This window comes from Mesorhizobium sp. M0410, from assembly GCF_040321435.1.
In the GTDB taxonomy this organism is placed as follows: Bacteria; Pseudomonadota; Alphaproteobacteria; order Rhizobiales; family Rhizobiaceae; genus Mesorhizobium.
The window spans coordinates 282,295-337,141 of sequence record NZ_JAMYRN010000001.1; the positions used below are offsets into that span (position 1 = coordinate 282,295).

A 54,847-nucleotide genomic window follows, 5' to 3' on the forward strand; every position below is an offset into this window, starting at 1 on the left:
GTGGTCTCCAACTCGGACAGGCTGATCGTCGATGCCAATCTGCGCGCCGTCGGCCTCGTCTATCCCGGCATGAAGACGGTCAGCCGCAACGACGTGCGTGAAGGCAAGCCGCATGCCGAACCTTTCCTGCGCGCCGCCTGGCTGGCCGACGTCGATCCCGCCGAGGCCGTGGCGGTCGACGACAGCGTGACCGGCGCCACGGCGGGGCTGGCAGCGGGAATGAAGACGATCTTCTGGCCAGAAGCGCCCATGGAGGGGCCGCCGGGGGCGATAATCATCAACAGCGCCGACGAATTGCGAGCCGAACTCGGGCTTTAAGCCAGGCCCGGCGGGACCGCGCTCAACTCCGGTAGGCAGGCTCCTGCTCGTCGAGGATCGCCTTCAGTTCGGAAAGGTGGCGTTCGGCCTGGCCGGGATAGTCTTCCTGTTCCCTTGCCGCCTTTTCGGCGATCTCATCCGACAGTACCCGCAGCGGCCGCCCGGTCCACAGCGCCTTGATATAGGTTTCGGCGGCGCGCTCGAAATAGAACATGCGGTTGAAGGTGTCGGCGACGCTGTCGCCGATGACCAGCACGCCATGGTTGCCCATCACCATCACCTTGACCTTCGGGTCGACAAGAAGCTGCGAGCAGCGCTCGCCCTCTTCCTCGAAGGCCAGCCCGCCATAATGAGCGTCGACGACATGGCGGTTGAAGAAGATTGCCGAGTTCTGGTCGACCGGCGGAAGCGTCGAGTCGGCGAGCGAGGCAAGCACGGTGGCGTGGATCGAGTGGACATGCATGACGCAGCGCGCATGACGCACATTGCGATGAATGGCACCATGCAGGCCCCACGCCGTCGGATCGGGCGCATTCGGGCCGACCAGCGTGTCGGGATCGTTGGCGTCGATCAGAAGCAGATCGCTCGCCTTGATGCGCGAGAAATGCACCTGGTTGGGATTCATCAGGAATTGCGAACCATCGTCGTTGACGGCCAGTGAGAAATGATTGGCCACCGCCTCGTGCATGTTGAGCCGCGCCGTCCAGCGGAAGGCGCAAGCCAGATCGACGCGCTCCTCATAGAACGGCAGGTTGGTCAGCACTTCCTTCTGCAGGCGCGTGATGCTCATCGTAAACCTCCGTGAAAGAAGCAAGGATGCCGCGCGGCTGGAACACGCGCAACCGGTTTCGTTTGGTACAGGCGAGCGCCGCTATGCCGCCGTGCTGGTGGCCGCGCCGACCCGAAGCCCGCCATTCTCGACGATGAAATCGATCACCTCCTGCAGCCCCTTGCCGCGCGACAGGTCGGTGAAGCCGAACGGCCGCTTGCCGCGCATGCGGGCAGCGTCGCGTTCCATGATGTCGAGATTGACGTTCACATAGGGCGCAAGGTCGCTCTTGTTGATGACCAGGAAATCGGACCGGGTGATCGCCGGTCCGCCCTTCCTCGGGATCTCCTCGCCCTGGCAAACCGAGATGACATAGAGCGTCAGGTCGGCAAGATCCGGCGAGAAGGTGGCGGCGAGATTGTCGCCGCCCGATTCGATGAAGACGATGTCGAGATCGGGGAATTTTCTGGTCATCTCGGCGATCGCCTGCAGATTGATCGAGGCGTCCTCGCGGATGGCGGTGTGCGGACAGCCGCCGGTCTCGACGCCGACGATGCGATCCTCGGGCAGGGCCTGCAACCTGGCCAGCATCATGGCGTCTTCCTTGGTGTAGATGTCGTTGGTGACGACGGCGATCGAAAACTCGTCACGCAGTGCCTTGCAGAGCTTTTCGGTAAGCGTCGTCTTGCCCGAGCCGACCGGGCCGCCAATGCCGATGCGAAGAGGACCGTTGGGCGATATCATGCGGGGAACTCCGTGACGGCAAGAATGGCGAAGGCAAGCCCGATCAGCAGGCACAGCGGCGAATAATAACGCAGATCGAGCCGCGCGAAAGGCTGTTCGGGCGTCAGCCGGCGCCACCAGGGCGTGAAGCCGGCAATGCCGCGCGCCAGGAAAACCAGCGCGATGAGCAGCGACGTGGCGGCAAGCCCGGCCTTGGGAAACGGCGTGGCAAAGATGCCCTCGAGCGCCATCGGCCACAGTGTCGCCAGGCCAAGGCAGGCGGCAACGGCGAAGCTGGCGAAGGGTGCCGGCATCTCGTCGACGCCATGAAAGCCGATGACCGCACGAGCGCAGGAGGCGGCGTCCCTGCCCGGCCAGATGCCGCCAATGCCCCAATAGACATGCAGTGCTGTGATCAGCAGCAGGACGAGCGAGACGGCGAAAGCGAGGACGATCATGAGCGGAACAGCCGCGAATACTGGGCCTCGTGCTTCATCGCCGTGATGTCGGAGATAAAAGCGCAGCCGCCGAGATCATCGAGGGTCGAGCCGGCAGCGCGGTCGGACGTAGCCAGGGCAAGCGGCTCGAAGCCGGCGAGCAGCGCGGTGGCGCCGGTCTGGCCGACGGCGCCGAGCCGGATCGCGGCCTGAACAAGGTTGGAGAAGAAGGCCTGCAGGAAGGCGGCCAGGGCGTCCCGCAGCGAAATGCCGTGATCGCCGGCAACAGCGCCGACGGCAACGCAATAGGCACATTCGGTCGGCAGGCGATCCAGCACCTGGCACGGCCAGGCGGAGGCTGCTTTCAGGAAAGCGGCGCCCTGCAGCATCGTCTCGGTATGACGCTCGCGCGAGCCTGCCAGAGCTTCGGCAAGGGCGACGATTTCATCGAGATCGCCGGTTTCGCGCGCCCTGCGCCAGCTTTGGGCAAACAGCACCGCATCATTCCAGCCCGAACCCATCTCGACGAGCGTTTCCAGCCACGCGGCGAGATCTTTGCTGTCGGCAACCAGCCCGGCATGCACGGCTTGTTCCAGGCCATGGCTGTAGGAAAAGCCGCCGACCGGGAAGGAAGGCGACAGCCACGCCATCAGCCGCAACAAAGCAATATTGGAAGGCTGGGCAACGCTGGAAGGCCGGTCAGTCATGGTCATGGTCGTGCGAATGGCTGTGGGAATGAGAATCGCTATGGCTATGGGAATGCGCTTCGGCGTGGCTGTGCGCATGTGCCTCGGCATGGGCATGGCCGTGCCCGCCATGCGCGGAATAGGCGCCGCGCACCGGCTTGAACGGTTCGGAGACGTCGCTCACAATGGCGCCCAATCCCTCCAGCATCGTCTTAATGACATGGTCGCGCAGGATGAGGATGCGGTTAGCCTCGATGGCGGCGGCGAGATGGCGGTTGCCGATGTGCCAGGCGAGCTCGGCGAGATGGATCGGGTCGCTGCCCCTGATATCGTAGAGCGGCTCTTCGGCCGCGATGATCTCGATGTGGCGGCCATCCTCCAGCACCAGCCGGTCACCATGGTTCAACGTCACCGGTTCGGGCAGGTCGACCAGCACCTTGTCGCTACCGGCCGTTTCGATGGCACGACGGCGCAGATGCCGCTCGTCATGGGCAAGCACCGCCCGGTCGTATGGCGTGGTGGTTCCGGCTTCGCCTGCGGCCAGGACGGCGACTGCGCGCGGGAATTTGGTGAAGTCGGTGCGAATATCGAGCTTCATGTAAAAACTGCCTCTCCCAAAAGCCTAGCCTATCGCGTCCGCCGCCCCAATGGCGCTCAAACAATCGTGTCGAAGAGCCGCATGATAAACGATACCTGATAGACGAGCGCGCCGGCGACAAAGGCGATGTGAAAGCGGCGGTCGCGCAGCAGGACCGCAATGACGCAAAGCGCGACGAAAACCGGCGTGCGGATCAGATATTCGACGCCGAAATGGGCGAAATGCGCCGGCCCTTTCAGCAGCGTGTCGACCACGTCGAGCAGATAGGTCGCCGCCAGCAGGCCGAAGAACCAGGCCCGGCGCGAATAAAAGAAATCCTCATAGCTGGTGTAGTCCAGCATCGAGTCCGGAAACAGCAGCGCGCAGAGCAGGAACAGCGTGACGGCGTAGAAGATGATGAACAGGTATTTGCCGAAGGTCCAATTCTCGATCTGGAAGAGGCCGAACTCCCACCACCAGAAATGCACCAGCATCAAAAGCACCGACGCAACCCAGGCGAGATGCACGGGATAGAGCCGGTACTGGCTGGGATGCTGGACGATACGGGCAAGCCCCGACAAAAGCCGGGTGACGCCAAGGCCGATCACCATGCCCAGGACGATGCGGATATGCGGGAAAATGTCGTGGGCGTAGGGGAGTTGCTGGTCCATAGGCCTGGCGCGGCATGTTCTACATCGGTCGTTCTAACGCCTATGGTTCAGAACAGGAAGTAGCGTTGCGCCATCGGCAGCACGGTTGCTGGCTCGCAGGTCAAGAGTTCGCCGTCGGCGCGGACCTCATAGGTCTCCGGGTCGACCTCGACATGCGGCGTGGCGTCGTTGAGCACCATCGAATGCTTGCCGATGCCGCCGCGGGTGTTCTCGACGGCCACCATCTGCTTGTCGACGCCGAGCCTGCCGCGCAGGCCGGCGTCGAGCGCGGCCTTCGAAACGAAGGTCACCGACGAATTGGTCATCGCCTTGCCGTAGGCGCCGAACATCGGCCGATAGTGCATCGGCTGCGGCGTCGGGATCGAGGCGTTGGGATCGCCCATCGGGGCGGCGGCGATCATGCCGCCGATCAGCACCATGTCCGGCTTAACGCCGAAGAAGGCCGGGTTCCACAGCACAAGGTCGGCGCGTTTTCCCACCGCCACCGAGCCGATGTCCTTCGACAGGCCATGCGCGATGGCCGGATTGATGGTGTATTTGGCGATGTAGCGGCGGACCCGGAAATTGTCGTTGTTGCCGGTCTCCTGCGGCAGCGAACCACGCTGGCGCTTCATCTTGTCGGCGGTCTGCCAGCAGCGGATCGCCACTTCGCCGACGCGGCCCATGGCCTGGCTGTCCGACGAGATGATCGAGAAGGCGCCGATGTCGTGAAGAATGTCTTCGGCGGCGATGGTTTCCTTGCGGATGCGGCTTTCGGCAAAGGCGATGTCTTCGGGGATCGACGGCGACAGATGGTGACAGACCATCAGCATGTCGAGGTGCTCGGCCAGCGTGTTGACCGTGTAGGGACGCGTCGGATTGGTCGAGGACGGAATGACGTTGGGCAGACCGCAGACCTTGATGATGTCAGGCGCGTGGCCGCCGCCGGCGCCTTCGGTGTGGAAGGCATGGATGGTGCGGCCCTTGATCGCCGCGACCGTGTTTTCGACGAAGCCGGACTCGTTCAGCGTGTCGGTGTGGATCATCACCTGCACGTCGTAATCGTCGGCGACCGACAGGCAGCAGTCGATTGCAGCCGGTGTCGTGCCCCAGTCCTCATGCAGCTTCAGCGAGCAGGCGCCGGCGAGCACCATCTCCTCGAGCGCGGCAGGTAGCGACGCGTTGCCCTTGCCCGACAGCCCGATATTCATCGGGAAGGCGTCGAAAGACTGGATCATGCGCGCCAGATGCCACGGCCCCGGCGTGCACGTGGTCGCCAGCGTGCCGTGCGCCGGGCCGGTGCCGCCGCCGAGCATGGTGGTGATGCCCGACATCAGCGCTTCCTCGATCTGCTGCGGGCAGATGAAGTGGATATGCGCGTCGAAGCCGCCGGCGGTCAGGATCTTGCCTTCGCCGGCGATGATCTCGGTGCCGGGACCGATGATGATGGTGACGCCGCCTTGGGTATCCGGATTGCCGGCCTTGCCGATCGCGACGATGCGGCCGTCCTTCAAGCCGATGTCGGCCTTGACGATACCGGCGGTGGCATCGACGACCAGCGCATTGGTGATGACGGTGTCGACCGCGCCTTGCGCGCGTGAAACCTGGCTCTGGCCCATGCCGTCGCGGATGACCTTGCCGCCGCCGAATTTCACCTCCTCGCCGTGAACGGTGAGATCCTTTTCGACCTCGATGAACAGCTCGGTGTCGGCGAGCCGGACTTTGTCGCCAACGGTCGGGCCGTACATCTGCGCATAGGCGGCGCGGGTGATTTTAGCCATCAGCAATTGCTCCCGAAATACAGCCCGAAAATACCGCTTGTCGAAGGCGGGCCCCACATTGCTGCCATCCTATGATCACGCAATGACCCGCTGAGCGACACTTTCCGATCCCATTTGGCGTTTGAGGTGGCCGGGTCACCCCAAAACGACCATTTGCCAATCGATGGAAAGGAACATCCATGCGCAAAACGACCCTTCTGGCAGCCGCCGCCACGCTGGTGCTCGCAACCGCCGCCAGCGCCCAGCAACAGCCTGCGCAGCAGCCCAGTCCGGCGCCGGCCGCGCCTGCTCCTGCCGCGCCCGGAGCGCAGCCACAGGCGCCCACCATCCAGGCGATCAACGTCGTCGACATCAAGGATCTGCCGGCGGACACTCAAGCCAAGGTCAACGAGGTGATCGCCAAGCGCAGCGACGCCGATCTGCAGAAACTGCGCGGCTCGATCGACGCGACACCGCAGGTCAAGTCCGCACTCGAAGCCAAGGGGCTCACCTCGGCGCAGGTGATCGCCGCCAGCATGAGCACCAATGGCGCGCTGACGCTGATCACCAAGAAAGCGAGCTGACGAGACAAGGCGGCGGGCCGGCGCCCGGTCAGCCCGCCGCATCGCAAAGGGAACCTTCACGGGGGACGTTTCGTTTCGGTCCTGTCGCCCTGACACAAGCCTCGAAAAGGACCCTGAGAACGAGCGATGGCGATCACCACCTTCTCCGACACCAGATGGGTGCATGGCATTGCCGCGACCGCGTTTCTGGCCGCCAGCATTCCGCACGCCGCGCTGAACGCGCAGAGCCTCGACAGCGCCGAGACCGTCAACCGGATCGTCGGCTCGGAGGTCGGCCAGGAGGAGACCAAGACAAATGCGGAAGCCGGCAAGGTCAGCTCGGCGATCGACCGCACGCGTGAGAACATCGCTGCCGTGCGAAAGACATCCAAGCTCGACAAAGTCGATATCGTGTTTCTTACCGACGCCGCGCGCACCGAAGGCGGCCCGCCGCCGGCGATCGAAAGCAAGGTCAGGCAACATCGGGACGACATTGCCGAGCTGCGCAAGGAGATCGAGGCGAACGCATTGCTGTTCAACGCTATCGACTCGCGGCGAGTGCAGACCGAGGACGTTCTGGCGGTTGAATTCGACGATTCGGGAAAGGTCGTCATCTATGCGGCGGCCAAGCCGCCCGGCTGAGCCGAAACTGCTCGACGCCTTCGATCTCACAGCTTGCCCATGATCTTCTGCTGAAATCCGTAGACCTCGCGCTTGCCGCCGAACGGCACTAGCGTAACATCGCGCTCCTGGCCGGGCTCGAAGCGCATCGCGGTGCCGGCGGCGATGTCGAGGCGCATGCCCCGCGCCTTGTCGCGATCGAATCTCAGCCCTTCATTGGTCTCGAAGAAATGATAGTGGCTGCCGACCTGGATCGGCCGGTCGCCGCTGTTGGCCACCTTCATGGTGACCGTCGGCAGTCCCTTGTTCAGTTCGATCTCGCCGCTTGCCGTGATGATTTCGCCGGGGATCATCACTGCCTCACAGGATGCCGAAGGCGAGGCCGGCGCCAATCGCGGCACAGGCGGCGCCAGCGGCGCGGGCAAGCCCACTGAAGCGCCAGCCGAGGCCGAGACCAGCCGTGATGCCGACGGCATGGAGCAACGCGGTGGCAACGGCAAAGCCTGCGGTATAGCCAAGCCCAGCGGCATTTTCAGGCACCTCGGTGCCGTGGGCGTAGCCATGGAACAGCGCAAACAGGCCGATGACGGCGACGCCGGCCGAGACGGGAAGATCGACGGCGAGCGCAACCAGCAGCCCGAGTGCCACGACGGACGCCAATATGGCCGGCTCGACGAAAGGCATCGGCACATGCAGCATACCGAGCGCGCCGCCGGCCAGCATGACGCCGACGAAAGCCAGCGGCCATGCCCAGATCGCCTTGCCGCCCCTGAGCGCCGCCCATAGGCCGACGACAATCATCACCGTCATATGATCGAGGCCGGAGAGCGGGTGGGAGAAGCCGGCGGCGAAGGACGAAACCGTGCCGACGCCGACATGGGCATAGGCCGGCATAGCTGCCGCCAGCAGCAGGGCCGCCGACAGCGTCGTGCATTTCATCGTAGCGGGGATCATCGGCGTAGCTTCCATCTTCGAGATCATCATGCCTCTCACGCCGCCTTGCGGGCCGGACCGCAGCCTTCTGCCTTGAGGACGCGCTTGGTCGAGGCCGGATATTTCGTCAGCAGCGCTGCCGGACGGATCGGGCGGGCCGAGAAGTTGCCGCCGCAATTCGGGCAGGCGCCGCCGAGCACGTTTTGTGCGCAGTCGGCGCAGAAGGTGCATTCGAAGGTGCAGATCACCGCGTCCGTCGCATCGGGCGGCAGATCCTTGTCGCAGCATTCGCAGTTCGGACGCAGCTGAAGCATTTTCCTCTCCTTGGCGGTTTTATCTGATCGGCTCGTGCACGGTCACCAGCTTGGTGCCGTCTGGAAACGTCGCCTCGACCTGCACATCGTGGATCATTTCGGCAATGCCTTCCATCACCTGGGCCCGGGTGACGACGTGGGCGCCGGCCTCCATCAGCTCGGCGACGGCGCGGCCGTCGCGGGCACCCTCGACGACGAAATCGGTTATCAGCGCGATCGCTTCCGGATGGTTGAGCTTGACGCCGCGTTCGAGCCGCTTGCGGGCCACGATCGCCGCCATGGCGATCAGCAGCTTGTCTTTCTCCCTCGGCGTCAGATTCATGCGTTTTCCTGCAGTTGCACAATCGAAATCAGAGTGACCATAATTTGGGCAGGCCCGCCCGTCCGTTGAGCAATTCGACAAGCGGCACCAGCCGCTTGCGGAGCTGGTAGCCGTCCTCGGCGAACAGCCGAGCAAGAAGCTTGCCAGATTTCCGCACGCTCCAGAAACTGACGCCGCCCTGGCCGCCGACCATGGCCCGGGCCGGCTCGAGCAAAGCTTCTGCCCGCGGCGACACCATCAGCAGCGTCGCCACCGCGATGCCGCCACCGGCAACCGCCGGACGATTCAAGGTGACGGCAATGTCGGGGCCGATGCGGAACTCCTCGGCGTGAATCAGCGCCCCGTCCTGGCGGACGCGCCAGCGGTCATGGAATTGGCCTTGCCAAGCCCGTTCACCCATGGCCAGGCGGCCGAAGACGGTAGCTTCCAGGATCAGCGCCTCGGCTCCGGCGGCAAGCTCCACGTCAAGCGTGCGGGCAAAGGCCGAGCGGTCGAAGACGATGGTTTCCTGCGGCAGCCAGGCAATGTGGCCGCCTTCGCCGGCGCTCAATTGCACCCGCACTTCGGCGCGGTCGGATGCGGCGCGGTAGATTTTCTCGCAGGCCTGCGTCGTTATCGTTGCGGACGCGCCGGCACCGACATCGACCTCCCAGGCGAGACGGTCGCCACCGGTCAGCCCGCCGGCGGTGTTGATCAGGACGGCTTCGAGCGGATCGGCCGAGACTGCCGGCATGCGGATCTTGGCCGCGCCGTCCTGGTACAGGCGCCGAAGACGCGTGCGGCCTCCGTTCCAGTCGCAGCCAAGCCGCGCAAGCCCGGCAACGCGCTGGGCCGGCGGCACTGAGGTCAAGCTATTTGCGATCGTGTCCACGACACCAACGTTAAGCACTGCGGCGGCTTTGTCGATATATAGCTTGTTGCTTGACAGCGTTTCGGTTTCTATAGAGGGAGCCACCTTGGTACGGTCACCGGCGCCTGGCGGGGGTAAAAGGCGACGATGACGGCGTAATCGAGGACAAAAGGGGCGCTGATCAGTTGGCGTCGGGAAACGACAGAGTTGGGGAAGAAACCGAATGGCTGACCAGCTGGCAAACGATATCATCGCCAAGATCAAGGCTCATGCCGAGCCGGGCGGCGAGGAAATCACCACCAGTACCGAACTGACCGCGCTTGGCATCCATTCGCTGGAACTGACGGAGATCATCTTCGATCTCGAGGAAGAGTATGGCATCGAAATCGAGATGAACACGGTCGATGCCTGGAGCAATCTGAAGAATGTCGGCGACATGGTCGAGGCGGTTCGCGCGCTGATCGCGAAAAAAGCCTGACTGAATGCACAAGCGCATCGTCATCACGGGCATCGGCGGGTTATGCGGCCTCGGCACCAATGCACCGGCAATCTGGAATGAGATGCGCGCCGGCCGTTCAGCAATCGGCGCGATCGACAATCCGCTGCTGCATGATCTGAAGGTCAAGGTCGGCTGCGAAATCAAGGCGCTTCCCGAGCACGGCATCGACCGCAAACAGGTCGTGTCGATGGACCGCTTCAGCCTTCTGGCGACGATCGCCGCGCGGGAGGCGGCACAGCAGGCGGGATTGAACCCGCACGCGGCCAACACCTACCGGATGGGCACCATCGTCGGCGTCGGCGTCTGCGGCTGGGAGGCAATCGAAGAGAACTATCGCGCCATCCTGCTCGAAGGCAAGAACCGCGCCGGCATCTTCACCGTACCGAAAGTAATGCCGGGCGCAGCCGCCGGCCATGTCAGCATGAATCTTGGTCTGCGTGGACCGGTGTTCGGCATCACCTCTGCCTGCTCGTCATCCAACCACGCCATTGCCTCGGCGGTCGATCAGATCAGGCTCGGCCGGGCCGACGTCATGGTCGCCGGCGGCACCGATGCGCCGCTGGTCTGGGGCATCCTCAAGGGCTGGGAGGCCCTGCGGGTATTGTCGCCGGACACCTGCCGGCCGTTTTCGGCCGACCGCCAAGGGCTCGTGCTCGGCGAAGGCGCCGGCATGGTGGTGCTGGAAACGTATGAGCATGCCATGGCGCGCGGCGCCGCCATCCTTGCCGAAATCGCCGGTGTGGGCCTTTCCGCCGACGCTTCCGATATCGTCGCGCCAACAATCGAAGGGCCGGAGGCGGCGATGCGCTTCTGCCTCGTCGATGCCGGGCTCAATCCGGAGGACGTCGACTATCTCAACGCGCATGGCACCGGCACCAAGGCCAACGACCAGATCGAGACGGCGGCGATCAAACGCGTGTTCGGCGACCATGCCTACAAGCTTTCTGTCTCCTCGACCAAATCGATGCATGCCCACTGCCTCGGCGCATCCGGCGCGCTGGAAATGATCGCCTGCGTGATGGCGATCCGCGAAGGCATCGTGCCGCCGACCGCCAATTATCGGGAAGCCGACACCGACTGCGATCTCGACATCACGCCGAACGTGGCACGCGAGCGCGCGGTGCGCACCGCAATGAGCAACAGCTTCGCCTTCGGCGGCACCAATGCGGTGCTGGCGGTCAAGGCCGTGTGACCACACCCCTTGCGGCCCTTCGCGGGGGCCGGTGAAACTTTCCATGCGCATATTGATCGCGCCAGGCGTCGCGCCTAACTCACTGCGACCCGCCATGACCATGCCGCTCGGCGCGGTCCCCGACCAGGAGTTTCGATGACCGATCTGTCCGCGTTTCCGATCGCCAGGCGCTGGCCGGCGAGCCACCCCGACCACATCCAGCTTTATTCGTTTCCGACGCCGAACGGGGTGAAGATATCGATCGCGCTGGAGGAACTTGGCCTGCCCTACGAGCCGCATGCCGTCGACATCGGCAAGAACGAGAGCTGGACGCCGGAATTCCTGTCTTTGAACCCGAACGGCAAGATCCCGGCGATGATCGATCCGGACGGCCCGGGCGGCAAGCCGATCGGCCTGTTCGAATCCGGCGCCATCCTGCTTTATCTCAGCGATAAGACCGGCAAGCTGGTCCCGGCAGACGCAACGCTGCGTTACGAGACGATCCAGTGGGTGTTCTTCCAGATGGCTTCCATCGGGCCGATATTCGGCCAAGTCGGTTTCTTCCACAAATTCGCCGGGCGCGAAATCGCCGACAAGCGCCCGCTGGAGCGTTATCGCGACGAGTCGCGACGGCTGATCGGCGTCCTCGAAACGAGGCTCAAGGGCCGCAGCTGGATTATGGGCGACGATTACACCATCGCCGACATTTCGATGCTTGGATGGGTGCGCAATCTGATCGGCTTTTACGAGGCGCGGGACCTCGTCGGTTTCGACGATTTCCCCGGCGTGGGCGCATGGCTGGAGCGTGGCCTTGCCCGGCCGGCGGTGCAGAGGGGCCTCACCATTCCGGCCAGAGCCTGATCAGAACCCTGACTGCCCGGCTATTTTGCCTTGGTCCGGGATTTCGAGCCGCTCTTGCCGACTACGGAAGCGGCAAGCGACGCCGCACCTTTGGCGGTCGCAAGCACGGCACCGGCGGCGACATTGGCCGTTGCCTTAACGGTGCGCATTGCGCTGCCTGCGATCGATCCTCTGCTGCTTGCCGACCTTTTGGCCTTGGGTGCAGCGGTTTTGGCCGCGGCAGGCATCACCTTTTTCGGCGCCGCCTTGCCAAAGCTGGGCTTTGCCGCATCCTTGGAGCGGGCCGCCCCTGCCGGGCCGGCGCTGGTTTTCGCTCGAGTGATTTTTGATCGTGTCGCCTTGCCCTTGGCGGGCGCAGGCTTTCTTGCCATGGTTTCCATCGAACCGTTCCCTCATGCGGCACAATTGCCGTGTCCGGGATAACGGCCTGAAAGTGTTAAGGTTCCGGCCGAACAGTCCTTACCAGATCAGGCCTGTCCACCGACCACCAGGTCGGCGGGCCGCCGACGGGCAAGCACGCGATCGATGTTCGGCATGTCGTTGGAAGCAATCCAGGCGCGCGCGTCCTCGTCGGACCGGCCGTGGTCGTGCCATCGCTCGAGCAGCCGGCGCTCGAGCTCGGCGCGCGGCACGTCGACGAAGATCGAGAAGTCGAACAGCGGCGCCAGTCGCGTCCATGGCTCTTCGTCGAGCAGCAGGTAATTGCCTTCGACCAGGATGAATTTGGTCTCGGCGGCGATGATCGCAGCGGCGGCGCGCGACAGCTCCATGCTGCGGTCGAACACCGGGATGGCGATATCCGGCTCGCCAGCGCGGATGCGCTTCAGCAGCGCTTCGAAGCCGGCAAAATCAAAGGTTTCCGGGGCACCTTTTCGCTGGCGAAGGCCGCGCCGCTCGAGCACGACGTCATCGTAGTGGAACCCGTCCATCGGCACGACTTCCGCCGTGCCTTCCGGCAGCAGGTCGTGCAAGCCTGCCGACAATGTCGACTTGCCGGCGCCGGGGGGACCCGCAATGGCAACGATGAATCGCGGCGCCTTGCCGGCGCGCTTGAAAATGGTAGCGGCGAGATGGGCGATCTCAGACATTGGCATCCGTTAAGATGGTTCTGGCGCATTTTGGCGGCAGTTTTCGAAAATTTCAAACGCGGCTTGTGCCAGGCGTTCAATCGGGCCGGGACTGGCTGATCCGCAGGAAATCGCTGTCGAAGCCGATGTCGCGCTCGGCACCGTCAGCCGCCAGGATGCGCATGCGGCCCGGCGAGGTCGTGACGTCGCGCGGCGGCTTGCCGGACGGCCAAGGCAGTGCGCCGATGACATGGCGGAACGAAAAGCGGCGCCCTTCAGCAAGGGCAAAGGCGGTCGCCACGCCTTCATGCTTCAGCCAGTTGTCGCCGAGCGACGCGGCATGGCCGACGGCCGTGCGGCCGTCCTCGATGCCGAGCACGCCGCGGTGGCGGCTGCTCCATGGCGCGTAGTCGCGCCCGCCATTGCTGACCCACAGCATGGTGACCGGCAGTTCGGCCGGGTTCTTCAGCACCAGCACGAGGTCGGCTTCCGCCTGGCGCGCCAGCGCGGTCCAGCCCGGTCCGCCATGGTCGGCCTCGACCAGCGTGACGAAGTCCTCACGCAGCTGGTCCATGCGATAGGCGGTCAGGTCGATCGTGCCGCCGTCGGCGGCGGGAAAGCGCGTCAGGTCGGTGCTGCGCGCCGGGTAAGCGAGCAAAGAGCGGCCGCGGGCCGGATCGGGCTCCGGCGCTTCGTTCGGCGTTGCGGCAAGGGGCTTCGGCGAGAACGCCAGCCTGCCGCCGGCCTTCATCACCGTCATCGGGTGATGGGCGACCGGAATGGCGCCGGCCCCGCCGGAAAAGATGTGTTCCTGATAGAGAAAGGGATGATCGTCGCGCACGATCAGGATCTTGTCGACGGTTGCGCCCATAACCGGGCGCTGCAGGCGGAAGACGGCACGCCAGCCATCGGCCGTTGCCGCGCTGTCGACGACGTCCCAGCGACTGTTGGCCGGCCAGCCATGCAAAGGTGCCGCTTCGACGTCGCTGACCGAGAACGGCGCGCACAGGAAATCGCCGGACAGGTGGACCGTACCTTCAGGCAGGTCTTTCGGCAGCGTCTCGCGCGGCTCGCCGACCCAGGGTGCGCGATGCAGCGGCTTAAGCCGGCGGCCATCGATATCGATCGCCATATAGGCGAGATGGCCGACGGCAAGATCGACCGATACCGAAATGCCTTTTGCCGTGATCGTGACCGTATCCATGTGCACCTACCGATTCTGCCGGCGCCAACAAAGCCCACTCGCCGCCGGTTGCGCAAGCGTGGTGGCCGGCAATTCCCATCAGACGGCTCGGCACAGCGGCCACGTGGGCCTGTGGACAGGGCACCAATCCAGGCCCCGACCGATATTAACCAAATGGACTGTGCCTTTCCGGTAAGATAGCTTCGCCTCGTCTCAGAAACAGCCTGCCTTCGGAACCGACTTGTCCGCCTTGCGCTTCTTTTCGCTCATCCACAATTACGTCGCGGTGCTGGCGCTGCTGCTGTTTGCTGCCGGCTGCACGACTGTCACGCCGCCCGACAGCGTGCTGGCGGTACCGGCGCCGCCGCAGAAATATGCCGCCATGGTCATCGATGCCGGCACCGGCAAGACGCTGTTCGAGGTCAATTCGACGGCGCCGCGTTATCCGGCGTCACTGACCAAGATGATGACGCTCTACCTCCTGTTCGAGGCGCTGGATTCTGGCCGCATCAGCAAGGAGACACAAATTCCGGTGTCGGACAACGCCGCCCGGCAGCCGCCGACCAAGCTGCGGTTCAGGCGCGGCGAGACCATCGACGTCGATTCGGCGATCCGCGCCATCGTCGTCAAATCGGCCAATGACGTGGCGGTCGCCGTTGCCGAATATCTCGGCGGCAGCGAAGAGGCGTTCGCCGGCATGATGACCGCCAAGGCGCGCCAGATCGGCATGAGCAGCACCGTGTTCCGCAACGCCTCGGGCCTGCCGGACGGCGACCAGCACACCAGCGCGCGCGACATGGCGGTGCTCGGCATGGCGCTGCACACCCGCTTCCCGCAACATTTCCACTATTTCTCCGAAAGCGACTTCATGTTCCGCGGCAGGCTGGTGCGCGGCCACAACGACATGCTCGGCCGGGTGCGCGGCGTCGACGGCATCAAGACCGGCTACATCAGAGCTTCGGGTTTCAACATCGTGACCTCCTATAATGCAGACGGGCACAGGCTGATCATCGTGGTGATGGGCGCCGACAGCGCGCGCCAGCGCAACGACCACGTCGAGGCGCTGATCCAGCGCAGCCTGTTACCGACCTCGGAGGCAAAGACGCGGCTGCTGTACGCCGAGGAGCAGTGACAGTTGAAGTCCGAGTGTTGACCGCGTGCGGGTTCAGGCGACAAACGCAGAGCCGCCGTTTTGGGCGACACTGCTAAGATACTTTGCCGGCGGCTTGCCAAGCGCTTTCTTGAACATGGTGATGAAGGCGGTGACCGATTCATAGCCGAGATCGGCCGAAACCTGCTGAACGCTGGCGCCGGAGGCCAGCGCGCGCATCGCGACGATCAAGTGCAATTGCTGGCGCCAGCGCCCGAAGGTCAGCCCTGTCTCCTTGACCACGAGACGTGCGAGACTGCTCTCGCTGAGCGCGACGCGATTGGCCCATTCCGCCAGGGTGCTGCGGTCGGCAGCATCTTCCGCCAGCGCCGCGGCGATGCGCCTCAAGCGCGGCTCGGACGAGATCGGCAAATGTAGCTGCTGGACAGGCATGCGCGGCAGTTCGGATAGCAGTACCCTGGTCAGGAGTTCGCCCCTCGCGTCATCATCCTCACCGCGATCCGCCAGCTCGATGATGAGCTCGCGCAGCAACGCCGAGATCGAAAGCGTGCAGCACCGGTCCGGCAGGTCGGTGGCTCCAGGCTCGATATAGACGAAAAAAAATCCGGGCATTGGCGGTCGCGACGTTGCTGTGCTTCATGCCACCCGGAATCCACACCGCGCAATGAGGCGGCACCATCCACAGCCCGCTGGGGACGCGACATGTGACGCCACCGCCGAGCGCGAAGACGAGTTGCCCTTTGCGGTGGTGGTGGTCCGGTACCTCCGCCCTGGTCTCGGGAACGTCGACGCGCACGGCAATTGCCGGTGCAAGGACGTCATCGGGATCGAAATTCGGCCAGGGGTAGCGAAGCGGCTGTCTCATTTTGACTGATTTTAGCGATCATGTGACATGATAGCTAAATTATTCCATCGGCAAAGTCGATAAGCTCCGACCCCGAATGAGTCAGGAGCCTGCAAAAGCGATGAGAAAGATTGTTCAGACGCGCGGCGGTCGTACTGAAAGACCGGGCGGTGGATCGCATCGTCAGCGGCCATCGGAGACGGCGACGGCTTGGTGGCCCGCTCCCTCGACGTGCGGCTGGCCTCCGAGATCCTCCGACCCGCGCCTGCCCCGCCAAGCCGGGCACGTCCGAGGCATGGCACGCCGCAGCAAGGAGCCATGACGCCATGCTCGCCTTAGTCACATCTCCGGACAGCGCCACCGGGTTGCGGCTCGCCGAGCTTGGCGAACCCGAGCCCGCCCCGCACGAGGCGCTGGTCTCGGTCCGGGCAGTCTCGCTGAACCGCGGCGAACTGCGCCTGCTCAACATCCGCCCGAACGGCTGGGTGCCTGGCCAGGACGTCGCCGGAATTGTCGAGCGCGCCGCGGCCGATGGCTCCGGGCCGGCCGTCGGCGCCCGCGTTGCGGCTCTGGTCGACGAGGCGGGGTGGGCCGAAAATGTTGCCGTTCCAACCGACCACCTTGCCATCCTGCCGGACGACGTCAGCTTCGTTGCCGCCGCCACTGTCCCTGTCGCAGGCACGACCGCGCTGCGGACCCTGCGCCTCGGCGGCGAGCTGGCCGGCCAGCGGGTCCTGATTACCGGCGCAAGCGGCGCGGTCGGCCGTTTCCAGATCCAGCTCGCCCGCCAGCAGGGCGCGTCGGTGACGGCGGTCGCCGCCGCCCGGCATGCCGCGGATCTCCGCGGCCTGGGAGCCGAGCGGGTCGTCGAAACGATCGAGCTGGCCGAAGGACTGTTCTCGCTGATTACCGAATCGGTCGGCGGCGATAGCCTCGCGCAAGCGATCGAACGGGTCGCGCCGGGCGGGACCGTCGTCATGTTCGGCTCGAGCAGCGGCGAACTCACGCCCATCGGCTTCCGCCAGTTCGTTCCAGGTCATGAGGGCGCGCGGCTTCAGACCTTCGCCTACTACACGTCCGGTCCGGAGGTTGGCGCGGACATCGCCTCGCTGCTCGCGCTAATCGCAGCCGACCGGCTCGAAACGCGCGTGGTCCTGACCGTGCCGTGGCGGGACGTCGGCCAGGCCCTCGACGCGCTGCGGCAGCGCAGCATCAGTGGCAAGGCGGTGCTTACCGTGACCGAATGAGCAGCCGCGGCCGCCGGACGGGACAGGTATCTATCCTATGGGCCGCTACGGCAACGTGAGTCCGTCCGCGATTGCCCGTTGAAGCTCGGCCCGGCTTCCGCTAAGAAGCCGGGGCTGGCCGGTTTACCGGCTGGTTCGTTTTCCGGATCACCGATCCTGAAAGCACCCGTAGCTCAGCTGGATAGAGCGCTGCCCTCCGAAGGCAGAGGTCACAGGTTCGAATCCTGTCGGGTGCGCCAAGCTTTTGAAATCGCTGATAAATTCCGCTTACTTTCCTTCACTGCACTTACTTCACCTCACCAGCCGTTTGCCGGTCGCGCACGCGCCGGAAGATTTCCAGTGCAAGGTGCTCGTGGGCAGCCGAGCGGAACTCTTTGTCCGTCATTACGCGTGAAAAGATTTCCTCGTTGCCTTCCATGCGGTCGATGAAGAGTTCATCCAGCATCCGTTCCAGATAGGATGAGAAGTTGGCGAGGTTGTTGGCCTTCGCGGCTTCAACGATCTTGTCGTCCTCTTCGGCGCTGGCGCGTATCTGATCAAAAAAGAACTGATCAGCCTCAGTGAAGTTCGTGCCGAAGCGCTCGTTCAGTTTCGAAACCAGTGTAGACAGGGCAACTGCTTCCTCGCCAAATCCGCCCGTTCCAACGTCCGTCGGCCCCTTGAGCGGGGCAGCTTCGCCATAACCCAGGTCGATTGAACCTTCCGTCATCTGTTGGAGTCGGAAGAAGCGAAGCGCCACCTCGTCGTCCAGCGCAAAGGCATGGCCATCGCCGGGTGGTGGGAGCTTGGAGATCAGGTTGCGAACAAAGGCGTAGAGCTTTTCAAGCTCGCTGTCCTGATAAGGGATAATCTGGGAGAGGAAGGCATAAAGGTTACGGTACGCGGTCAACTGACCACGAAACTCGTCCTGCTCCGGCGCCTCTTTCTCAAGGAACCGCTGCACCACTGCATCGAGCACTGCGCTCATCAGCCGATGGTCGGTTGCGGAATGATCGCGCTTGCCCCGATACCACACCTCAGCAAAGGCATTGACGTCATCAGGCGCAAAGACCGCCCATTCCAATAGCTTGTGCTGCAATTCGGACAAGCGGTGCGGATCGGCGTTCTCGCCGATGGGCGTCGTCTCGTAGTAGGGCTTGAACGCCTTGTAGATGTCGTCTTCCTCGTTGGCGAAATCGAGGACGAAAGTGCGCGCCTTTCCCGGAGCCATTCGGTTGAGACGGGACAGCGTCTGCACCGCCTGCACCCCGGCAAGGCGCTTGACCACATACATGGTCTGCAAAAGCGGCTGGTCGAAGCCCGTCTGATATTTCTCCGCCACCAGAAGCACGCGGTAGTCGTCGCGCTCGAATGTTTCGGGCAACTCACTTTCAGCCAGTCCGTCATTCATCGAAACTTCGGTATAGGATGAGCCGGGGTCTTCCGGGTCCTCGACGCTGCCGGAGAAGGCCACCAGCGAGCGGATGCCAGAATATCCGTGAACCTTGATGTAGCGGTCGAAGGCCAGCTTGTACTTGACGGCAGCAAGCCGGGAGCCGGTGACGACCATCGCCTTGGCGCGACCGCCAAGCTCGTGCATGACGTTGAGCCGAAAATGCTCCACGACAACAGAAACCACCTGCTCGATGTTAACGGGATGCAGTTCGAGATATCGAGTGAGCGCCTTCGCCGCCTTCTTGCGCGGCACCTCGGGGTCATTCTCCGCCTGCTTGATAAGGCCGAAGAAGCGTTTGTAGGTCGTGTAGTTCAAGAGCACGTCCATGATGAAGCCTTCTTCGATGGCTTGCCGCATGGTGTACTCGTGGAACGGCGACGTGCCCGATGAACCCGGCTCGTCAAACAGAACCTTCGTCTTGAACTTCGGCGTGGCTGTAAAGGCGAAGAACGAGAGGTTTGGCTGACGGGCGCGCTTCAGCGCGTCGCGCAGCATTGCAGCCTTCGCGTCGTCGGACAGATCGTCATCCTCTTCGTCCGACATCTGCGCCGCAATCGCGGCCTCAATGCCATCCTTGTTGAGCATCCCCTTGAGCGCGGTCGCCGTCTCGCCGCTTTGTGAGGAATGCGCCTCGTCTACGATCACCGCGAACCGCTTGCCCGCCGTATCGATCTTCACGCCAGTGCCTTTGCCTTCGAGCGTGGAGAGTGCCTGCGAGATGAACGGGAATTTCTGGATCGTGGTGATGACAATCGGGGTCCCCTGCGACAGGGCGCGAACAAGCTGCTGGGTGTCCTCGTCGATCTTCTCGACCACCCCGGTCTTGTGCTCGAACTGATAGATGGTGTTCTGCAACTGCTGATCGAGTACCCGACGGTCGGTGACGACCACCACAGAATGAAACACCTTCTGGTCATTGTCGTCATGTAGACTGGCCAGCCGGTGCGCCAGCCACGCGATGGAGTTGGATTTCCCCGACCCTGCCGAGTGCTGAACGAGATAGTTGCGCCCCGATCCATTGTTACGCGCATGAGCCACGAGTTTGCGCACCGCATCGAGCTGGTGATAGCGCGGGAATACCATCGTTTCCTTGCGGATGGTGCGCACTCCCTTGTCGGTCTTGACCTGCCGCTCTTTCACCTCCAGGTGCATGAAGCGCTGCAGGATGTCGATCAGGCTGTTGGCCTGTAGCACCTCGTCCCAGAGGTAATGGGTCCTCCAGTTGCCTTCCACAGGTGGATTGCCAGCGCCGTGATTATTGCCCCGGTTGAAGGGCAGGAAGACCGTCTCCTTGCCCTTGAGGCGGGTGGTCATCCACACCTCATCGGGGTCCACGGCGAAATGCACTAGCGCGCGTTTCTTGAAAGCAAACAGCAAGTCCCGCTCGTCGCGCGCATCGCAATATTGGCGGACCGCGTCGGATGCGCGCTGTGGACTGCTTCCCAGATTATTTTTCAGTTCCGCCGTCGCCACGGGTAGGCCGTTGAGGCTCAGGGTCACGTCGATGATGCAGCGCCGGTTCTTGCCGTCGGCCTTTTTCATCACCGAGTTGAAGGCGACCTGCCGGGTGATGGTCAGCCGGTTCGCGGCATAGGATGCGGCTGCCTCGGGGTTCATGCCGGAGTTTGGACGAAAATAGGCCAGCCGGAAGGTCTTGCCGTAGCATTTGAAGCCATGCCGCAGGACATGCAGCGTGCCCTTGATGTCGAGTTCCTTGGCGAGGCTGTCGAGTACGGTCGCGTCGGTCTTAGCCCCGAGCAGGGCTTCAAGCTGCCCCCACTTCGGCGCCTGACTGTCTTTCAGGAAGCCTGTTACGTCGTCGGGAAAGAGCGCCAAGACCTCATCGTAGGCGGTTGGCGAACGCTTCGCGTAGCCGCCCGCGGCGACAAGCCCGGCTTCAATCGCTGTCTCGAAGTCGTTTTCGGTGTGGCCGGACATGGCGATCCTCAAAGATTCTTGACGTCGATAGCGTATCCTTGTTCAGCCATTTCTTTGGCAAGAAGCGGCCCTGCCTCTTTCTGAACATCCGTCTTGAAAGGGATGTAGATTAGCCCCTGGATGTCGGAGGGGCGTTCCATGTCGACTTGTGATCCGAGTAAGACGGCTACTCTCGGTCTGCCCAATTTCACCAGCAGCATCCCAAGTTCGAGAACTACGTTCTGCCGGGCTCGAAATGCCTTCTGATCTTCGTGCTCTTTCGGATAGCCGAGATCATCGGGAGTGGCCAGCACTACACCGAAACCGACATCTTCGGTATAGTCTTCAAGTTTCTCAATAATTGTCTGACCCTTCGACGGCAATTCGTCGAGGATAACCGGTTCAAGACCCCATCGGCGTAACATGGCGTCAAGCTGCGTGCGCGCTGCCTTGTCATGGCCGTACACGACGAAGACCTTTTTGTTTGGTCCATCAGGGGCGGCGGGAGCCACTAAAGTAACAGCCCTGAGTCCTTCGTCTAGCAGAGCCTCAAGCTCTTCCTTGCCCGGCGACTTTCCTTGCGCGCTGACAGTCGATGTTCCTGGCCAATAGCTCAAGACACCGCCGCGTTGTGAACGGAACTGATGACAGCCGTTGCTCTCAGACCAATTTCCCCGCTGCCCGGATTGCTCGATCAACGCCTTGAGCGCATCGATACCATCGTAGAATTTTTTGGCCATTTATCCCCCTAATCAAGCCAAAGGCCAATTTCTGCGTGTCTTTAGAAAGCTGTCATCTACAGTATAGGTTTGAAAATATTCCCAAACACCAAAAAAGGCCTCGACCTTATGGGTGTAACAGGCAGAGCGTGAAAGCTCTGAAAAGACCTCGGACAGCCACCGAACGACCATCAGCGCATAGTAGCGGCCGAACCGCTGGACGAGTTTGGTTTGTCCGGTGCGGATGGAAGATGTGAGCACATCCTGCATCGTGTCCCCGATTTCGTTGATGTAGAGCACCATGGAGATGGGCGACATGACGGCATCGACCATGCTGGCGCGGCCTTCCACCCGCTTCTGGGTCTCCTTTCCATAGTAGTGCTCTTTCAGGATCAGTTCGGCGACCTCGCCCCACCACTTGCCGATCGGATCATGCTGTCCGAGATTAGGATCGCCCAGCGCGGCAAAGTTGGCGTAGCGCCCCCGCCCTGCATCCGCGAAGGCATCGAGGCATTCAATGATCTTCGGACTGATCGCATTCGTCGGGCGGGGAAAGTCGAGCTTTAGTGCTTGTTTGTCTGCGACCTTGTGCGCGGCCTCCATCAGGTCGGTCAGGTTATGGCGAAATCGACGAACCACCCTTTCATCTGGCATTTGTCCGGCGTTAGCGATTGCATGATCCGCGACGAGAATGAGCTTGGCCAATCGTTCCAGCCCAACCGACAAACCGAAGAAGGCCGTGTAGTACTCCCCCACCTGGTCTGCGTAGTTGGCACGACCCAAGGCGGTGGCACCCGAGCCAATAAGGTGCCGCACAAGCGCAGATTCTCGCCGCACCGAATGCCATTCAGGAATGTCCCACGGATTTCCCTGACCGGCCATCAAACAATCCCCAGCTTACCTGTTACGGCAGCGGTAATAAGCGATGTTCGATATTCTAGAAGAAGACCGCAAAAACTTCTGTCTTTGTCGTTGGCAAGATCGCGTAGGGCCTTTGCTCCTAACGCCCGCCCCGTCATCTTCTCGATGAGCCCATCGATCCGCGCTGTCTTCTCATCCAGAAACCGTGCGATGCGTCGCTGCGTTTCAATTGGGGGAACGGCGACGTATGCGTTCTTCATCGGGTACTGCCCGAGGCCGTATCGCGTTACCCCGTTCGCGCCTAACTTGAACTGGTCATTCAGCGGTTCCGAACGGCAGAGCCAAGTCAGAAAACCGCCATCGAGTTCCTGTCCTGGCTCCAGCACAGCCAGGTGGTAGCCGCAGAGCACATCCGGCATGTCTTCGGTGACCAGCGCGGGGATTCCGATATCGTCCCATCCTTCGCTGTCCTTCGTGATGATCACCTGTCCGCACTTCAGACGGAACTTTTCGATCTCGGCTTCCGTTGCCGAGCCATTCATGAATTCAAGATCAGGTGTGATGCGGTTATTGTAGTAAACATCAGTGTAGTTGCAGAGTCTTACCGGCTCTTCATCATCGACAATTGTTTTATCGACATTGCTGTTGCGCGTATCGGCAAAGAATTTGAGCTTCTCTAACCGCCATCCATCCGGCAGCAACCCGTAAGCCAGTTGTATGTTATTGGGGACGACGGTCATGCAACCAGCCCTTTCAGCAATCCGGCGATGTCGCCCTCTAACTTGATGATATCCGCCTCAATCTCGTCCAGCGGGCGCGGTGGCTTGTAGACGTAGAAATGCCGGTTGATCGGGATTTCGTAACCGACCTTGGTCTTGTCGTAATCGACCCAAGCATCGGCGACATGGGGCAGCACTTCGCGCGCCAGATAGGCGTCGATCACATCTCGGAATGCCTCGACCAGCCTGTCATTTGGCTTATCGGGGCCGAACTGCATGGGCAGCGGCAGGGCGGTGCCTTCGGGCAGCGGGATGTTCTCGGTGTCGCGCAACTCGCTGTCAGGCTCCGGCCTGCCCTTGCCATCGCGGCAAATCTCGGCATCAGGGTCGCGCGCGCCGAGGGCGGCGAGGATCGCCTTTTTGATGGGCGCGGCAAGTTTCAGTCCGGCCCGTTTGGCAGCGCGGGTCAGGTCCGCATCGAAGGCCTCACGGTCCATGTAGCGGCCCTTGGCTTCCAGGGTGGCCAAAGCTGAGCGGATGGCGTCCTGCAGCGTGCGGCCTTCCGAGATCTCGCGCGCCGCCGCCTTGTCGTCTTTGCGCTTCTTTGAGGTCGCCAGATTGGCAAAGGCGGACTGGTCGTCCAGTCGGGCGATGCGCGCTGGCGCCGCCTCGAAATTCATTCGCAAGGGACGCTCGACTGTCACCTTAAGGAAGCCGAACTCGCGGTTCTCGAAGATGCGGGAGACAACCCGCGTTTCGATATCGCCATTGATCCGCACGTCCGCTGTCTCGCCGTCACGGAAATTGCCGTAGATGCGGGTCAGGTCGCGTATCTGATCCTCGGTGACCTCGTTGCGCTTGTTATTGAGGCTCTTCTTCATACGCTGAAAAAAGCGCGTGCCGTCGATTAACTGCACCTTGCCGCGCCGCTTGGGCGGCTTGCGATTGGTGACGAGCCAGATGTAGGTGAAGATGCCCGTGTTGTAGTAAAGCTGGTCTGGCAGCGCGACGATGGCATCGAGCCAATCGTTCTCGATGATCCAGCGGCGGATGTTCGACGGTCCCGATCCGGCATCGCCAGAAAAGAGCGGAGAGCCGTTGAAGACGACGGCTATCTTGGAGCCGATCGCGTTCTCGTCACCCTCCTTGTATGGGTGCATCTTCTCGATCATGTGCTGGAGGAACAGCAGCGAGCCGTCGTTGATGGTGGGCAGCCCGGCGCCGAAGCGGCCCGAAAAGCCCATCTCCCTGTGCTCGCGTTCAACGACCGCCTTCTGGTCCTTCCACTCCACGCCGAAAGGCGGGTTGGCGAGCATGTAGTGGAAACTGCTATTCTCGAAGCCGTCGCCTTTCTTGCCGTCGCCCAGCGTATCGCCGAGCACGATGTTTTTCGTGTCCTCATCTTTGATGAGCATGTCCGAGCAGCAGATGGCCCACGACTCGTCGTTATACTCCTGCCCGTGGAGGGCAAGATTGGCTTGGCTATTCTGCCCGAGGATGAACTTTTCTGATTCCGACAGCATACCGCCCGTGCCGCACGCTGGGTCATAGATCGTGCGGAAAATGCCTGGCGTGTAGACGTCCTGTTCGCCCGTATAGACGAGGTTCGCCATCAGGCGGATGACCTCGCGCGGGGTAAAGTGGTCGCCGGCTTCTTCGTTGGCCTGCTCGTTGAAGCGCATCACCAGATGCTCGAACAGGTAGCCCATCTGTAGGTTGTCGATGCGATCGGGGTGCAGGTCGACGTCGGCCATCGCCTTGACGATGGTGAAAAGCCGGTTGCTGGCGTCGAGCTTTTCGATCTGATCGGTGAACTTGAACTTCTCGAAGATAGTCCGAGCGGTGGACGAGAAGCCGTTGATGTAGGAGACGAGGTTCGGCGCGATGTACTCGGGATCGCCCAAGAGCCGTTCGAAGGTGTAGGGGCTGGTATTGTAGAGCGGGTGCTTGCGATCAGGGTCCGCAGCGCGCCCAAGAAGTCGCTCCATCGCGCTTTCCGGCATGTTCTGCGCGGTGAGCTTCGCGTATTCCTTGAGTACAGCGTCCTTGGTCGGCTCAAGCACGCAATCCAGTCGTCGCAGGGCGACGATCGGCAACATGACCAGACGGTATTGCGGCGGGCGATATGGGCCGCGCAGCCGATTGGCGATTTCCCAGATCGTAGACTTCAAATTCTCGTGGGCTTGCAGATTCATGTCAGCAGTCCGCCTTGGCAATTTCTTCAACTTGGAATGCGAACACTCCCCGGAGGAGGTAGAATCGACCGATCGCGTACAGTCAAGGAGCGACTGGTACGCCACACCGACGATCAATTGAGCTTTGGTGGACGGTTAGGACGGCTTGGGTTGTTAGACCACTACCGGCGCGGACAGAATACTCGAGCTTGGCCGACCTCTAGCTTCCCGCCACTGAACCGTGACCGCCACAGCACCGACTGCCGTTCTTCTATTTCAGCCGTACTCGTAAAGCCGAACCTCGAATCCAGTCCCGCCCGCCCATGACCGTCACCTCCGATCTCAGCGATAATCTGGAACTCAATCGGCCTCCAATGATTTGTTCGTGGATAGACCCCGAAGGGAGCGCCCCGTGCCCGCACCGCCCGAAATGGATGTCGTTCTCGAAAAGCTGCCATTGAGGATCGGCGCCTACATACCTGACGACCTGCTGGAGGACTGGTTCGCGCCAGGGACGGGCATGAACCCGGTCAGCAAGGAGGCACTTGCCGCTGCCAAGAATTACGGCTGGCGCTTCGAATGCGACTTCAAGCACTACCCCGAACGCAAGGAGGGCGTGTTCTGGAAGTGGGTGCCGGCGATCTGACCGGCGCTCCACAGCCGGACGGACTTGGACTGAAGCAGGTCGCCAAGCCTGTCGAATCCCCTCAGCCGCCGCCTATCGGCGTCGTCACCTTGCCGGTTCCGCCGCATTCGGGGCAGGTCCGGCCGTCGATCATGCCTGACCCTGCACAGCGGCGGCAAATGTTCTCGCCGGCGCCGGGGACGCCTGCCGGAACCTCGTCCATGTTGGTTTGAGCGGCTTGCCGGGGCTTGCCCTGCAGCTTGTTTCTCAACCGGGCGACCAAGCCTTCGTCGACCTCAAGCGGCTTGCTGCTATCGTCCGGCAGGCCTTCGCCGGATTGGCCGATGGTTTCATTGCGCGGCCGGTCGTTCGCGCCTGTCGTTATCTTCTGAGCCATTGCCGTTGCCTTTACGCCTTGCAATTTTTCGAACGCCTCAGCTCCGCAGAGGTTCCGGTTGCGGCCAGCCGCCTTCAGCCGGGTTTTGCCCGCGCCGGCCGGCGGCCGCGGCTGGCGAGGATGGTGGGAAGCGTGACCGGACGAAAATCCCAGCTGTCGACACCGACGTCATACTGGCGTGTGACCGGGGTGAGCCGGCCGTGCGAATGGCCATGCAGGTCGATCGATTTCCGGCCGATCTGGTTCCAGGTGCGAAAAGGATAGTGGCAAAGGATCAGCAGGCTGCCGCCGAGCGTCAGCTCCTTGTAGTGTTGCGTGCTGGTCCAACCCGTCGCGTCAATGGTGGCCGCAGCATCGTTGTTGCCGATGATCAAGTGCTTGCTGCCATGAAGAGACGACAGCAGCGACGACACGAAGGACGCCGAGCCCTTGGCAAAATCGCCGAGGTGCCAGACCTCGTCGTCCGGGCCGACAGTCTCGTTCCAGAACGCAATGAGCGCCCGATCATGCTCCGCCAGCGAGCCGAACGGGCGGCGGTCGATGCGCAAAATGCGCGGGTCGCTGAAATGCGTGTCGGCGGTGAAGTAGATCATGCGCTGGAGCCTGTTTCGAACTGCCGATCTGGGCGCGTGGCGCACCAAGTCCATGTTGCTCTCCCGATGCTTGCTCAACCCGCTCGATCGCCGGTTGTTCCTGGAAGCAGGCCCAGGCGGTTTCCGCTCGTTGGCACTTTGAAACGGGGGAACTTTGAAACGGGGGAACTTTGGAATGAGACGCAGGTTAGAATGCTTGAGGCCGATGCTCTGAAAGGACCTCGACGATGACCGACGCAGCACCTCTTGGGCGAAGCCCGGCTCAAGCGCGGGGCGATATCGACGCCGGGCGCGGAGGGGATAAGACACCGGGGATCGACCCAGCCGCGGCTCCCATGGAAACGGACGCGGAATCGGCCGGCAGCGTTCCGCCGAAGAGCCCTGCCGCGCGCCATGAAACGCCGAAGTTTACCAACCAGGCGAGCTATGCCAATGCGATGCGTCCGCTGAAGGATGAGCCCGACGTCCAACCGCGCCGATATGGGCCGGTGCTGGTGATTGCCGCCATCGTCGTGCTGGCCGCGGCGGTTTTCATCGGCGCAGCGATGCTGCGCTGAATACAACGCAGTGGATGGACATTTTGCTTCCGGTCCGGGAACTTGCTGACGCGCCAGGTTGAGGCGCGATCAGTCCGGTGCACGTTGACCACGAACCACCAATTCTTTGCCCGAGACGCCACCACCGTGGCGCGCGACATGATTGGCGCGACGCTGCTTTTGCACGGCGTTGGCGGCATCATCGTCGAGACCGAGGCCTATCGCCCCGATGACCCGGCTTCGCATGCTTTCGGTGGCAGGACGGTGCGCAATGGCGCAATGTTCGGCACCCCAGGCAGCGCCTATGTCTATCGCTCCCATGGCCTGCACTGGTGCCTCAATGCCGTGTGCCTGCCCGGCAGTGCCGTGCTCATCCGCGCAATCGAACCGCAATCCGGGCTGGAGGTTATGCGGGCCAATCGCGGTGTTGACGACCCCCGGCTGCTTTGCTCGGGACCCGGTCGTCTTTGCCAGGCGCTGGCAATCGACAAATTCCATGACGGGCTGCCACTGGACGTGCCGCCATTCGAATTCAGGCAGCCGGGCGACGCCAGCGCCATTCTTACAGGCCGCCGGATCGGCATTTCCAAGGCTGTCGATGCCGAGTGGCGGTTCGGCCTGCGCGGCTCGGATTATCTGAGCCGCAAGTTCTGACGCCTGCGGCAGCGGCAGAGCAACTGCCTGGCATCACTCGTCGGGTTTGCCGAGATGCATGGGTGTCGCCTGCTGGCGGGCTTCCCTGGTCACCTCGTCGGCTCCGGCAGGTGAAATCCCCCGCAACGCCTTCGCGGCTTCGACCAGGCGCCCGCGATCATTGCCGAAGCTCTTGATCAGCTGACGGACCTGGTCGGCGGTGATGCCGTTCTGCTGGGCAAAATACTCGACTTCACGGTCGTCTTCCGCCGAAACGCGATCGCGGTCGCGGAAATCCCGCTTGCTCTTATCGTCGGCCATTTTTTCCTCCTGGTGGAGCTTTGCATCAACGGCAACGTGGGCAAGCGGCTTTCGTTGCCGCCACCAGGCGGACTTTTGCGCGGTCGAGCCGACTGACCAGGAACCATGAGGCGAGCAGCCGGTTTGGCTTGGATGCAGCAGCCACCAATTCATACCGATGGAGATTACGATGACGCTCGCAAGCAAAACCACTGTAATTGCCGCGGCGCTGGCTATGTTGGCCGCGCCGGCATTCGGCCAGACGAGCCCGCCCGCGCCCGCAGCTCCGGCGCCCGGAATGAGCGGGCAAAGCCAGGATGCCATGCGCGATATGATGCGCCAGATGATGACCGAGATGTTGGAGGAGAGAATGCAAGAGGATCGCGCGCCCCGGGCGGAACGGCGTGGTCGCGACCGCCGGCATCACGACTACAGGATGGGCACGCCTGACCGAGATTGGGAGACGGGTGGCGGCGGTGGCATGGGACGGGGGATGCATGGCGCGAGGATGCGAATGATGTTCGCCATAGTCGATGCCGATGGCGACGGCGCGCTTTCTCAGGCAGAAGTCCAAGATTTCGTCGGGCGGATATTCAACGCCGTCGATGAGGACGGTGACGGCAGCGTCGACATGCAGGAAATCCGGTCCTTCTTCCACGGAGGCGGCGCCGAGGACCAGGAGTAAGTCTCCCACCGGTCGGCAAGAGGCCTAGCCGGGCAGCGCCACCTATGTCGGCCGGGGAAGATGAAAAGTCGCTGGCAATGGGATACGAGGCTGCCAGCCGGGGAGATCCGTTCCTTGGCTGGCCTTCGAACGCCGGCGGACCAATCAGACCAGCAGGGATTCGTTGCCATGACAGAGAAAATTACGGAGAAAACTCCGACCATCGCCCGTATCTGGCGCGGCAGAACCGTGCCTGAAAAGGCGGATGCCTACGAGAGTTACAATTACGAAGCCGGCATCAAGCCGCTGATTGAGAAGGCACTGGGCGTGCAGACCTTTCGCGAGGACACGCCGAGCCATTCGGAATTCGTGACGATCTCCTATTGGGAAAACGTCGAGGCGATGGCGGCGTTCACCGGCGGCGATCCGACGAAGATCCACCATCTGGAGCGTGACGAAGAGTTCCTGATCGAGCTGCCGTCGAGGGTGCAGGTGCTGCGCATCCGCTCCAGTCACGGTCGCCTGCAATAGCCCTGGTGAGCGCCGCCCGCTTGATCTAGGAAATCGCCGTCAGGTCGATCTCGGTAATGTGCCAGCGGCCGAGATTTGCGGTGTAGAGCTTATCGCCCTTGAAGGCGATGTTGGTGGGATGGGCGAGCGTGGTTGCCGCCGGATCCTCGATCAGCACCTCGAGCCCGCTATCCTGTCGCCAGCGATAGATGCGGCTCGGCTCGTAGCACGAGATGAACAGCGAACCGTCCGGCGCCACGGCGACGCCATCGGGGACGTTGTTCACGCCGTCCACGACGAGCTGGCGAGGTCCTGCCGTGCCGTCGGCACGGATCGGCACATAGCTGACGCAGGCCGCGTGGCTTTCCACGACGTAAAGCCCATTACCATCCGGCGCCATCGCCATGCCGTTGGCGAAGGCCATGGCCTCGCGGCACCACAGGCCGCCTTCGCCGGTCTTCAGATCATAGCGGAAGATACCGGAGCGGTTGTCTTCGCCGAGGCTATCGGAGACATAGAGCCAGCCGCGCGCCTCGTCGACGATCGGATAGTTCGGCACGCGGATGCCGGCCGAAGCGAAGCGTTGCATCTCGGCCACCGCGGCATCCCAGCGAAAGACCGCCGCATGTCTGAGATCGCAAGCAAAGCAGTTGCCTGCGCTATCGAAAGCGATGCCAAGCAGAAAGCCTTCCGTGCCACCCATCCGTTCGACCGAGCTGCCATCGGCGGCCAGCCGCAACAGGTCGCCGGTTTCGGTGCCGCACCAGATCGAGCCGTCGCTATGGATGGCCACGCCTTCAGGATGCGCGACGCGCGGGTTGGTGAAGATGCCGTCGAAGAAGATCTTGGCGGCCGACATTTCGAGCAACGGCTTTGCCATGCGCACCCCCTTCAATCCGGTGCAGTATGCGACCGCTGTGCGGCGATGCAGCGCTCGACCATCCGCCGGTCGGTGGCGAGGATCTCGGCGATCAGGGCGCTGCGCTCCCTCGCGCTGACGAATTCGAGGCGCCGCAGACCGAGCGGGTCGATGCGGTTTCGCAGGATGTCGAGCGTCTCGTTCGAGGGTAGCGCAAGTTCGCGGCAATCGGCATCGAATGTCAGGGCAAAGCCGGTGGCATCCTGGAGCTGCTGGCGCGTCACGCCCGGCCTGGTTTCGATGACGGCCAATTGCCGGCTCTCCCCGTCGAGCCGAAACACGCAAAGGTCGGTGAACACCAATGCCGCGCCGGTCCGATAGCCCATCGGCTCGCGTTCGGCCTCAGTCAACAGGCCGCGCGCCGAGCTGGCAATCTCGACCGTCTCGACCAGCGACTGCACGGAATGGCGGGGGACGTAGAGCAGATAATCGCGATGCATGTTGGCGACGTCGGCCATGCCGCCTTGCCCGGGCAGCCGGATAAGGCTGCCGTCACGCTTGCGCAGCGCAATGGTGTTGACGCGCCCACGGCGGTCGACCTGCGCGGCACCGACGATCTCATGCGTCACCGCGCCGGCCTGATAGTAGGTCGAATAGGTGTCGTCGCCGCCGGCATGCGCCACCGCCGTCTCGCAATCGAGGCTTTCGATCAGCGACAGGATCATCGGGCTCGGTGCTATGTCGAGATGACCGCAACTCATGGTAGCGATGATCATGTCCGGCGCGTGCGTCGCTTTGGCCAGCCGGTAGGCGACATTGGCGAGCGGCGACACCGCGCCGGCACTGGCAAAGCTCTCATTGTCGAGCTCAGCGGCGATGCGGGCGGCGATGATCTCGTCGATGGACGCCTCCTTGTTGCCGTGCACGAGCCTGGGCATTGCGAGGACTGTTTCAGCGCCGACTTTTGCAGCATCTTGAACCCGCTCCGGCACGCCTTCCGAAGGCATGCCCAGGCTGTCCGACAAAGGTATTTCCTTGGCCGCGAACGCCCCCGCCAACGCTTGATAATCCGTCACATAGAATGGCAGGCAGGAGGCGGGATAGGCGCCGCCTGCTGCCAGCGCGATCGCCGACACCCGGTTGCGGGTCAAAATGCTCTGCCGACCATCATGCCGCAGCGCTCCGACCGGGACGATCTCCTCGACCGTCACCAGCACCTGGCGCGCCGCGCCGGCCATGGCGAAATCCAGCGCCCGTGGTCCGATGATCTGGACATTGCCGCTCTCGTCGGCACGCTGGGCATGGACGACGAACGTATCGAGCCGCAAGGCCGGGATGATCCCGGTCGTAATTCCCGCGATCGGATCGGGCGCGGCGATCGCACCCGGCACGCGCGCCAGCATGTCCGAACCCTCCGGAAGCTGAAACGGCATCGACGGCAGGTTCTGCTGCCCCGCCCGCAGCGCCTGGATCATAGCCAGCGCCGTCCAGTCGCGGACCGGCACGGCATTGGTCTCGGCGGCCGCGCGGAAGCGCGGCGGCAAGCCAAAAATATCGAGGCTGGAAAAGCAGATATCGACCGCCGCCACGGCATTCGCTTCGAGAAGCAGTTCGAGCGGCAGGCCGCCGGCCCAGCAGACATAGCGAAGATCCTTGACGCCCAAGCGGGCGATGGCCCGCAGCAGGGCGATCGGCAGCCGGGCAAAATGATGGCCACCGACACCGAAGACGTCGCCGCCGCCGACCATCGCGGCCAGGCCCTCGACATCGGTGAAGCGCGGCCGGTTTTGCTTGACCAGGGACGTCATTGCCCAGCCTTCGCCCGCGCGGCGCTTTTTTCGGCGAACGCCTTCACCCGCTGCTGGCCGGTCTCGCTACGATAAAGCCCGCCCAGTACGTCGCGCTCCATGGCAAGGCCTTCCGCCAAGTCGCCCGACACGGCGTGCGCCGTCAGCGCCTTCAATGCCTCGATCGCGGCAGCCGGTTCGGCGGCTATCATGCCGGCGAGTTCCAGCGCCCGTGGCATCAGCTTTTCGGCGTCGACGACCTCGTTGACCAGCCCGGCGGCGACGAGCTCGGAAGCCGGCACGATGGCGCCGGTCATCAGCAAAAGGTTGGAGCGGTTGCGGCCGAGCTTCTGGACGCTGCGCTGCGTGCCGCCGCCGCCCGGGACCAGCCCGAGCTTGATCTCGGGCAGGCCGAGCTTCGCGAACTGGTTGGCGATGACGATGTCGCAGCACAGCACCAGCTCCATGCCGCCGCCGAGCGCAAAGCCGTTGACCGCGGCGATGACCGGCTTGCGGTTGTTCTCGACTGCCGCATACATGCGCGTGCCGGCGGCCTGGAAGGCGTCGAACTCGATAGCTGTCTGGGCAGCGTATTCCTTGATGTCGGCGCCGGCCATGAAGCCGCGCCCCTCGCCGGTCACTACGATCGCGCCGACGCCGTCATCCTGCGACAGCGCCTCGAAAACCTCGGTGATCTCGCTTTGCATCAGCCGGTTCATGGCGTTGAGCTGATCGGCGCGCCGGAAGGTGACGACTGCGACGCGCCCGGATATTTCCAAGCTGAGTGTCTGGTAAACGCTCATCGTCAGGCAGCATCCACGGTCATATCGCCGGACGCCTCAAGCGCTGCAATCTCGCCGCTGGAGAGGCCGAACTCGGCCAGTATCTCGCGGCCATGCTGGCCGACCAGCGGCGCCGGCCGCTCTATGGTAGCCGGCGTCTCGCTCATCTTGACAGCCGGCGCGACCACCCTGACCTTGCCGCCGCGCGGATGATCGTAGCTGGTGATCATGCCCAGGTGCTTAACCTGCGGGTCCTCGGCTGCGCGCCTTATGTCCTTCACCTCGGCGCACCAGATGTCGGCTGCGAGCAGCCGCGCCAGCAGGTCCTGCGTGGCAAACTTCCTGGTTTCGGCGTTGACCTTGTCGAACACCTCGTCGCGCCTGTCGAACAGGGTCTTCAGATCGTCGTAGACGGCAAGCTGCGGCGCCTCCAGCACTTCGTACAGCGTCTTGAACGGGCTCATGGCGATCGACACATAGCCGCCGTCCTTCGCTTCATAGACACCGAACGGCGCCTGCATGCCGGGGTGGCCGATGCCGGAATTCGGGCGCACGAAATCCTCACCGAGATTGAGCACGGCGACATATTCCTGATTGAGATGCCCCAGCATGCCGGCGAGCAGATTGACCTCGATCTTCTGGCCCTTGCCGGTCTTCTCGCGATAGTAGAGCGCCGACAGGATGCCGTAGACCATGTTCATGGCGCCGATCTGGTCGGCCAGGCCGGCACCGGCCGGAACAGGAGCCTGATCGCCGCGGCCGGTGTTGGAGATCAGCCCGGACAATCCCTGGATCAGCATGTCCTGGCCGGGGCGCTCAACGTAGGGGCCCTCCTCGCCATAGCCGGAACCCGAGCAATAGATGATGGCGGGATTGACCGCCCTGAAATCCTCGTAGCCATAGCCGAGCCTGGCGAGCACGCCGGGGCGGAAATTCTGCACCACCACATCGGCCTTCTCAGCCATGTCCATGATGATGGCATGCACCTTGCGGCTTTTCAGGTTGAGCGCGATGGAGCGCTTGTTGCGGTTCCAAGCGAGGAAATTCGGGCTTTCGGAGCCGCCGACCCATTTGGCGAAGAAGGTCATGCCGCGGAACATGTCGCCGGCGCCTGAACGCTCGATCTTGATGACGTCGGCGCCCATGTCGCCGAGCAGCTGCGTGGCGAACGGCCCCTGCAGCAGATGGCTGAAATCGAGGATGCGGACGCCTTCGAGGGCCTTGTTCATTTTTGTCTCATTGGTTGTCAAAGCAGGTCGGGTACGTAGCGGGGTGCCGCGGTGAGGCCGCCGTCGACGCGCAGGTCGGTACCGGTGGTGAAGCCGGCGGCGTCGGAGGCGAGATAGACGGCGGCTTCTGCCACTTCGGACGGTTTGCCGATGCGACCGAGCGGATGCATTTTCACCCAGGCCTTGGCGAGATTGCCGCCGATCTCCTTGATCAGTTTGTCGTTCATCGGCGTGTTGATGGTTCCGGGCGAGATCGAGTTGACGCGGATGTTGAGCGGGCCGAACTCGACCGCCATCTGACGCGTCATCGCCATCACCGCACCTTTGGCGCCGGCATAGGCGGTCCAGCCGTCGAGCCCGATATGACCTTGCGCCGAGGCCATGTTGATGATCGAGCCCGATTTCTGCGCGATCATATGCGGCAGCGCATATTTGCAGCCGCGGAACACGCTGGTCAGGTTGACTGCGATCAGCCGGTGCCACTGCTCGTCGGTCATCTCATGGACCGGCATGCCGCCGATGGCGATGGCGGCATTGTTGACCAGAATGTCGAGATGGCCGGTTTTGCCGACGGCGCCGTCTACCAGGGCGGCGATGTCGGCCTCCTCCGCCACGTCGCAATGGATGTAGTCAGCGCGGTGGCCGGCGGCGCGCAGCTCGGCTGCGAATTTTTCGCCCTTCTCATCATCGATGTCGCCGAGGAAGACGTGCGCGCCCTCACGCGCCATTGCCTCGCTGATCGCATGGCCGATGCCGTCGGCGGCGCCGGTGACGATTGCGGTTTTCCCTTTGAGACGATCCATGTCAGACTCCAATGGCGCGCCGGCGCTTCGCTTCGTCGAAAGCGACGGCGGCAATGATGATCATGCCGGTGATGACCAATTGCCATTCGGTCGGCAGGCCGAGCCCGCGCAGCCCGTTGGACAGGAACTGCAGGATCAACACGCCGAGCGCCATGCCGGTCAGGCTGCCGATGCCGCCGGCAAGGCTCACCCCGCCGAGCACGGTGGCGGCGACGACCTGGAACTCGAAATTCAGCCCAGCCGTATGCTGCGCCGAGCCGACGCGGGCGGCCAGGATAATGCCGGCTACCGTTGCCAGCAGCGCGCTGATGATGAAGCAGATGAACTTGACGCGGCGCACGTCGTAGCCTGCCAGCCGCGCTACTTCCGGATTGCCGCCGACGGCATAGATCTGCCGCCCGAACGGCCGGTGCTGCATCACGTAGGCGAAGACGGCGAGCAGAACGAGGGCAATGACAGCCGAATAGGGAACGACGTTGAACAGGCGACCGTCCGACAGCGCGATGAAGCTGTCGAGCGCTGCATCGTCGGGGATGGCGCGCTGGCCGGTGTAGAGGTAGACACCGCCGCGCATGATGAACATCGTGCCCAGGGTCACGATCAGCGAGTTGATGCCGGCATAGGCCGTCAGATAACCATTCACGACGCCGATGATCAGCCCGAACAGCAGCGCACCGCTGATGCCGAGCACAAGCGAGTTGGTGTCGTTCATGATGATGATCAGCGGCAGCGCGATGGTCGCCAGCAGCGACCCGATCGAGATGTCGACCTCGCCGGAGATGAAGACGATGGCGCAGCCTATGCCGGCTGTCAGTGCTAGCGAAGCCTGACCGAGCACATTGGTGATGTTGCGCACAGAGAAGAAATTCTCGGCGGTGAAGGAAAAGAACGCGATCACCAGGATGAGGCAGAGGAGCAATGCCACTTCCTGCCGTGCGACGAGCCGCGCCAGCATGGACGGCCCAGCTTTCATCGTGTCGGTGCCTGCCAGGCTCATCACTTGGTCCCGTTCCGAGGCGTCATCGTCTTAGCCGATCGCCGCATTGAGGATGTTCTCCTGCGTGGCCTCGTCGCGGGACATGATAGCGGTGAGGCGGCCTTCGCACATCACCGCGATGCGGTCGGCAAGCCCCAGCAGCTCGGGCATTTCGGACGTCATCATGACGACCGCCAGGCCTTCGCCGGCGAGCCGGTCGATGAGCGCAAAAATCTCCGACTTGGCGCCGACGTCGATGCCGCGGGTCGGTTCGTCGACGACGATCACCTTGAGACCGCGCATCAGCCAGCGCGAGATCAGCACTTTCTGCTGATTGCCGCCCGACAGGTTCTTGACCTGCTGGAACAAGCTGGGCGTCCTGATGCGGAAACGGTCGACATAGTCCTGCACCGCTTTGCGTTCGCTTGCCTTATCGACGAAGCCCATCCTGGCGAAGGCACCGAGCGAGGCGAGGCTGGCGTTCTGGTAGACCGGCAGCTCGCCCATCAGCCCTTCGCTCTTGCGGTCTTCGGTGAGCAGGCCGATGCCGAGCCGGACGCCGGTGTGCGTGTCGTGCGGCAGCAGCGGGCTGCCATCGACCGAAATAGTGCCGGAGGTGATCGGATCGAAGCCGACAATCGCCTTGGCGAGCTCGGTCCGACCCGCCCCCATCAAGCCGAAGAAGCCGAGGACTTCGCCGGCATGCGCTTCGAACGACACGTCCTTCAGCTTCTTCGCCGTGCTAAGTCCTTGCACGGAAAGGGCGACCTTGCTGCCTGGTGCACCGCGCTTGCGCGGGAACAGGTTTTCGATGCGCCGGCCGATCATGTCCTGGATCAGCGTATCGTTGGTGTGCTCGCCGATCGGCCTGGTCGAGACGTGGCGGCCGTCGCGCAATACGGTCACGGTGTCGGCGATCTCGAAGACCTCGTCGAGCTTGTGGCTGACATAGAGCACGGCGATGCCGAGCGCGGCGAGCCGGCGAATGACGGTGAACAGCAGCGAGACCTCGTTCGGCGTCAGCGAGGAGGTCGGCTCGTCCATCACCACGACGCGTGCTTCATGGGCGAGTGCGCGGGCGATCTCGACCATCTGCTGCTGGCTGACCGGCAGCGATCCCGTGCGCGCCGCCGGGTCGACGTTGAAGCCGATACGCTTGAACAGGGCGGCCGCATCGGCACGGATCTTCTTCCAGTCGATCGACCCGCCTTTGCCGGTCGGATAGCCTTCGAGGAAGATGTTCTCGGCGACGCTGAATTCGGCGATCAGCGCGATCTCCTGGAACACCACCTTGATGCCCTCTTTCAGGCTGTCGCGCGGCGACTTGATGTCGGCCTCGCGGCCGCGCAGGCGAATGGTGCCGGCATCCTTGCCGTAGACCCCGGCCATGATCTTGATCAGCGTCGACTTGCCGGCGCCGTTCTCGCCCATCAATGCATGGATCTTGCCGGGTTCCAGGGTCAGATCGACGTTATCCAGCGCCACCACGCCGGGAAAGCGCTTGCCGATGCCGCGCATCTCCAGCGCCGGCACGCTTTTATCGACAGCCACGGTTTCGGCGGGGTGAAGGAAATCAACCGACATTGGCTCTGTTCCGCACGATGTCGAGATAGGTCGCCAGGATGATGACGATTCCGGGCACCACCATCTGCAGATCCTGGTTCCAGCCGAGGATGATGATGCCGTTGTCGATGACCTTCAGCACCAGCACGCCCAGCAACGTGCCAAGCAGCGAGCCGCGGCCGCCAAGCAGGCTGGTGCCGCCGAGGATGACGGCGGCAATCACCGTCAGCTCGAAGCCGCGGCCGGCGGTCGGCTGGCCGGCATTCATCAGCGACGACAGGATCATGCCGGCAATGCCGACGCAGAGGCCGGTGACGACGAAGGCGAAGAGTTTTAAGCGTTGCGAGCGCACGCCGGAGAGACGAACCGCGCGCTCGTTGGCGCCGACAGCGTAGAGATAACGGCCGAGCGTGGTGAAGCGCAGCGTTGCCGCGGCCAGCGCGAAAATCACCGCGGCAACGACCACGGGCAGCGGGATCGCGCCGATATAGCCGGCGCCGAGATCGGTGAAGCCGGCAAGTCGGTGGTGGTTCTGCACCGCCTCGCGGGTGAACAGATAGACGCCGCCCTGCAGCATCATCATGGTGCCGATGGTGGCGATCAGCGAGTTCACCTTGAGCATGGTGACGACCAGCCCGTTGAACAGGCCGACCGCGCCTGAAAAGGCGAGTGCCGCCAGCAGGCCGAGCGTCAGGCTGTGTGTTGAATTGAGCACGGCCATGCCGATACAGCCGACAAAAGCCAGCGATGCACCGACCGACAGGTCGACTTCCGCGGTGATGATCAGCATCGTCATGCCGGAGGCAACGATCAGCACCAGCGCGCATTGGCGCAGGATGGCGATGATGTTGGCCTCGGAATAGAATTGCGGCGCCGCAATCGACATGGCGATGCAGAGCACGGCCAGGATCACGCCGAGCACCAGCTGGCTGCTGCCCAGCAGCTGGCCGCCGATGAAACGCCTTGGCGCAGAGGATTGCGTAAGCTCGCTCATGTCCATTTCATTTCCGGGCCCGTATCGGTGCCGTCGCCGTTTGGAAACCTGCGGGCCAAAACAGGACGGTTGCCCTGTTTTTCCGTCGGCATATCCGATCCGCTGCCCTTCCCGCCGTGCGGGAAGGGCTACCCGGAATCCTTACTTCTTCAGATCGGCGGAAGTTTTCATGCATTTTTCCGGTGGCTGAAGCGAATTGACGGCATCCCATTTGATTTTGCGTGTGGTGCCATCGTAGTCGTAGAACTTCTTCCAGGCGTCACCGTTCATCGGCGCGGTCGGGCTGACGATGTGTTCCGGCACCTCTTCGCCGTTGAAGAGCTTAACCGCTGCATCGATGGCGGTGTAGCCTTCCTTTTCCGGGAACATCGCGGCCTCGATCCGGTAGGACGGCTCGTTCTGCATCGCATTGATGAAGGCGAGGCCTTCGCCACCGGTGCCGACAGTCAACAGGCCGTCCTGCGGCTTGCCGGCCGCTTTCCAGGCCTGAAGGCCGCCGAGCGAGGAGGAATCGTTGATGCCGTAGATGATGTTGATGTCGGCATTCTTGGCAAGAGCCGCCGAAGAGACTTCGAGTGCGCGATCGGGATTGCCGCCGCCGTCGAGGTCGTGGACCATGACCGCGTCGGGGATGATGGTCTTCAGGCCGTCCATGAAACCCTGCGACCGCAGGACGGTGGCGGACAGCAGCGGCAGGCCGACATTCATCACCTTGGCTTTGCCTTCGAGCTTTTCCTTGGCGTATTTGCCGGCTTCGACGCCGGCGGTGTAGCCGGTGTCGTAGTCGCAGATCGCGACCATTGTGGTCATGCCCTTAACCGGATTGCCTTCGAGCACGACCGGAACGTTGTTGGATTTCGCCTGGCGCAGCAGCGGCACGACGCCTTCCTCGTTGACGGGCGTGATGATCAGGACGTCGACGCCCTTGGCCATGAAATCTTCGGCGGCGGAGACCTCCTTGGCGACGTCCAGATTGGCGTCCTGCACCTCGAGCTCGATACCGAGTTCCTTGGCGCGGGCCTGCATACCCTTGATGACGTTCTGATACCACTCATGCGTGGCGTAGTTGGTGACGTAGCCGATGCGCTTCGGCATGTTTTCGGCCTGTGCCGCGGCGCCGCTCAGAGCCAGCACGGCCGCCGAGGCAAACAGCATCGATTTGGACCAGTTCATGTTTCTTCTCCCTGTATTTCTTGTCAGTTGCTGAACGGATAGTCCCGCCGTTCCGGGTCGGCACGTGAAGAGGCGGCAGCTTCGCCCGCGCCCATCGCCGCCGATATCGTCTCGGCCGCCGCCTTAGTCCGCTCAAAGACGGTGCTGCGATCGAAGCGCGCGGCCTTTTGCGGCAGGAACGGGACGGTGAGCGCGGCAATGACTGCGCCGGTATGGTCGCGCACCGGCGTCGAGATGTTGATGCAGCCCTCGACAGCCAGCGAGGCGCGCATTTCATAGCCGAGCCTTGCGACTTCGTTCAGCCGCGCTTCGATTTCCGCCCGGCTGCCTTGGCCTTCGCCTGCAGCGACGATCCGCTCGACGATGCGGTCGCGCTCGGCGCGGCCAGAATGCGCCAGCAGCACCGCGCCGGAACTCGTTTCGAGGATCGGGAAATGCGAGCCAAGGGCAACCGAATAACGCATCGGCAAAGGCGAATCGATCTGCAGCACGACCAGTGCGCTCTCGCCTTCGCGGACGACCAGATGGCAGCTCTGGTCGGCATTGGCGGCCAGGCCGCGCATCACCGGCAGCGCGCATTCGACCAGGCGGTTCACCGGGGGATGCATATGCGCCAGTTCGAACAGCTTCAGCGACAGGCGGAAGCGGTCCGATTGCGTCCGGAAAATGTAGCCGCGCTTCTCCAGCAGCAGCAGGATGCGGTAGATCTCGTGAATGGAGCGCCCCATTCCGGTGGCGATCTCGGTCTGGGTCAGCGGCTCGCCGCTGGCAGCCATGAATTCCAGTATGTCGAGCGCCTTCTCCACAGCGGGCACGCGGTAGCCGTTGCGGCCGCTTTCGCCTTCGTCGACGATCTGGGCAATATCGGTGGCCATTACGCGACGCTCCGTTGCGGCTGGCCATGCCTGGTCTCGCGATAGAGCCGGTTCAGCCGGTCCGCGAGCTCCGCCGCCGGCAATTCGCCGGTGATGGCCGCCGCGGCGTGAGGGGCGCATTGGCGGAAGAAGCTGATGAAGCCCGGATGGGTCGGGCGCAGATAGGAAGCTTCGATCGTCGCCAGCGTCGAGGCGAAGAAGCCGCCTGAGAGAGCGTTGACCTCGGCATCCTGCCACGCCGCCAGCGATCCCGGCTGTCCGCCGGATTTCACGTAGTCGCCGCGCTGATAGCCGGGCGAGCACAGAAACAGCGCGTAATCGATGGCTGCCTGCTTGTGTTTCGATTGAGCGCTGACGCCGATGCCGGCACCGCCGAGCAAGGCGCCGGCGGATCGCGGTGTCGGCACGTCGGCGAAGCGCAGATACGGCCTGTCTGCCCTGGAGGCGTAGTTCACATAGCCGAAGGCGAACGGCACGTAGACCACGTCGTCATGCGCGATCATATGATCGTAGCAGCGGATCGGGTTCCATTTCGGCGAGTTCGGGTGCGACAGCGCCGCAAGCTGGCGCAACTGCCCGACGGCCTGCTCGATTTTTTCCCCAGCAATGAACTCGTCGCCGTCTTCGCGGGGCTCACCCAGCGTCAAAAGCAGGCACATGGCGTCAGTCGGCACCAACGGCAGCCCAAGCCATTTGCCGTCCTTCAAGGCGCGCCGGCCGAGCTCCAGCACGTCATCATGGCTGTGCGGCAACGAACCGTAGCGCTCCAGTAGATCAGGGCGATACGAGGCAACCTGGCAGGCAGCATCGATTGGCAACGCCCATTGGCGCCCGTCCCTCGCGTAGGATTGCCAGGATGCGCCGACCGAATCCCGTTCGAAGCCGCGGCGCTGCTCAGCCGACAAATCGAACGGCACCATCAGCCCGCCTTCGGCAATATCGCCGATGAACGGATGATCGAACACGACAAGATCATAGGCGCCGAGCACCGGACCAAGCGCGCCCTCGCCGAACTCATAGAGGCTGCGGCGGTCCCATTCGATCTCAAGACCGGGATTGGCGGCGCAATACGGCCCGATGCTGGCCTCGAGCGGACCCCAGCAGCGTCGGTGATCCCACGCGAGGCCGCGCAGTCTTGTCATGCCGAAATTCCTCCCAGAGCCGCCCATGCGCCGGCCCAGCTGATTAGTAGCAACTATTTTCACCTACACAAGTAGTTTTTACATACGCAAAGCCGAACTCCTTCCGGTTTGGCAGAAAGCCGCCCAGCCGCCCCTGGTTCGCATCGCGTTGCTGCTCTGCGCTGCAACCAAAGGCTGCGGTGGATCTAGGTTTTTGGGAACTTTCGCGACGAACATTCGTTCGGTTGGCGCAGCCCTCCAGAGCAGCATCACTGGATTCAGCAGCCACGTCGCAGGGAGCGGACTAAATGGACCAACCATGGGCGGCCATGAATCGGTTTGCCGCCTTGGCATTCGCCACGTTTCTGGCGATAACTTCGATCTGGATACTGTTTCTGGTTTCTTAGGGATTTGGTTCTGGTTTTCTTAGGATTTGGCTCTGGTTGCTTGGGATTTGCCGCTGGTTTTTAGGATTTGGAGGGGTTCTCGACAGGTCGACCGCTTAACGATGACATCCGCCGCATGTGGTTCTGCGAGCCGGGGCCCCGTGCGTGAAGAAACTGTCGCCAGGAGCACACCGGCGCGCACATTCGGGGTTGGCAGCCACGCTGCCTGCAACGTTCAATCGGTTTTCAGGACACGGCGAGATCTCATGTTGCTGAGGGCGATCGTTCGAAATTGTGCGGCCATCCGTGTTGGCCGCGTCGGCGCGACGATGCTGCTGGCCGCGCTGCTTGCCGGCTGCCAGGGCGGCGTACTCGACCCGCAAGGACCAGTCGGCGCCGCGCAGCGGACGATCCTGCTCAATTCGGTCGCCATCATGCTGGCCATCGTCATCCCGACGATCCTGGCGACACTCGGTTTTGCCTGGTGGTTCCGGGAAACCAACACAAGGGCGCAGTACCTGCCGGGATGGGCCTATTCCGGGCGCATCGAACTGGTGGTCTGGTCGATCCCCATCCTCGTCATCCTGTTTTTGAGCGGCATCATCTGGATCGGGTCGCATGACCTCGATCCAATAAAGCCGCTGGATTCCCAGCAAAAGCCGCTCGAGGTGCAGGTCGTCTCGCTCGACTGGAAATGGCTGTTCATCTACCCCGAGCAGAATGTCGCGAGCATCAACCAGCTTGTGGTGCCGGCGGGCAGGCCGGTGCATTTCTCGCTCACCTCGGCAAGCGTCATGAATGCGTTCTTCGTGCCTCAGCTCGGCGGCATGATCTATACGATGAACGGCATGACGACGCAGCTTCACCTGCAGGCGGATCAGCCCGGCGAATTCTATGGGCGGTCGGCCCATTTCAGCGGCGACGGTTTTCCAGGCATGCAATTCGTGCTGCATGCCGTCGCAGCGGATGCCTTCGACGCGTTCGTCAATTCGGCGCGAAGCCAGGGACAGGCACTCGACAAGGTCAGCTACCAGGAACTAGCCAGACAGAGCATCAACGTGCCGCCTTCGACCTATCGCTCGGTCGAGCCGGACCTTTTCCATGAAATCGCGACGCAGGGCGTTCCGCCCGCGCCCGGTCCCCAGGCCGGTCGCGCCGAGCCGAGCGTATCGTCCAAGACAGGAGGCTGACAATGCTCGGAAAATTGAGCTGGGACGTCATTCCGTTCGATCAGCCTCTGCCGATGATCGCCTCGGCGGTCGTCGCCCTGGCAATCCTCGGCGTGCTGGCCTGGGTCTTCCTGGCCGGCCATTTTCCCTATCTGTGGCGCGAATGGATCACCAGCGTCGATCACAAGCGGATTGGCGTGATGTACGTGCTGCTGGCGCTGCTGATGTTGCTGCGCGGCTTCAGCGACGCCGTCATGATGCGGTCCCAGCAGGCCCTCGCGTTCCAGGCGCCCGGCTATCTGCCGCCCGACCACTTCAATCAGGTCTTTTCGGCCCACGGTACCATCATGATCTTTTTCGGGGCGATGCCGTTCGTCATCGGCCTGATGAACCTGGTCGTGCCGCTGCAGCTCGGCGTCCGCGACGTTGCCTTTCCAACGCTCAACTCGGTGAGTTTGTGGCTCACCGCCACCGGCGCGCTGCTGGTCAACATCTCGCTGGTGATCGGCGAGTTTGCGCGCACCGGATGGCTGCCCTATCCGCCGCTCAGCGAGACCGCCTACTCGCCGGGCGTCGGTGTCGATTACTATCTGTGGGCGGTGCAGATAGCGGGTGTCGGAACGCTGCTCACCGGCATCAATTTCGTCACCACGATCCTGAAGATGCGGGCGCCCGGCATGAGTTATCTCAGGATGTCGATGTTCTGCTGGACTTCGCTCGCCGCCAGCCTGCTCATCGTCGCCGCGTTCCCGATCCTCACAGCCACGCTCGCGATGCTGACGCTCGACCGCTATTTCGGCTTTCATTTCTTCACCAACGAAGCCGGCGGCAACATGCTGATGTTCGTGAACCTGATCTGGGCCTGGGGCCATCCCGAGGTTTACATCCTCGTCCTGCCGGCGTTCGGCATCTTCTCGGAGGTCATCTCCACCTTCTCCAGCAAGCCGCTGTTCGGCTACCGCTCGATGGTGGCCGCGACACTCTTCATCTGCATCGTTTCCTTCATGGTGTGGCTGCACCACTTCTTCACGATGGGCGCCGGCGCCGACGTCAACGCTGCGTTCGGCATCGCCACCAGCATCATCGCTGTCGGTACCGGCGTGAAGATCTACAACTGGATGTTCACCATGTATGGTGGCCGCATCCGCTTCGCGACCCCAATGCTGTGGTCGCTGGGCTTCATGGTGACGTTCGTCATCGGCGGCATGACGGGCGTGTTGCTGGCGGTGCCGCCGGCCGATTTCCTGCTCCACAACAGCCTGTTCCTGGTGGCGCATTTCCACAACGTCATCATCGGCGGCGTGCTGTTCGGCGCCTTCGCGGGATATACCTACTGGTTTCCCAAGGCATTCGGTTTCCGGCTGCACGAGGGCTGGGGCAAGCTGGCCTTCTGGCTGACGCTGATCGGGTTCTACGCCACCTTCGTGCCGCTCTACGCCGTCGGCCTGCTCGGCATGACCCGCCGCATGCAGCATTTCGACGTGCCGGCCTGGTATCCCTGGGTGCTGGTTGCGGGCGCCGGCATGATCATCACCACCGCCGGCGTGGTCGCGCAGATCATACAGCTCGTCGTCAGCATCCGGCAGCGTGCGGCGCTTCGAGATTCCACAGGGGATCCCTGGGACGGGCGCTCGCTGGAATGGGCCACGCCCTCGCCGCCGCCGGTCTTCAACTTCGCCGCGCTTCCGCACGTCGAGGGCGAAGAGCCCTACTGGAGCATCAAGCAGCGGGCACGCGAGCAAAACCGCCTGCGCGACGAGCCTGAATACGAGCCGATCGAGATGCCGCGCAACAGTCCCACCGGGTTCATCTGCGCCTTCTTTGCGACCGTGATGGGTTTCGCTCTCATCTGGCACATCTGGTGGATGGTGGCACTCGGCGCGCTCGGTGCTTTCGCTACCTTCGTCGTATTCGCATGGCGCGACAAACCCGAATACGTCATTTCTGCCGCCGAAGTCGCCCGGATCGACCGCGCCAACCGAAGCGCGCGCCGCGAGGCACTGGCTACCTACACGGGGCCAAGGCCATGACCGCGATGGACCTTCGAGAGCGTGACCCTTACCGTATCCATGGCGGGCACGGCCATGCACTCGGCGGCCCGGCCCCGATCCGGATCGTCGTCGGCTATGGCTTCTGGATCTTCCTTCTGAGCGACATCGTGATGTTCTCCGCCTTCTTCGCGGCCTATGCCGTGCTGGCGGGCAAGACGGCGGGCGGACCAAGCGGGGCCGAGCTGTTCAACTTGCGCAACGTCGCGATCGAGACGGCCGCTTTGCTGTTGTCGAGCTTTACCTGCGGTCTCGCCGGCCTTGCCGTGACAGCGCGGCGAAGCTCCTGGTTCTATGTCGCGATGACTGTTACCTTCGTGCTCGGCGCCAGCTTCATCCTGCTCGAGTTGCGCGAGTTCGTGCATATGGTTGCCAGTGGTGCCGGACCGACGCGCAGCGCTTTCCTGTCGGCGTTCTTCACGCTGGTGGGATGCCATGGCCTTCACGTCACGGCGGGGCTGCTGTGGCTGCTCACGATGATGGCGCAGATCTTCGCCAAGGGATTCCGCGACGATATTCTTCGGCGTTTCATGTGCTTCAGCCTGTTCTGGCACGCCCTCGACATCATCTGGGTCGCGCTGTTCACCGTGGTCTATCTCCTGGGAGCAAGTCGATGAGCAATGCGGACGATCGCCACGCGCAACGGCGCGACACCCATGGCCTGGAGCGCTACGACATAGATACGGCGCCGGGTGACGAATACCTCGGCGACACCGACGTCGGATCCGGGCTACGCGGCTATGTGATCGGCCTCGGGCTGGCAACGCTGCTGACCATCGCCTCGTTCTGGTTGCCCGGAACCGACCTGGTATGGGCACCCGGCATTCCGGTGGCGCTGGTCGTGCTGGCGATCGCCCAGATGGGCGTGCATCTCGTCTTCTTCCTGCACATCACGACGGGACCGGACAACACCAACAACGCCCTGGCGCTTGCCTTCGGCGTGCTGATCGTAGTTCTGGTGATCGGCGGCTCGATCTGGATCATGGCCAATCTCGACCACAATTTGATGCCGATGAACGCGATCATGAACATGAACCGCTGATTTAGCGATTATTCCGGCCATCGGCCGCAGTTCATGCGACAGCGAACTCCGGTCTCAAGCCCGTTCGAATGTGCCGACGAGGTCGGCGTCTCCCAGGACGTGTGGGGCGGCCTCCTTCAGCACGTCGTCCACGGCGGCCTTCTCGCCGGGACGCAGCGTCTCGACGTCGACCGCAAGAAGCTCCGGGCAGCCACCTGGTCAAACCCGCAGCCGGCCGTTGGCCGGAACATTCGCCGCGTCAACGGGTTTTTTTGTTCGGACGCATTGCCGCGGAAACGGCAATGGGCTCGGCAATGGACGAAGGGCGCGACATGACCGGGCTAAGCGGTAGGCAACCAAGCGGGGCGAAAGGTGTTGTGGTCGCATTCTCCGCGCCGGGTGGCGAGACCATCTATGCCCACGAACGGGAAACCGTCGCTGCCGTCGCGCGCACGATCGCAGCGTTGAAGGGATTTTCCTTCCGCCAGGGCCTGCGTGAAGGTGGCGGTGACAGTGACGGGTTGTATTTCGTGCCGGACGACAGCCTGCTTGCTGCCGATGCGGTTCAACTGGGCATAAACGGGCCCGACGATCTCTTCGGCGGGGTGGTGCCCTGGCGCCTCGCAACCACCAAGGCCATAACCCACGAGCTGGTGGACGGATCGGCGGCACGGCCAAAAGAATGGCCCGTCGGCTTCGGCAGCGCCGTCGCCGCGGCCGTACTGCCCGGCTACACTGCATTTTCACGCCACGACGCGCTGCGCGCAGCGCAACGTCTGCTGGAGCTGGGGCTGGTCCGATTCAAGCCACCGCGCGCTTCGCGGGGCCGCGACCAGCACACCGCCGCGACAGTCGGCGATGTCGAAAGGCTGCTGGACCAATATCCATCGTCTGAGCTAAGCGAATACGGCCTTGTTCTCGAAACGCAGCTTCGCGACATCGTTACGCTGAGCGTTGGCAGAACCATGATCGACGAATTGTCGATCAGCTATTACGGCACCCAGCGGACGACGACCGACAACGACGGGCAGCCCGTCTACGGCGGATCCGATCTGGTTGTGGTGCGCGGCGGATGGGAGGCGCTGGATGGGCTGCGATTATCTCCGGCGGTGGGTTTGGCCGTGGCGCAGGCGAGAACCTATGACGCAGCGATGGATGGTTATCCCGGATTCTTCGCCTCGCGACGCAACTACGACATCGGCCAAGGTGTCGATTCCTCGGGCATCTGGCGATCGGGCGTGCTGGAAGCGAGCTGGCGGATCGGTGGCAGCAGCAGCGCCGAGCTGGCAGCGATGGACGCCATGAAGCGGGACCCCGACATGCAGATCGTGCATGTCTCCACCGTCAAGCAGTTCGGCAGCACTGCGCGGCTGCCGCCGAACGCAGCAATCCATTTCCACGGGGAGGATCCCGAGGAGGGTCAAGTCACGCGTTATACCGTCGTCACCCAGGCGATCCGAGGGCCGATCGGAGAAGCCGGCCGATTCTAGCCATGTCAGGTTGAAGTTAAGCACGCCTCCGGCAGGGAACATCCACCAATGGCCCGAGTTTGTTTCGAGCAAGGCAGCAAGTCAGAAAAGGCCCAGGCCCTGAAATGGGTGGCAGGCGTGCAATAGCGGCGTTGCCTGCAGGAGTGGTTACAGAAATGGCCATGCCAACCGTTTACGACAAACGACAGGATCCGGAAGGCCTCTGGGAGGTCTATGACAGCGAGAGCGACGAAGCCGTCGTGGTCGATGGCTTGCCGCTTTCCGGTCTCGACGAAAGCGAAGCCGATGAAGCGATTGAAAAGCTCAATCGCGGCGAGCTGACGTCGGACAACATCCCCGAGACAGCTCGGTCAGGGTGGCCTCCGACCAAGGGTGGATTGTGATGACGGCCTGACGGACGTCACCAGGCGATTGGTCGCGGATCTACGGCGAGGCCTTGACCCCGAGCTTGCGGGCCTTGTCCTCGAAGTCGTCACGAATGTCCTCAATCGTCGGCAGATGCAGTCGGCGCAGCTGGGCGTGCAACTTCTTGGCAGCGTCGGAATTCAGGTCGCGCCTGAAGTTGGTCGCGACCTCCTCGGCCGAGCCGTAACGGCGATAGCGCTCAATCTCGGTCTTCGTGGCCTGCTGGACGTGTTCGAGCGTCTTGCGCTCGGCATCGGATTTTCCGTCCGGTTTGGCCCGCATGACCGGGTTGAAGGCTTTGCTGATAAGGAATTCGACCAGTTCCTGCTGGGCGTGAGCCATGATTGTTCTCCCTCGAAGGAGGCCTGTCCGGCCCAGAACGGTTCGTCGTTTCCCGGAAACGCTGACCCGCTCTATCTTTTCGTTCCGATGCAATTCCGAACGGAAAACCGTTCCACACTTTTACTGGAACTGCTCTAACCGCGGCGGCAATTGAAGGTTCCTTGGCGGATTTCGTTACCGCTGCAGGTCAAGCGCAGTTCCTCGAAGTCACAGCCGAGCCTTGGTGGTGCGTGGCGTTGCCAGGAGCAGGCTTGTTTCGCTGCCGGTAATTCCGGGGATCAGGCGGATACGTCTCAGCACGGCGTCGAACTCGCTCAGGGTCTGGGTTCCGAGTTCTATCACCAGATCCCAGCGGCCATTGGTGGTGTGGATGGTCGAGACCTCGGAGAAGCCGCCCAGCGCCCGGATGACGCGATCGGCGGCGTGGCCTTCGATCTCGATCATCATGATGCCACGCACGCGCTGATCGACCGCGTCGGCGCGCAGAATGACGGTGTAGCCGACGATGACGCCGTCCCTCTCAAGTCGCTCGATCCGGGACCTTACCGTTGCCCGGGAGACACCCAGGCCGACGGCAAGATCGGAAATGCTGCGCCGGGCGTCGTGCCGCAGAGAGGTGATGATCTGCTCGTCGAGCTGGTCCATGATTGCTCACAACGGAAGTAGATGATGTCACTATGGTAAGGCATTTCGACAAATTTGCCAATTTGACATGTTCATTCTGCCAGCGATGCGGGCTTCAATAAAGGCATCGTAATTGGCGGGGTATGAGAATGCATTGCACGATCGTGGGCGCACCGATCCAGGCCGGCTCAGGCCGCATGGGCTGCGAGATGGGGCCGAGTGCGCTGCGCACGGCCGGCCTGGCCACCGCACTGACCGAGCTCGGCCATACGCTGACCGACCTCGGAACGATCGTCCCGGCCGACATGCGTCCTGTCGTACACGGCAACGCGGCGGTGAAGGCGCTGCCGGAAATTGCCGCCTGGACGGCAGCAATCAGCGAAACGGCCTATGCCGCGAGCGCCGATGCGATGCCGATCTTTCTCGGCGGCGACCACAGCATTTCGGCCGGTACGCTCGCCGGCATTGCCCGCCGGGCCGCGAATGCCGGCCGGCCGCTCTTCGTGCTGTGGCTCGATGCGCACCCCGATTTTCATACGCTCGACACGACCACCAGCGGCAATTTGCATGGTGTGCCGCTGGCCTATGCCAGCGGGCAGCCCGGCTTCGAGGGCTATTTCCCCCGCCTTGCAGCGCAGGTGGACCCGGCTCGCATATGCGCGCTGGGGATCCGCAGCGTGGACCTGGCGGAAAGGGAAGCGTTGCGCAGAGCCGGCGTGACGGTCCATGACATGCGTTCGATCGACGAGCACGGCATTGCGCAACTGCTTCGCGCCTTTCTCGAGCGGGTGAGCGCCGCCAACGGCATGCTGCACGTCAGCCTCGACGTCGATTTTCTCGACCCGTCGATCGCCCCGGCGGTCGGCACCACCGTTCCAGGTGGCGCCACCTTCCGCGAGGCGCATCTGGCAATGGAAATGCTGCATGACAGCGGCCTCGTCACCAGTCTCGACCTAGTCGAGCTCAACCCTTTTCTCGACGAACGCGGCCGCACCGCCACGCTTCTGGTCGACCTGACCGCGAGCCTGATGGGCCGGCGGATCATGGACCGTCCGACGAGGGGGTTCTGAGCCATGACCGTCAATTTGAACATCGTCCCGTTCGTCAGCGTCGACCGCATGATGAAGCTGGTGCTTGCCATCGGCATCGAGCGCTTCCTGCTTGAGCTTGCCGCCTATATCGAAGAGGATTTCAGGCGCTGGGAGCTGTTCGACAAGACGCCGCGCATCGCCTCGCACAGCGTTGACGGCGTGATCGAGCTGATGCCGACCAGCGACGGGCAGCTCTATGGGTTCAAATACGTCAACGGCCATCCGAAGAATACGCGTGACGGCCGCCAGACCGTGACCGCTTTCGGCGTGCTTGCCGATGTCGGCAATGGCTATCCGATGCTGCTTTCGGAAATGACCATCCTGACGGCGCTCAGAACCGCCGCAAGCTCGGCGGTCGCGGCGAAATACCTCGCTCCAGAGGCCGCCAGGTGCATGGCGATCATCGGCAATGGCGCGCAATCGGAATTCCAGGCCATTGCCTTCAAGGCGCTGCTTGGCGTCGACAGGCTGCGTCTCTACGATATCGACCCGGCGGCCTCGGCGAAATGCAGGAAGAACCTTGCCGGCATGGGTTTCGACATCAAGCTCTGCGCGTCGGCACAGGAAGCCGTTGAAGGTGCAGAGATCATCACCACGGTCACCGCCGACAAGCGGTCGGCAACAATCCTGACCGACAACATGGTTGGATCCGGCGTGCACATCAACGCGGTTGGCGGCGACTGCCCGGGCAAGACCGAGCTGCATCGCGACATTCTGCTGCGCTCGGACATCTTCGTAGAATATCCGCCGCAGACGCGCATCGAAGGCGAGAGCCAGCAGCTCGATGCGGATCACCCGCTCACCGAATTGTGGCAGGTGATGACAGGAAAGGCAGCAGGCCGGACGGATGCCCGACAGATCACATTGTTTGACTCCGTCGGCTTTGCGATCGAGGATTTTTCCGCGCTGCGCTACGTCCGCGATCAGCTGCAGCGGACCGGCCTTTACGAGGAACTAGACCTTCTGGCCGATCCCGATGAGCCGCGCGACCTGTTTGGCATGCTGCTGCGCGCCGAAAAAGCGACCGGGCTGGCGGTTGCCGGCAGCTGAGCTGCGATCCCGTCGGTCAATCCTTCTTTTCCTGATACAGGCGCTCGGTCGCACGCTCGCTTTCCCTGCGCTCCGCCGGGCCGCGACGGCGCTGCGTGAGCAGGGCGTAGGCGATCAGGACTGCCAGCAGCAGTGGACCTCCTGCAACAACGAGCAACCACAAACTATTCCCAGACATCGACCGTCTCCTTTCCCTCACAACCGGAAAGGACCCGAACCGTTCCTCCGTCTTGTTGGATGTCGCCCGCAGGACGTGGTGCGATTCAGGATTTTGTGCCGCGAGCAGGACGTTCCACGCCTTGTCTGCACTCAGGATGCCCTTATCTAGACTCTTATCGTTCGGTCACATGCACTCTCTGCGAAGTGAAGGGAACCACAAGGGCTTTCCAACATTTGGTTGTTCAAGAGACAAACATGCAGCCACATCGGCTCCGGGGCTAGGAATACCATGCGTGAGAATCAATCCGACGTCTTCGATCTGTTTTCCGAGGTTTACAAGAATGCGGCGCAGGAGGAGATAAGCCTCCAGCAATATCTGCTTGCCTGCCGCGAGGACAAGTCGATGTACGCCTCAGCGCCCGAGCGGATGGTCGAGGCGATCGGCGAGCCGACTTTTGTCGATACCAGCAAGGACGAGCGGCTCGGCCGTATTTTTTCGAACCGGACGATCAAGATCTATCCGACCTTCGCCGACTTTTACGGCATGGAGGATACGATCGAGCGTATCGCCGGTTATTTCCGCTATGCCTCGCAAGGCCTCGAGGAACGCAAGCAGATCCTCTATCTCCTCGGCCCGGTCGGCGGCGGCAAGTCCTCGCTTGCGGAGCAGTTGAAAAGGCTGATGGAGCAGCGTCCGATCTATACGCTGAAGGTCGGCGGCCAGGTCAGCCCGGTCTTCGAATCGCCGCTCGGGCTGTTCGATCCCGACCGCATGGGCGACCTTTTGGAGGACAAATACGGCATCGCCCGGCGGCGGCTGACCGGCCTGATCTCGCCCTGGGCGGCCAAGCGTCTCGACGAATTGTCCGGCGACATCTCCAAATTCAGCGTCGTCAAGCTGATGCCGTCCAGGCTTCGCCAGATCGGCATCGCCAAGACCGAGCCGGGCGACGAGAACAATCAGGACGTTTCGGCCCTGGTCGGCAAGGTCGACATCAGGCAGCTGGAAAACTTCAGCCAGTCCGATCCGGACGCCTATTCCTATAGCGGCGGGCTGAACCGGACGACGCAAGGACTGCTCGAATTCGTCGAGATGTTCAAGGCGCCGATCAAGGTGCTGCATCCGCTGCTGACCGCCACCCAGGAAGGCAGCTACAACGGCACCGAGAATTTCGGCGCTTTCCCCTATCAGGGCATCATCGTTGCCCATTCCAACGAATCGGAATGGCTGCAGTTCAAGAACAACAAAAACAACGAGGCGTTCCTCGACCGCATCCTGGTGGTCAAGGTGCCGTATTGCCTGCGCGTCACCGAAGAGCGGCAGATCTACGAGAAGCTGTTGCGCGAAAGCGAACTGGCTAACAGCCCCTGCGCTCCGGAAGTGCTCGACATCCTCAGCCGGTTCACCGTCTCGACCCGCCTGGCCGAACACGACAATTCGCCGCTCTACACCAAGATGCGCGTCTATGACGGCGAGAACCTCAAGGAAACCGATCCCAAGGCGAAGTCGGTCCAGGAGTACCGAAACGCCGCCGGTGTCGATGAAGGCATGACCGGCGTCAGCACCCGCTTCGCCTTCAAAATCCTGTCGCAGACCTTCAACTACGACACCGAAGAGGTGGCCGCCGATCCGGTGCATCTGATGTACATCCTGGAAGAGGCGATCAAGCGCGAGCAGTTCCCGAAGGAAACAGAGGCGGACTATCTCGATTTCATAAAGTCGGAGCTGGCCACCCGTTATGCCGAGTTCATCGGCCACGAGATCCAGAAGGCCTATCTGGAATCCTACAGCGAATACGGCCAGAACCTGTTCGACCGCTACATCGCCTATGCCGATGCCTGGATCGAGGATCAGGACTACAAGGATACCGATACCGGCCAGATCCTCAATCGCGAGGTTTTGGACAACGAACTGTCGCAGGTCGAAAAGCCGGCCGGCATCGCCAATCCCAAGGACTTCCGCAATGAAGTGGTGAAGTTCACGCTGCGCGCGCGGGCCAGAAACCATGGCCGCAACCCGTCATGGACGAGCTACGAAAAGCTGCGCGAAGTCATCGAGAAGCGGATGTTCGGGCAGGTCGAGGACCTGCTGCCGGTGATCAGCTTCGGCTCCAAGCAGGACAGCGTGACGGAGAAGCGGCATACCGAATTCGTGCAGCGGATGATCCAGCGCGGTTACACCGAACGCCAGGTTCGCCGGCTGGTGGACTGGTACATGCGGGTGAACAAGGCGGGTTGAAGCCAGCCCGGGGTAACATATGCCGATCTTCATCGATCGCCGACTGAACCCGAAGGACAAAAGCCTCGGCAATCGGCAGCGTTTCCTGCGGCGGGCGCGCGAAGAGTTGAAGCGCACGATCCGCGATCAGATCCGCACCGGCAAGATCGCCGACGTGGACGCCGAGCATGCCGTTTCGATGCCGGCGCGGGGCACCGGCGAGCCGAGCTTCAACGATGCCAGGAACAGCGGCAGCCGCCAGCACGTCCTGCCCGGCAACAAGCATTTCTCCCCAGGCGACCGGCTGCCCAAGCCCGGCCAGGGCGGCGGCATGGGGTCCGCCCCGGGGAGAACCGAATCGGAGGACGATTTCCGTTTCGTGCTGTCGCGCGAAGAGGTGCTCGACCTCTTTTTCGAAGACCTCGAACTGCCTGACATGGTCAAGCTCAACCTCAAGGAGATCCTCGCCTTCAAGCCGCGCCGGGCCGGCTTCGCCGCGACCGGCTCGCCGACCAACATCAATGTCGGGCGCACGATGCGCAACAGCCATGGCCGCCGCATAGCGCTCAGGCGTCCCAAGCAGGAGGACCTCGATGCGATCGCGCAGGAGATTGCGTCGCTGGAGGCGAAGCCGCAAAACGTCGAGATGCGCCAGCGCATCGTGGCGCTGCAGGAAGAGTTCGATCGACTGGAGCGTCGCCGCAAGCGGATCGCCTATGTCGACCCGGTCGATATCCGCTTCAACCGCTTCGACGCGCAGCCGGTGCCGAACGCCAACGCGGTGATGTTCTGCCTCATGGACGTGTCCGGTTCGATGGGCGAACGCGAGAAGGATCTGGCCAAGCGCTTCTTCGTGCTGCTGCACCTGTTCCTGAAGCGGCGCTACGACCGGACCGAGGTGGTCTTCATCCGCCACACCCACGAGGCGCAGGAGGTCGACGAGGAAACCTTCTTCTACAACACCCAGAGCGGCGGTACGGTGGTTTCCACCGCGCTCGAGGAGATGCACCGCATCGTCGAGCAACGCTATCCCAGCCGCGAATGGAACATCTATGTCGCCCAGGCCTCGGACGGTGACAATTTCGTCACCGAT

The 54,847-nt window shown here is 62.8% G+C and carries 60 protein-coding genes, 1 tRNA gene and 1 pseudogene (2 of these 62 running past the window's edge); 24 read left to right on the plus strand and 38 right to left on the minus strand.

Features of this window, described 5'->3' with window-relative positions; genetic code table 11:
* A protein-coding gene (locus NKI63_RS01405) for an HAD family hydrolase (RefSeq protein ID WP_352820250.1) crosses the window boundary here: on the plus strand, positions 1-318 show its 3' portion. 315 nt of this gene lie to the left of the window's left edge; 318 of the gene's 633 nt are visible here — the last part of the coding sequence; its start codon lies beyond the left edge, outside the window; the stop codon is at positions 316-318.
* Positions 319-340: 22 nt separating this feature from the next.
* On the opposite strand, the gene NKI63_RS01410 is transcribed toward NKI63_RS01405, so the two are convergent.
* The 7 genes from NKI63_RS01410 to ureC form a co-directional block, all read right to left on the minus strand.
* Positions 341-1,108, minus strand: a complete 768-nt coding sequence (locus NKI63_RS01410) for a class II aldolase and adducin N-terminal domain-containing protein (RefSeq protein WP_352820252.1) — start codon at positions 1,106-1,108, stop codon at positions 341-343.
* 81 nt (positions 1,109-1,189) lie between these two features.
* Entirely contained in the window at positions 1,190-1,831 is a 642-nt protein-coding gene (ureG, locus tag NKI63_RS01415; protein ID WP_352820254.1) for an urease accessory protein UreG, read from the minus strand.
* On the minus strand, positions 1,828-2,268 hold the full coding sequence (locus NKI63_RS01420; protein WP_352476988.1) for a DUF3995 domain-containing protein: 441 nt from the start codon (positions 2,266-2,268) through the stop codon (positions 1,828-1,830). Before NKI63_RS01420 ends, ureG begins: the two co-directional genes overlap by 4 nt.
* Entirely contained in the window at positions 2,265-2,954 is a 690-nt protein-coding gene (locus NKI63_RS01425) for an urease accessory protein UreF (RefSeq protein ID WP_352686341.1), read from the minus strand. The genes NKI63_RS01420 and NKI63_RS01425 overlap by 4 nt, the downstream gene beginning before the upstream one ends.
* Complete coding sequence (locus NKI63_RS01430) at positions 2,947-3,531, minus strand: urease accessory protein UreE (protein ID WP_352686338.1); 585 nt, start codon at positions 3,529-3,531, stop codon at positions 2,947-2,949. Before NKI63_RS01430 ends, NKI63_RS01425 begins: the two co-directional genes overlap by 8 nt.
* A gap of 56 nt (positions 3,532-3,587) precedes the next feature.
* Complete coding sequence (locus NKI63_RS01435; RefSeq protein WP_352686335.1) at positions 3,588-4,181, minus strand: hypothetical protein; 594 nt, start codon at positions 4,179-4,181, stop codon at positions 3,588-3,590.
* A gap of 47 nt (positions 4,182-4,228) precedes the next feature.
* On the minus strand, positions 4,229-5,941 hold the full coding sequence (gene ureC / locus NKI63_RS01440) for an urease subunit alpha (RefSeq protein WP_502900436.1): 1,713 nt from the start codon (positions 5,939-5,941) through the stop codon (positions 4,229-4,231).
* 179 nt (positions 5,942-6,120) lie between these two features.
* Between ureC and NKI63_RS01445 the strand changes: the two genes are divergently transcribed.
* Together NKI63_RS01445 and NKI63_RS01450 are read left to right on the plus strand one after the other, a co-directional pair.
* On the plus strand, positions 6,121-6,504 hold the full coding sequence (locus tag NKI63_RS01445) for a hypothetical protein (RefSeq protein WP_023677006.1): 384 nt from the start codon (positions 6,121-6,123) through the stop codon (positions 6,502-6,504).
* A 126-nt stretch (positions 6,505-6,630) separates the two neighbouring features.
* Positions 6,631-7,125, plus strand: a complete 495-nt coding sequence (locus NKI63_RS01450) for a hypothetical protein (protein ID WP_352820256.1) — start codon at positions 6,631-6,633, stop codon at positions 7,123-7,125.
* Positions 7,126-7,151: 26 nt separating this feature from the next.
* Here NKI63_RS01450 and NKI63_RS01455 read toward each other — a convergent pair whose 3' ends face one another.
* Genes NKI63_RS01455 through NKI63_RS01475 form a run of 5 tightly spaced genes read right to left on the minus strand, consistent with a single transcriptional unit; the run spans position 7,152 to position 9,544 of the window.
* Entirely contained in the window at positions 7,152-7,457 is a 306-nt protein-coding gene (locus tag NKI63_RS01455; RefSeq protein WP_352476983.1) for an urease subunit beta, read from the minus strand.
* A 7-nt stretch (positions 7,458-7,464) separates the two neighbouring features.
* Positions 7,465-8,058, minus strand: coding sequence for a HupE/UreJ family protein (locus tag NKI63_RS01460; RefSeq protein ID WP_352701409.1), 594 nt, complete (start codon positions 8,056-8,058; stop codon positions 7,465-7,467).
* Between the two features lie 35 nt (positions 8,059-8,093).
* Positions 8,094-8,351, minus strand: coding sequence for a DUF1272 domain-containing protein (locus NKI63_RS01465; RefSeq protein WP_254815822.1), 258 nt, complete (start codon positions 8,349-8,351; stop codon positions 8,094-8,096).
* A 19-nt stretch (positions 8,352-8,370) separates the two neighbouring features.
* A complete protein-coding gene (locus tag NKI63_RS01470) occupies positions 8,371-8,673 on the minus strand; it encodes an urease subunit gamma (RefSeq protein ID WP_023677011.1) in 303 nt (100 codons plus the stop codon).
* Between the two features lie 28 nt (positions 8,674-8,701).
* Positions 8,702-9,544, minus strand: coding sequence for an urease accessory protein UreD (locus tag NKI63_RS01475; protein ID WP_502900437.1), 843 nt, complete (start codon positions 9,542-9,544; stop codon positions 8,702-8,704).
* 202 nt (positions 9,545-9,746) lie between these two features.
* Between NKI63_RS01475 and NKI63_RS01480 the strand changes: the two genes are divergently transcribed.
* The 3 genes from NKI63_RS01480 (at position 9,747) to NKI63_RS01490 (ending at position 12,054) form a co-directional block, all read left to right on the plus strand.
* On the plus strand, positions 9,747-10,001 hold the full coding sequence (locus NKI63_RS01480) for an acyl carrier protein (protein WP_023677013.1): 255 nt from the start codon (positions 9,747-9,749) through the stop codon (positions 9,999-10,001).
* A gap of 4 nt (positions 10,002-10,005) precedes the next feature.
* Positions 10,006-11,214: a beta-ketoacyl-[acyl-carrier-protein] synthase family protein gene (locus NKI63_RS01485; protein WP_254815821.1), complete on the plus strand. Its 1,209-nt coding sequence runs from the start codon at positions 10,006-10,008 to the stop codon at positions 11,212-11,214.
* Between the two features lie 135 nt (positions 11,215-11,349).
* A complete protein-coding gene (locus NKI63_RS01490) occupies positions 11,350-12,054 on the plus strand; it encodes a glutathione S-transferase family protein (protein ID WP_352820258.1) in 705 nt (234 codons plus the stop codon).
* A gap of 20 nt (positions 12,055-12,074) precedes the next feature.
* Here NKI63_RS01490 and NKI63_RS01495 read toward each other — a convergent pair whose 3' ends face one another.
* The 3 genes from NKI63_RS01495 to NKI63_RS01505 form a co-directional block, all read right to left on the minus strand.
* Positions 12,075-12,425, minus strand: coding sequence for a hypothetical protein (locus NKI63_RS01495; RefSeq protein ID WP_352820259.1), 351 nt, complete (start codon positions 12,423-12,425; stop codon positions 12,075-12,077).
* A 96-nt stretch (positions 12,426-12,521) separates the two neighbouring features.
* Positions 12,522-13,142, minus strand: a complete 621-nt coding sequence (locus NKI63_RS01500; protein WP_352820261.1) for a nucleoside triphosphate hydrolase — start codon at positions 13,140-13,142, stop codon at positions 12,522-12,524.
* A gap of 76 nt (positions 13,143-13,218) precedes the next feature.
* A complete protein-coding gene (locus NKI63_RS01505) occupies positions 13,219-14,325 on the minus strand; it encodes a hypothetical protein (RefSeq protein ID WP_352820263.1) in 1,107 nt (368 codons plus the stop codon).
* Positions 14,326-14,545: 220 nt separating this feature from the next.
* On the opposite strand from NKI63_RS01505, the gene NKI63_RS01510 reads away from it, so the two are divergent.
* The gene (locus NKI63_RS01510) at positions 14,546-15,436 is read left to right on the plus strand and encodes a D-alanyl-D-alanine carboxypeptidase family protein (RefSeq protein ID WP_352820265.1); all 891 of its coding nucleotides are present in this window, start codon (positions 14,546-14,548) and stop codon (positions 15,434-15,436) included.
* A gap of 33 nt (positions 15,437-15,469) precedes the next feature.
* Here NKI63_RS01510 and NKI63_RS01515 read toward each other — a convergent pair.
* Positions 15,470-16,280 (minus strand): annotated as a pseudogene (locus tag NKI63_RS01515) (AraC family transcriptional regulator).
* Positions 16,281-16,585: 305 nt separating this feature from the next.
* Here NKI63_RS01515 and NKI63_RS01520 point away from each other — a divergent pair.
* Together NKI63_RS01520 and NKI63_RS01525 are read left to right on the plus strand one after the other, a co-directional pair.
* Complete coding sequence (locus tag NKI63_RS01520) at positions 16,586-17,506, plus strand: zinc-binding dehydrogenase (RefSeq protein ID WP_352820266.1); 921 nt, start codon at positions 16,586-16,588, stop codon at positions 17,504-17,506.
* A gap of 162 nt (positions 17,507-17,668) precedes the next feature.
* Positions 17,669-17,745: transfer RNA gene (locus tag NKI63_RS01525), tRNA-Arg, on the plus strand.
* A 47-nt stretch (positions 17,746-17,792) separates the two neighbouring features.
* Here NKI63_RS01525 and NKI63_RS01530 read toward each other — a convergent pair.
* The 5 genes from NKI63_RS01530 to NKI63_RS01550 are packed head-to-tail and all read right to left on the minus strand — an operon-like array spanning position 17,793 to position 25,352.
* Entirely contained in the window at positions 17,793-20,879 is a 3,087-nt protein-coding gene (locus tag NKI63_RS01530; protein WP_352820268.1) for a type I restriction endonuclease subunit R, read from the minus strand.
* 8 nt (positions 20,880-20,887) lie between these two features.
* On the minus strand, positions 20,888-21,598 hold the full coding sequence (locus tag NKI63_RS01535) for a TIR domain-containing protein (RefSeq protein WP_352820269.1): 711 nt from the start codon (positions 21,596-21,598) through the stop codon (positions 20,888-20,890).
* Between the two features lie 12 nt (positions 21,599-21,610).
* Positions 21,611-22,459 (minus strand): hypothetical protein, encoded by an 849-nt coding sequence (locus tag NKI63_RS01540; RefSeq protein WP_352820271.1) that lies wholly within the window; start codon positions 22,457-22,459, stop codon positions 21,611-21,613.
* Positions 22,459-23,178, minus strand: a complete 720-nt coding sequence (locus NKI63_RS01545; RefSeq protein ID WP_352820273.1) for a restriction endonuclease subunit S — start codon at positions 23,176-23,178, stop codon at positions 22,459-22,461. The genes NKI63_RS01540 and NKI63_RS01545 overlap by 1 nt, the downstream gene beginning before the upstream one ends.
* Entirely contained in the window at positions 23,175-25,352 is a 2,178-nt protein-coding gene (locus NKI63_RS01550) for a type I restriction-modification system subunit M (protein WP_352820275.1), read from the minus strand. Before NKI63_RS01550 ends, NKI63_RS01545 begins: the two co-directional genes overlap by 4 nt.
* Positions 25,353-25,743: 391 nt before the next feature.
* Here NKI63_RS01550 and NKI63_RS01555 point away from each other — a divergent pair, with 391 nt between their 5' ends.
* Positions 25,744-25,977: a hypothetical protein gene (locus NKI63_RS01555; protein WP_352800917.1), complete on the plus strand. Its 234-nt coding sequence runs from the start codon at positions 25,744-25,746 to the stop codon at positions 25,975-25,977.
* 61 nt (positions 25,978-26,038) lie between these two features.
* Here NKI63_RS01555 and NKI63_RS01560 read toward each other — a convergent pair whose 3' ends face one another.
* Together NKI63_RS01560 and NKI63_RS01565 are read right to left on the minus strand one after the other, a co-directional pair.
* Entirely contained in the window at positions 26,039-26,353 is a 315-nt protein-coding gene (locus NKI63_RS01560) for a hypothetical protein (protein ID WP_352820364.1), read from the minus strand.
* 74 nt (positions 26,354-26,427) lie between these two features.
* Positions 26,428-26,946: a metallophosphoesterase gene (locus tag NKI63_RS01565; protein WP_352820277.1), complete on the minus strand. Its 519-nt coding sequence runs from the start codon at positions 26,944-26,946 to the stop codon at positions 26,428-26,430.
* Positions 26,947-27,173: 227 nt separating this feature from the next.
* Here NKI63_RS01565 and NKI63_RS01570 point away from each other — a divergent pair, with 227 nt between their 5' ends.
* Together NKI63_RS01570 and NKI63_RS01575 are read left to right on the plus strand one after the other, a co-directional pair.
* The gene (locus NKI63_RS01570) at positions 27,174-27,503 is read left to right on the plus strand and encodes a hypothetical protein (protein WP_352820279.1); all 330 of its coding nucleotides are present in this window, start codon (positions 27,174-27,176) and stop codon (positions 27,501-27,503) included.
* A gap of 84 nt (positions 27,504-27,587) precedes the next feature.
* Entirely contained in the window at positions 27,588-28,136 is a 549-nt protein-coding gene (locus NKI63_RS01575) for a DNA-3-methyladenine glycosylase (protein WP_352820281.1), read from the plus strand.
* A gap of 33 nt (positions 28,137-28,169) precedes the next feature.
* Here NKI63_RS01575 and NKI63_RS01580 read toward each other — a convergent pair whose 3' ends face one another.
* A complete protein-coding gene (locus tag NKI63_RS01580) occupies positions 28,170-28,436 on the minus strand; it encodes a DUF3606 domain-containing protein (RefSeq protein WP_352476970.1) in 267 nt (88 codons plus the stop codon).
* A gap of 169 nt (positions 28,437-28,605) precedes the next feature.
* Between NKI63_RS01580 and NKI63_RS01585 the strand changes: the two genes are divergently transcribed.
* Together NKI63_RS01585 and NKI63_RS01590 are read left to right on the plus strand one after the other, a co-directional pair.
* Positions 28,606-29,100 (plus strand): EF-hand domain-containing protein, encoded by a 495-nt coding sequence (locus NKI63_RS01585; protein WP_352820283.1) that lies wholly within the window; start codon positions 28,606-28,608, stop codon positions 29,098-29,100.
* Positions 29,101-29,268: 168 nt separating this feature from the next.
* Positions 29,269-29,610, plus strand: a complete 342-nt coding sequence (locus NKI63_RS01590) for an antibiotic biosynthesis monooxygenase family protein (RefSeq protein WP_352820285.1) — start codon at positions 29,269-29,271, stop codon at positions 29,608-29,610.
* A 25-nt stretch (positions 29,611-29,635) separates the two neighbouring features.
* Here NKI63_RS01590 and NKI63_RS01595 read toward each other — a convergent pair whose 3' ends face one another.
* From NKI63_RS01595 to NKI63_RS01645, 11 genes are all read right to left on the minus strand, one after another.
* Positions 29,636-30,469, minus strand: coding sequence for an SMP-30/gluconolactonase/LRE family protein (locus NKI63_RS01595; RefSeq protein WP_352820287.1), 834 nt, complete (start codon positions 30,467-30,469; stop codon positions 29,636-29,638).
* 11 nt (positions 30,470-30,480) lie between these two features.
* Positions 30,481-32,256, minus strand: a complete 1,776-nt coding sequence (locus NKI63_RS01600) for a CoA-transferase (RefSeq protein WP_352686295.1) — start codon at positions 32,254-32,256, stop codon at positions 30,481-30,483.
* Positions 32,253-33,038, minus strand: coding sequence for an enoyl-CoA hydratase/isomerase family protein (locus NKI63_RS01605; RefSeq protein ID WP_352686292.1), 786 nt, complete (start codon positions 33,036-33,038; stop codon positions 32,253-32,255). The genes NKI63_RS01600 and NKI63_RS01605 overlap by 4 nt, the downstream gene beginning before the upstream one ends.
* Before the next feature lie 2 nt (positions 33,039-33,040).
* Positions 33,041-34,246 carry a CaiB/BaiF CoA transferase family protein gene (locus NKI63_RS01610; protein WP_352820289.1) on the minus strand — a complete coding sequence of 402 codons (1,206 nt, stop codon included), beginning with the start codon at positions 34,244-34,246 and terminating at the stop codon, positions 33,041-33,043.
* A 17-nt stretch (positions 34,247-34,263) separates the two neighbouring features.
* Complete coding sequence (locus tag NKI63_RS01615) at positions 34,264-35,049, minus strand: SDR family NAD(P)-dependent oxidoreductase (RefSeq protein ID WP_352507021.1); 786 nt, start codon at positions 35,047-35,049, stop codon at positions 34,264-34,266.
* 1 nt (position 35,050) lies between these two features.
* A complete protein-coding gene (locus NKI63_RS01620) occupies positions 35,051-36,046 on the minus strand; it encodes an ABC transporter permease (protein ID WP_352686289.1) in 996 nt (331 codons plus the stop codon).
* Positions 36,047-36,076: 30 nt separating this feature from the next.
* Positions 36,077-37,609 (minus strand): sugar ABC transporter ATP-binding protein, encoded by a 1,533-nt coding sequence (locus NKI63_RS01625; protein WP_352507023.1) that lies wholly within the window; start codon positions 37,607-37,609, stop codon positions 36,077-36,079.
* Positions 37,599-38,582 carry an ABC transporter permease gene (locus NKI63_RS01630; protein ID WP_352507024.1) on the minus strand — a complete coding sequence of 328 codons (984 nt, stop codon included), beginning with the start codon at positions 38,580-38,582 and terminating at the stop codon, positions 37,599-37,601. Before NKI63_RS01630 ends, NKI63_RS01625 begins: the two co-directional genes overlap by 11 nt.
* Positions 38,583-38,723: 141 nt before the next feature.
* A complete protein-coding gene (locus tag NKI63_RS01635; RefSeq protein WP_352507025.1) occupies positions 38,724-39,755 on the minus strand; it encodes a sugar ABC transporter substrate-binding protein in 1,032 nt (343 codons plus the stop codon).
* Between the two features lie 23 nt (positions 39,756-39,778).
* Positions 39,779-40,630, minus strand: coding sequence for an IclR family transcriptional regulator (locus NKI63_RS01640; protein ID WP_352507026.1), 852 nt, complete (start codon positions 40,628-40,630; stop codon positions 39,779-39,781).
* Positions 40,630-41,772: an extracellular solute-binding protein gene (locus tag NKI63_RS01645; RefSeq protein ID WP_352686285.1), complete on the minus strand. Its 1,143-nt coding sequence runs from the start codon at positions 41,770-41,772 to the stop codon at positions 40,630-40,632. The genes NKI63_RS01640 and NKI63_RS01645 overlap by 1 nt, the downstream gene beginning before the upstream one ends.
* 631 nt (positions 41,773-42,403) lie before the next feature.
* Between NKI63_RS01645 and cyoA the strand changes: the two genes are divergently transcribed.
* From cyoA to NKI63_RS01675, 6 genes are all read left to right on the plus strand, one after another.
* Positions 42,404-43,327, plus strand: a complete 924-nt coding sequence (gene cyoA / locus NKI63_RS01650) for a ubiquinol oxidase subunit II (protein ID WP_352507028.1) — start codon at positions 42,404-42,406, stop codon at positions 43,325-43,327.
* Between the two features lie 2 nt (positions 43,328-43,329).
* Complete coding sequence (gene cyoB / locus NKI63_RS01655; protein WP_352507029.1) at positions 43,330-45,336, plus strand: cytochrome o ubiquinol oxidase subunit I; 2,007 nt, start codon at positions 43,330-43,332, stop codon at positions 45,334-45,336.
* A 5-nt stretch (positions 45,337-45,341) separates the two neighbouring features.
* A complete protein-coding gene (gene cyoC, locus NKI63_RS01660; protein WP_352820360.1) occupies positions 45,342-45,971 on the plus strand; it encodes a cytochrome o ubiquinol oxidase subunit III in 630 nt (209 codons plus the stop codon).
* Positions 45,968-46,396, plus strand: a complete 429-nt coding sequence (gene cyoD, locus NKI63_RS01665; RefSeq protein WP_352507030.1) for a cytochrome o ubiquinol oxidase subunit IV — start codon at positions 45,968-45,970, stop codon at positions 46,394-46,396. Before cyoC ends, cyoD begins: the two co-directional genes overlap by 4 nt.
* 281 nt (positions 46,397-46,677) lie before the next feature.
* Positions 46,678-47,865, plus strand: a complete 1,188-nt coding sequence (locus NKI63_RS01670; RefSeq protein WP_352686280.1) for a DUF3182 family protein — start codon at positions 46,678-46,680, stop codon at positions 47,863-47,865.
* Between the two features lie 155 nt (positions 47,866-48,020).
* Positions 48,021-48,248 (plus strand): hypothetical protein, encoded by a 228-nt coding sequence (locus NKI63_RS01675; RefSeq protein ID WP_352507032.1) that lies wholly within the window; start codon positions 48,021-48,023, stop codon positions 48,246-48,248.
* A 40-nt stretch (positions 48,249-48,288) separates the two neighbouring features.
* On the opposite strand, the gene NKI63_RS01680 is transcribed toward NKI63_RS01675, so the two are convergent.
* Together NKI63_RS01680 and NKI63_RS01685 are read right to left on the minus strand one after the other, a co-directional pair.
* On the minus strand, positions 48,289-48,612 hold the full coding sequence (locus NKI63_RS01680; RefSeq protein ID WP_352820293.1) for a hypothetical protein: 324 nt from the start codon (positions 48,610-48,612) through the stop codon (positions 48,289-48,291).
* Between the two features lie 207 nt (positions 48,613-48,819).
* Complete coding sequence (locus tag NKI63_RS01685) at positions 48,820-49,257, minus strand: Lrp/AsnC family transcriptional regulator (RefSeq protein WP_352476949.1); 438 nt, start codon at positions 49,255-49,257, stop codon at positions 48,820-48,822.
* A 128-nt stretch (positions 49,258-49,385) separates the two neighbouring features.
* Between NKI63_RS01685 and rocF the strand changes: the two genes are divergently transcribed.
* Both rocF and ocd read left to right on the plus strand, forming a co-directional pair.
* Positions 49,386-50,306, plus strand: a complete 921-nt coding sequence (gene rocF, locus NKI63_RS01690; protein WP_352476948.1) for an arginase — start codon at positions 49,386-49,388, stop codon at positions 50,304-50,306.
* 3 nt (positions 50,307-50,309) lie between these two features.
* Positions 50,310-51,377, plus strand: coding sequence for an ornithine cyclodeaminase (gene ocd, locus NKI63_RS01695; protein ID WP_352507034.1), 1,068 nt, complete (start codon positions 50,310-50,312; stop codon positions 51,375-51,377).
* A 16-nt stretch (positions 51,378-51,393) separates the two neighbouring features.
* Here the strand turns inward: ocd and NKI63_RS01700 are convergent, their stop codons facing one another.
* The gene (locus NKI63_RS01700) at positions 51,394-51,555 is read right to left on the minus strand and encodes a hypothetical protein (RefSeq protein ID WP_254815787.1); all 162 of its coding nucleotides are present in this window, start codon (positions 51,553-51,555) and stop codon (positions 51,394-51,396) included.
* 270 nt (positions 51,556-51,825) lie between these two features.
* Here NKI63_RS01700 and NKI63_RS01705 point away from each other — a divergent pair, with 270 nt between their 5' ends.
* Entirely contained in the window at positions 51,826-53,775 is a 1,950-nt protein-coding gene (locus NKI63_RS01705; RefSeq protein WP_254815786.1) for a PrkA family serine protein kinase, read from the plus strand.
* Positions 53,776-53,794: 19 nt separating this feature from the next.
* On the plus strand, positions 53,795-54,847 hold the 5' portion of the coding sequence (locus NKI63_RS01710) for a YeaH/YhbH family protein (RefSeq protein ID WP_352476946.1). It continues 270 nt past the right edge of the window; only the first 1,053 of its 1,323 coding nucleotides appear in the window; it begins with the start codon at positions 53,795-53,797; its stop codon lies beyond the right edge, outside the window.

Bases quoted from the DNA above. Each gene is read 5' to 3' on its own strand.
- cyoA (WP_352507028.1), top strand. From the start codon at position 42,404: ATGTTGCTGAGGGCGATCGTTCGAAATTGTGCGGCCATCCGTGTTGGC.
- NKI63_RS01580 (WP_352476970.1), bottom strand. From the start codon at position 28,436: ATGGCCGACGATAAGAGCAAGCGGGATTTCCGCGACCGCGATCGCGTT.
- NKI63_RS01565 (WP_352820277.1), bottom strand. From the start codon at position 26,946: ATGATCTACTTCACCGCCGACACGCATTTCAGCGACCCGCGCATTTTG.
- NKI63_RS01585 (WP_352820283.1), top strand. From the start codon at position 28,606: ATGACGCTCGCAAGCAAAACCACTGTAATTGCCGCGGCGCTGGCTATG.
- NKI63_RS01625 (WP_352507023.1), bottom strand. From the start codon at position 37,609: ATGTCGGTTGATTTCCTTCACCCCGCCGAAACCGTGGCTGTCGATAAA.
- NKI63_RS01485 (WP_254815821.1), top strand. From the start codon at position 10,006: ATGCACAAGCGCATCGTCATCACGGGCATCGGCGGGTTATGCGGCCTC.
- cyoD (WP_352507030.1), top strand. From the start codon at position 45,968: ATGAGCAATGCGGACGATCGCCACGCGCAACGGCGCGACACCCATGGC.
- NKI63_RS01620 (WP_352686289.1), bottom strand. From the start codon at position 36,046: ATGAGCCTGGCAGGCACCGACACGATGAAAGCTGGGCCGTCCATGCTG.
- NKI63_RS01635 (WP_352507025.1), bottom strand. From the start codon at position 39,755: ATGAACTGGTCCAAATCGATGCTGTTTGCCTCGGCGGCCGTGCTGGCT.
- NKI63_RS01500 (WP_352820261.1), bottom strand. From the start codon at position 13,142: ATGTCTGAGATCGCCCATCTCGCCGCTACCATTTTCAAGCGCGCCGGC.
- NKI63_RS01680 (WP_352820293.1), bottom strand. From the start codon at position 48,612: ATGGCTCACGCCCAGCAGGAACTGGTCGAATTCCTTATCAGCAAAGCC.
- cyoB (WP_352507029.1), top strand. From the start codon at position 43,330: ATGCTCGGAAAATTGAGCTGGGACGTCATTCCGTTCGATCAGCCTCTG.
- NKI63_RS01670 (WP_352686280.1), top strand. From the start codon at position 46,678: ATGGGCTCGGCAATGGACGAAGGGCGCGACATGACCGGGCTAAGCGGT.
- NKI63_RS01595 (WP_352820287.1), bottom strand. From the start codon at position 30,469: ATGGCAAAGCCGTTGCTCGAAATGTCGGCCGCCAAGATCTTCTTCGAC.
- cyoC (WP_352820360.1), top strand. From the start codon at position 45,342: ATGGACCTTCGAGAGCGTGACCCTTACCGTATCCATGGCGGGCACGGC.
- NKI63_RS01630 (WP_352507024.1), bottom strand. From the start codon at position 38,582: ATGAGCGAGCTTACGCAATCCTCTGCGCCAAGGCGTTTCATCGGCGGC.
- NKI63_RS01605 (WP_352686292.1), bottom strand. From the start codon at position 33,038: ATGAGCGTTTACCAGACACTCAGCTTGGAAATATCCGGGCGCGTCGCA.
- NKI63_RS01460 (WP_352701409.1), bottom strand. From the start codon at position 8,058: ATGATCCCCGCTACGATGAAATGCACGACGCTGTCGGCGGCCCTGCTG.
- NKI63_RS01590 (WP_352820285.1), top strand. From the start codon at position 29,269: ATGACAGAGAAAATTACGGAGAAAACTCCGACCATCGCCCGTATCTGG.
- NKI63_RS01430 (WP_352686338.1), bottom strand. From the start codon at position 3,531: ATGAAGCTCGATATTCGCACCGACTTCACCAAATTCCCGCGCGCAGTC.
- NKI63_RS01490 (WP_352820258.1), top strand. From the start codon at position 11,350: ATGACCGATCTGTCCGCGTTTCCGATCGCCAGGCGCTGGCCGGCGAGC.
- NKI63_RS01600 (WP_352686295.1), bottom strand. From the start codon at position 32,256: ATGACGTCCCTGGTCAAGCAAAACCGGCCGCGCTTCACCGATGTCGAG.
- NKI63_RS01705 (WP_254815786.1), top strand. From the start codon at position 51,826: ATGCGTGAGAATCAATCCGACGTCTTCGATCTGTTTTCCGAGGTTTAC.
- NKI63_RS01550 (WP_352820275.1), bottom strand. From the start codon at position 25,352: ATGAATCTGCAAGCCCACGAGAATTTGAAGTCTACGATCTGGGAAATC.
- rocF (WP_352476948.1), top strand. From the start codon at position 49,386: ATGCATTGCACGATCGTGGGCGCACCGATCCAGGCCGGCTCAGGCCGC.
- NKI63_RS01560 (WP_352820364.1), bottom strand. From the start codon at position 26,353: ATGGCTCAGAAGATAACGACAGGCGCGAACGACCGGCCGCGCAATGAA.
- NKI63_RS01540 (WP_352820271.1), bottom strand. From the start codon at position 22,459: ATGGCCGGTCAGGGAAATCCGTGGGACATTCCTGAATGGCATTCGGTG.
- NKI63_RS01530 (WP_352820268.1), bottom strand. From the start codon at position 20,879: ATGTCCGGCCACACCGAAAACGACTTCGAGACAGCGATTGAAGCCGGG.
- NKI63_RS01700 (WP_254815787.1), bottom strand. From the start codon at position 51,555: ATGTCTGGGAATAGTTTGTGGTTGCTCGTTGTTGCAGGAGGTCCACTG.
- ureG (WP_352820254.1), bottom strand. From the start codon at position 1,831: ATGATATCGCCCAACGGTCCTCTTCGCATCGGCATTGGCGGCCCGGTC.
- NKI63_RS01610 (WP_352820289.1), bottom strand. From the start codon at position 34,246: ATGAACAAGGCCCTCGAAGGCGTCCGCATCCTCGATTTCAGCCATCTG.
- NKI63_RS01570 (WP_352820279.1), top strand. From the start codon at position 27,174: ATGACCGACGCAGCACCTCTTGGGCGAAGCCCGGCTCAAGCGCGGGGC.
- ocd (WP_352507034.1), top strand. From the start codon at position 50,310: ATGACCGTCAATTTGAACATCGTCCCGTTCGTCAGCGTCGACCGCATG.
- ureC (WP_502900436.1), bottom strand. From the start codon at position 5,941: ATGGCTAAAATCACCCGCGCCGCCTATGCGCAGATGTACGGCCCGACC.
- NKI63_RS01470 (WP_023677011.1), bottom strand. From the start codon at position 8,673: ATGAATCTGACGCCGAGGGAGAAAGACAAGCTGCTGATCGCCATGGCG.
- NKI63_RS01615 (WP_352507021.1), bottom strand. From the start codon at position 35,049: ATGGATCGTCTCAAAGGGAAAACCGCAATCGTCACCGGCGCCGCCGAC.
- NKI63_RS01450 (WP_352820256.1), top strand. From the start codon at position 6,631: ATGGCGATCACCACCTTCTCCGACACCAGATGGGTGCATGGCATTGCC.
- NKI63_RS01465 (WP_254815822.1), bottom strand. From the start codon at position 8,351: ATGCTTCAGCTGCGTCCGAACTGCGAATGCTGCGACAAGGATCTGCCG.
- NKI63_RS01435 (WP_352686335.1), bottom strand. From the start codon at position 4,181: ATGGACCAGCAACTCCCCTACGCCCACGACATTTTCCCGCATATCCGC.
- NKI63_RS01535 (WP_352820269.1), bottom strand. From the start codon at position 21,598: ATGGCCAAAAAATTCTACGATGGTATCGATGCGCTCAAGGCGTTGATC.
- NKI63_RS01480 (WP_023677013.1), top strand. From the start codon at position 9,747: ATGGCTGACCAGCTGGCAAACGATATCATCGCCAAGATCAAGGCTCAT.
- NKI63_RS01640 (WP_352507026.1), bottom strand. From the start codon at position 40,630: ATGGCCACCGATATTGCCCAGATCGTCGACGAAGGCGAAAGCGGCCGC.
- NKI63_RS01645 (WP_352686285.1), bottom strand. From the start codon at position 41,772: ATGACAAGACTGCGCGGCCTCGCGTGGGATCACCGACGCTGCTGGGGT.
- NKI63_RS01425 (WP_352686341.1), bottom strand. From the start codon at position 2,954: ATGACTGACCGGCCTTCCAGCGTTGCCCAGCCTTCCAATATTGCTTTG.
- NKI63_RS01520 (WP_352820266.1), top strand. From the start codon at position 16,586: ATGCTCGCCTTAGTCACATCTCCGGACAGCGCCACCGGGTTGCGGCTC.
- NKI63_RS01505 (WP_352820263.1), bottom strand. From the start codon at position 14,325: ATGGATACGGTCACGATCACGGCAAAAGGCATTTCGGTATCGGTCGAT.
- NKI63_RS01685 (WP_352476949.1), bottom strand. From the start codon at position 49,257: ATGGACCAGCTCGACGAGCAGATCATCACCTCTCTGCGGCACGACGCC.
- NKI63_RS01545 (WP_352820273.1), bottom strand. From the start codon at position 23,178: ATGACCGTCGTCCCCAATAACATACAACTGGCTTACGGGTTGCTGCCG.
- NKI63_RS01495 (WP_352820259.1), bottom strand. From the start codon at position 12,425: ATGGCAAGAAAGCCTGCGCCCGCCAAGGGCAAGGCGACACGATCAAAA.
- NKI63_RS01455 (WP_352476983.1), bottom strand. From the start codon at position 7,457: ATGATCCCCGGCGAAATCATCACGGCAAGCGGCGAGATCGAACTGAAC.
- NKI63_RS01420 (WP_352476988.1), bottom strand. From the start codon at position 2,268: ATGATCGTCCTCGCTTTCGCCGTCTCGCTCGTCCTGCTGCTGATCACA.
- NKI63_RS01410 (WP_352820252.1), bottom strand. From the start codon at position 1,108: ATGAGCATCACGCGCCTGCAGAAGGAAGTGCTGACCAACCTGCCGTTC.
- NKI63_RS01675 (WP_352507032.1), top strand. From the start codon at position 48,021: ATGGCCATGCCAACCGTTTACGACAAACGACAGGATCCGGAAGGCCTC.
- NKI63_RS01445 (WP_023677006.1), top strand. From the start codon at position 6,121: ATGCGCAAAACGACCCTTCTGGCAGCCGCCGCCACGCTGGTGCTCGCA.